The sequence below is a fragment of the Streptomyces sp. NPDC001927 genome, from assembly GCF_053594455.1.
The window spans coordinates 54156-111396 of record NZ_JBSFEN010000012.1 but is presented as its reverse complement, the minus strand read 5'-3'; the positions used below and the strand labels follow the sequence as shown (position 1 = coordinate 111396).

The window sequence follows — 57241 nt, the reverse complement described above, 5'->3', positions numbered from 1 at the left end:
GTCGAGAGCGACCCGGACTTCGCCGAGCAGCAGATCCTGGCCCCGCTGAAGGACGAGCGGCTCCCCGTCCTGCAGCGGATCGGGCAGTCCGTGGACGAGCCGCTCGACGGGCTCGCGCCGTGCACCCTGCGCGCCGACGACGAGCCCAGCGGCGGCGGTCGCGGCGGCGACGAGCAGGGGCAGTCGGGGAACGGGCCCGAGGCCTCCGACTTCGTCGACATCCGCTCCGTACGCCCCAATGTGAACCTCCCCCAGCAGCGCCGGGGCGGCTCGCGCGGCTCGTTCGTCACCGACTGCGGCCGGAACCAGAACGGCAAGTTCAACCCGGACAACGTCATCGTCGCGCCGGGCGTGAGCAACGGCGCCCACCACATGCACGACTACGTCGGCAACCAGGCCAACGACGCCTTCGCGAGCGACCAGGACCTCGCCAGGGGCCGGACCACCTGCCGCAACCAGGGCGACCGGTCCACGTACTACTGGCCCGTGCTGCGGCTCCAGAACGGCAAGGCCGAGAACGATGCCAACGCGGACGGTGGCGGCAAGGACCAGAACGTGGGTGAGATCCAGACACCCGCGCAGGTCACCCTGAACTTCGTCGGCAGCCCCATCTCCAAGGTCACGGCGATGCCCCGCTTCCTGCGGATCATCACCGGCGACGCCAAGGCCTTCACCAACGGCGACGCGAACGCCAACGCCTCCTGGTCGTGCACCGGGTTCGAGAACCGCCAGCTCAAGGACAAGTACCCGATCTGCCCGCAGGGCAGCAAGGTGGTCCGGACGTTCCGCTTCCAGAGCTGCTGGGACGGCCGGAACACCGACAGCGCCAACCACCGCACCCACGTGGCCTTCGCCGACCCGAGGAGCGGACGGTGCGGCAAGGGCTTCCGCGCCATCCCGCAGCTCGTCCAGAGGATCGTCTACGACGTGCCTCCCGGCCCCGGCTTCGCGGTCGACTCGTTCCCCGAACAGCTCCACAAGCCGATCACCGACCACGGCGACTTCATCAACGTCTTCGACCAGCGGCTGATGCGAAGGGTGGTGGACTGCGTCAACACCGGCCGCCGGTGCTCCTAGGACCCGTCGCGCGAGCCGGGTCCGGGGACGCCCGGATCCGGCCCGGGCCCCGCCCGGCGCCCGAAGATCACCGGCGCGTGCGCGGGGGCGTACGGAGAGACGATCAAGGACTCCGGTAGGGCCATGTGGGGGAGCTCGGGCAGCCGAGCCCCGGGGCATACGACTCCGTGAACCCACTCTTCTTCGGAGCTGCCCGTGAAACGCAACATCCTCGGACTCCTCGCCCCGCCCGTGTTCGCCGCCGCGCTGGTCTTCGCGACCGGCTCCGCGGCCGCGGCACCCAGCGGATACGACCGGTGCCCGAGCGGACACTTCTGTCTCTTCAGCGAGTACGACGGCAACGGCGCGATCGCGTCGTTCCGCCTGGGCAGCCCCAACCTCGCCCAGCAGGGCTTCGACGACCTGGGCGCGTCGTACGCCAACCACACCGACAGCGTCTGGTGCACCTACGGCGACTACAACTACAGCAAGGCGCAGCTCCACGGCGCCTGGGAGGCGAACACGGCGGGGAGTCTGGGCGAACTGCACAGCTTCATCAGCTCGGTGCGGAAGGGACAGTGCTGACGAGGAGCGGGATCCGGACGACGAAAGGTCTAGTGGTGTCCCGTACCCGCGTCCGCACCTGAGGAATGCGTCCCGTGCGGCTCGGTGGTCTCGATGCGACCGCCGAGCCGTTCGCGTACCCGCTCCACCGTCCCCGCCTCGCCCGAGACCGCCCACTTGCGGCCGACGAGGTAGGAACCGCCGTAGTCCTTGGCCTGGTTGAGCCACTCGCGCTGGCCTCGGTCGGTCGCGAAGGTGGTCAGGACGTACGTGCCGTCGTCCGTCGCGCACTTCGCCTGGCGCAGCTCCGTCGCGTCCGTCTGGACCTCCGGGGTGCAGACGGCGCGTTCCGCTATCTGTTCGAGCGTGCCGCTCGCTTCGGCGGGGGCGTCCCCGGGCGCCGACTCGCAGGCCGCCAGGGCGAGCAGGGCCGCGGCCACCGCTGCCGTTCGTCGCGTACGCATCAGCATCCGCCCATCCTGCCCGCCCGGTCGCGCCAGGGTGAGCGGAATCCGATCGGTTACGGTTTGGTGGGTTATGCCCCTGTACGTACCGCCCTGAGGGGCCGATCCGGAGGAGTCGACGCCATGCCCGCCATCCCCGCCGCCACCGTCGCCAACCTCCGTGACCTGGGCACCCTCCCCCTCGGCGGGGGCCGCAGCGTGCGCTCGGGCCGGATCTTCCGCTCCGCGCAGCTCGACCGGCTCGACCCGACCGAGCCCGCCGTGGCCGCCCTCGGCATCCGTACCGTCGTCGACTTCCGCACCGCGCACGAGCGCGCGGACCGCCCCGACCACCTGCCGCCGGGCGGGCGGCTGCTCCTGGCGGACGTGCTCGCCGACCATCTGGCCGCCAGCGGCCTGCCGCCCGCCGCCCAGCTGAAGTCCCTCCTGACCAACCCGATGCTGGCCGAGCAGGCCCTCGGCGGGGGCCGGGCCCACGAGGCCTTCACCCGCACGTACCGGGCCTTCGTGTCGACCGACTCCGCCCGCCTCGCCTACCGGGCGTTCCTCACCGAGCTGGGCGATCCGCGCGGCGGGCCGCTGCTCTTCCACTGCACGGCCGGCAAGGACCGCACGGGCTGGGCGGCGACGATCGTGCTGACACTGCTCGGCGCGGACGAGAAGACGGTCATGGCGGAGTACCTGTCGGTCAATCCGGCGGTACGGCACGCCTTCGCGCCGATGATCGAGGGGTTCACGGCACAGGGCGGCGACCCGGAGCTGGCCCTCGCCCTGATCGGGGTCGTACCGGAGTACCTGGACGCGGCGCTCGACGAGGTGGCGGTCCGGCACGGCTCGATGGAGGCGTACGTGCGGGACGGGCTCGGCGTCCCCGACGAGGTGACGGACGTGATCCGCGAGCGGCTGACGGTGTACGACGTCTGAGGCGCCCGGGTTCTCCCCAGGGGTCCTCCGTCCGGGGGACCCGTCCGAGGGACCCGTCCGAGGTGACCATCGCACCATTCGCTCGTTCTGCTGAATGTGAGCACCCAGGAACTCGACGCCTCCCCCCTCGGCGCCCCCCTCGACCCGGTCGATGTCGAACAGGCCGAGGCGGCGCTCGTCGAGCACTACCAGCGTCTCGTCCGGATCGCGTACCTCGTGCTGCCGCCCTCGCTCGGGCGCAACCGGCGGGTCCTGACGGCGCACGCGCTCGTCCAGGGCTCGCTGCCGCGCCGCCGGACGTCCGGTTCCGGGATCCCCGGAGCGCGCCGGGCCGAGGACGCCGTCGACCCGGGGTACGCGTACGTGCGGGGCGAGGTGCTGCGGCAGGCGCTGATCGCGGGGCTGCCGCTGCTGCGCCGGGCGCTGCCCCGGCGGGCGCAGTTCCCGCCGCTGCTGCCGCAGGTGTGGGGGCTGCGGCTGTTCCCGCGGGCCGGCGGGGCCGACGAACTGGCCCTGGACCAGAGGCTCTCCGCGCTCTCCGGACCGGCCCGCGCGGTGTACGTGCTGCGGGGGCTGGAGCGGCAGGGCGACCCGGAGGTGCTGCGGGTGCTCGGGGCGGCCGGGGTGGCGCGGGCCGACGCGGCGGCGGCGCTCGCGGAGGCGAACGAGCTCCCCGCGCAGTACGCCCTCCTCGACTCGCCCGAGTTCGATCCCTGCTCGCTCCAGGCCCGGCCGCCGGACCTGATGCGCCGCCGCCAGCACGGCCGGGCCGCGCTCGCCGCGCTCGCGGCCGCCCTGGTGTGCGGGACGCTGCTCGGGCTGCCCGGCGACGGCTGGGGCCCCGGCGCCGCCGCGCCCTCGTACGCGCGCAATCCGGCGGCCGAGGCGGCGCTCGACCCGGCGAAGCTGCGGCGCGTCCCGGCCGGGTACTGGCAGAGCTCGGCGCGGACGGACTTCTCGGTGTGGCCGGTCAGGGGCGCCCTGGCGGACGACCGGGGGCTGCTGCGCCGGGCCCTCGCGGTGTGGGCGAGGCCGGGCCCGTCGGTGCGGTCATCGGCGACCCCGGGGACGCCGGTGGGCCCCCCGATGGGCCCGCCCCAGCTGCTGTACGCGGGCGAGGTGGACGGCTCGCGGATCGTGCTCCTGCACGACGGGCTGCGGGCGGTCCGGTACGCGGAGCCGCGCGCGGGGAGCGCGGGGGCGGCCCTGGACTTCGCGCGGACCGACGGCGCGGACCTGGTCGGTTCGGCGGCGCTCGTGCTCTCCCGCACGACGGCCAACGTCCGCTATCTGACGGCGCCTTGGGTGCAGGAGACGGCCGTACGGGACCTGCTGGCGCCGGCCAAGGAGCCCTGGCGGCTCGGCCGTGACGCGCACGGGGTGACCGAGCCCCTGCTCAGCCCGGCGCAGGCCCAGGGGTGCACGGCGTGGAACACGCTCCAGGTGCGGGACGCGAACGGGGAGCGGCTCCTTGCCGATCTCGGCGAACTGGCCCCCGCCCGGCTGACCTCGGGGCCGCCCGCGGCGCCCAAGGACGTGACGGGGAAGGACGCGACGGCCAGGGCGGCGCGGGAGATGTGGGCACGGGCTGCCTGCGGGCTCACGGCGGTCCGGTCGCACGGGGTGCGGTCGGTGAACGCCTGGCCGTTCGCCGAGCAGCGGCTCCCCGAGGACGGGGGCCGGGCGGCCTGGGTGTGCGCGCGGGCGGAGACCTGGCGGGGCAACGGGAGCCGGGTCCTCGCCCAGTTCCAGGTCCAGGCGCCGAAGGTGGCCGCGGCCGTCGCGGCCCGGGCCGAGGAGTCCCCGGCGTGCGGGGTGCGCGACCCACGGGTCCTGGCGGGGGTGCTCTGGCAGGCGAAGAGCGGGCACTGGTACGTCCTGGCCGCGGGCAGCGGGGAGTTCGTGTCGCTGCGGACCACGGGCGGGGTGAAGGGCGAGGCGGAGGGCCGGCTGCTGGCGGTACGGGCGAAGGCGGGCGCCCGTGCGAACCTCGACGGCACGCTGAGGAACGGGACGCGGGTGGGGGCGCTGCGCTAGGGCGATTCGCCTGGATCACGCGCGGGTCGAAATCTCGTGCACGACCCTGTTGCCAACTGCTTACCCCTCAGTACATTGACGGCATGTCTAATACGCAGCCTGCACCGGTGGCGTCGGAGCACATCGAACTCAAGGCCCGCAAGGTCTCCTTCGACTGGGAGGAGACCCCGCTCCACTGGGTTCCCGGCGACCCGTTCACGACCCACACCATCAACGTGCTGCACCTGCTGCTCCCGGCCGGCGAACGCTGGTTCGTGCACGTGTACAAGCAGGTGCTCCCGTTCATCACCGACGACCGGCTGCGTAGCGACGTCATCGGCTTCATCGGCCAGGAGGCCGTCCACTCCCAGGCCCACGACGACGTGCTGCCGCACCTCAAGAAGCTGGGCCTGGACCCCACTCCGTACACCGCGCAGGTCGACTGGTTCTTCGAGAAGCTGCTCAGCGACCGGACCCTGCCGCCCGGCCGGGCGCGGCGCTGGTGGCTGATGGAGCGGGTGGCGCTGATCGCCGCCATCGAGCACTACACGGCCTTCCTCGGCAACTGGGTGCTGAACGCCGAGGAGTTGGACCGGCGGGGCGCGGACCCGACGATGCTGGACCTGCTGCGCTGGCACGGCGCGGAGGAGGTCGAGCACCGCTCGGTCGCCTTCGAGCTTTTCATGCACCTCGACGGCGGCTACCGGCGCCGCGCCCGCACCTGGGCCACCGCGTTCACCGCGCTGGTCTTCCTCTGGCAGCGCGGCACCCGCTTCTTCATGGAGAACGACCCGACGCTCGTCGACGGCCGTGCCTCGGTGGGCCAGTTGGTCCGCAAGGGCCGGGAGGGTGTGCTGCCGTCCACGCCCGACCTGCTGCGGGCCGTCCCGCGCTACCTCAGCCGGGCCTACCACCCGTCCCAGGAGGGGAACACGGCCCAGGCCGTCGCGTACCTGGCCAACTCCCCCGGCGCCAACGGAGGCCGCTGACCATGCCCCGTCTCCGTACCGTCGTCCTGATCGCCGGGGCCGCGGTCCTCGCCAAGCGCGCCATGCGCCGCCGGATCACCGCCGCCCCGCTCTGGCCGATGCCCGCCCTCGACGAGCCGACCTCGGGCCGCGGCCGGCTCGCGACCGTGACCCGCAGGGTCCTGGTCGCCGAGCGCACCGAGCCCGCCGAGGGCGTGGTCCGGCTCCGCCTCGAAGGCACCGGCCTGCCCGCCTGGCAGCCGGGCGCCCACATCGACCTGATCCTGCCGTCCGGGCTCGTCCGCCAGTACTCGCTGTGCGGCGACCCGGCCGAGACCGACGCGTACACCGTGGCGACCCGGCTCATCGAGAACGGCCGGGGCGGTTCGCGCGAGGTGCACGAGCAGCTCCACGTGGGCACGGAGATCGAGATCCGCGGGCCGCGCAACCGCTTCCCGCTCGTCGACGCCCCGGCGTACGTCTTCGTGGCGGGAGGCATCGGCATCACGCCCGTGCTTCCGATGCTGCGCGCGGCGGAGGCGGCGGGCGCGGAGTGGCGGCTGCTGTACTGCGGGCGCAGCCGCGCGACCCTGCCGTACGTGGAGGAGATCGAGAAGCTCGCCGGCGGCAGGGTGTCGGTGGTGACCGAGGACGAGTCCGGCCGCCCCGACCTCGGCTTCCTCGCCGAGCTCCCCGAGGAGACCGTCGTCTACTGCTGCGGCCCCGAGGGCCTGATGGCCGCGGTGTCCGCCGCGCTGCCCGAGGGCCGGACCGCGCACCTGGAGCGCTTCTCCCCCGCCGGTACGGCGGGCGGCGGCCCGTTCGAGGTCGAACTGCGCCGCTCCGGGCGTACGGTGACGGTGGCCGCCGACCAGTCGGTCCTCGCCGCCGTCCGGGGCGCGGTGCCCGGGGTCGCGTACTCCTGCGAGCAGGGCTTCTGCGGCACCTGCCAACAGCGGGTCCTGGAGGGCGAGGTCGACCACCGGGACGAGCTCCTCACGGACGGAGAGCGGCCGGGCTCGATGCTGATCTGCGTCTCGCGGTGCGCCGGGGAGCGCCTGGTACTGGACCTGTAGGGGTCGGGTCAGGGCAGGATCAGCCAGTCGAAGGCGAGGGCGGCCGCGAGGCCGCCCACCAGGAGCCAGGTGCCCAGGCGGGTACGGCCGTTGCGGGAGAGCTCGATCACGACGCCGCAGAGGATCATCGCGAGCCCGTACACGCCGACGACCAGAACGGACGTCCGGCTCGCGAGCCGGATCGCCAGGACCACGGCCATGGCGACCAGCAGAACGGACGCGGCGGCTATCCGTAGTTGGCGTGCCTGCTTCGGGCTCAAACCGGATGTGCTCATGTCGAGGGAGCGTATCGGACGCCCGTTAGGCTGTTCGCATGACGACCGGAGTGCGCCGCAGGATGGGCGTCGAGGAGCGCAAGCAGCAGCTGATCGGGGTGGCCCTCGAGCTGTTCAGTCACCGCTCGCCCGACGAGGTCTCCATCGACGAGATCGCCGCGGCCGCGGGGATCTCGCGGCCGCTGGTCTACCACTACTTCCCCGGCAAGCAGAGTCTGTACGAGGCGGCGCTGCGGCGGGCGGCGGACGAGCTGGCCGCCCGCTTCCTGGAGCCGCCGCAGGGGCCCCTCGGCGCGCGGCTGCTGCGGGTGATGGGCCGGTTCTTCGACTTCGTCGACGACCACGGCCCGGGCTTCGCGGCGCTGATGCGGGGCGGCCCCGCGGTGGGCTCCTCCACGACGAACGCGATGATCGACGAGGTGCGGCAGGCGGCGTACGAGCAGATCCTGGCGCACCTGGAGGTGGAGACCCCCTCGGCCCGCCTGGAACTGGTCGTCCGCTCCTGGGTGTCGCTGGCGGAGTCGACGGCGCTGATCTGGCTCGACGGGCGTCGGGTGCCGCGTGCGGAGCTGGAACTCCAGCTGGTGCACGACTTCGCGGCCCTCGCGGCGGTGAGTGCGGCGTACGACACGGACATGGCGGACATCCTGATCCGCATGCTCGCCGACGAGCCGTCGGACGGCCCGTTCGGCGAGCTGGTCGGCCGGCTCATGACCCTGGTACCGAGGGTGCCGGCGCAGGGCGCGCGTTAGGCGCCGGGTGGACACCCCTGAGGAGTCCCCACCGCTGGGTGGACACCCCTGAGGAGTGCCCACCCAGCCATGTGCTCAGCCGGCCTTGAAGACGGCCACTGTGCGGGACGGGACCGTGAAGGTGCCCGTCGTCGGGTCGTAGGACGCCGACTTCGCCGTGGTGTCCGCGCCCGCCGCCTGGAGCGGGTGGAGGGCGTAGGGCTTTCCGGACAGGGCCGCGATCCGCTGGGGCTGCCGCTGCGGGGTCGCGTTGAAGACCACCACGAGGTCGCCCAGACGCATGGTGATCACGCCCGGGGTCTCGTCCGTGCCCGAGAGCGGGAACGACAGGGCGTCCTGGACCTGCCCGGCGGTCGCCAGGGAGAAGGCGGGTTCCGTCGTACGGATCTTCTGCAGGTCCCGGTAGGCGGCCGAGGCTCCGTCGATCTCGGCGCAGCCGACCGTCAGTGACGGGGCGGTCAGCAGGGGCTTTCCGTACCCCCACTTCGGCTTGTTGTCCGCCGCCGGCGGCAGGCCGCGGCCGAAGCCGTTGCCGTCCCGGCAGTCCCAGTGGATCGCGTTGAACCAGTCACCGCTGTCGTACGAGTTACGGTCGAGCGACTTGGAACGCAGCAGGTCCGAGCCCGCCTGGGAGAGCGCGGGGCCCTGCGAGAGCGTCGCCGTCGCCATGGCGAGGACCTGCATGCGCGCCCGGTCGGCGGCCGAGGTGGTCGCCGGGAGCTTGAAGGCGAGCGCGTCGTACAGGGTCTCGTTGTCGTGGGCGTCGGCGTAGGCGAGCGCGTCGCCGGGGGCCGCCGCGTACCCTGCCGGGGAGCCGTTGTAGTCGACCTGGCTGCCCTTGACCGTACGGCCCGAGGTGTCGGTGAAGGTGTAGTCGGCGAGGTTGCCGGAGAGACCGACCTTGATCAGGTCCTGGTAGTGGAGCAGACGGGCCTTCTGCTGCTCCGGGGTGCCGTTGGCCGTCGAGGAGTTGGGGTCCGTGAAGAGGCCCGAGGCGAAGCCCTGGACGCCCGGGTCCTCGTCGAAGGGGCCGCCGCCGCGCACGGCGTCACGGGCCCGGTCGGAGAAGGTCGCGATCCCGGTGCCGGCCATGTTCTTCTGGGTGGCCTGGACGAAGCGGGCGTCGTCGGCGATCTCGCCGAAGTTCCAGCCCTCGCCGTAGAGGACGATCGCCTTGCCGTCGACACCGTCCTTCGCCACGGTCAGCGCGTCCAGGGCCTTGCGGACGGCGAGGATGTTCTCCTTCGGGTGGTGGCCCATGAGGTCGAAGCGGAAGCCGTCCACCTTGTACTGCTTGGCCCAGGTGACGACCGAGTCCACGACGAGCTTGCCCATCATGGCGTTCTCGGGCGCGGTGTTGGCGCAGCAGGTGGAGGTGGCGACGGAGCCGTCGGCCTGGAGGCGCTGGTAGTAGCCGGGCACGACCTTGTCCAGGACGGACTTGTCGGCCTGGCCGCTGGCCACGGTGTGGTTGTAGACGACGTCCATGACCGTGCGCAGTCCGGCCCCGTTGAGGGACTGGACCATCTGCCGGAACTCGACCGTGCGGCGGGTGCCTTCGGGGTCGGTGGCGTAGGAGCCCTCGGGGACGGTGTAGTGCAGCGGGTCGTAGCCCCAGTTGTACGCGTCCTTGGCCGCCGCGGCGGCCACGCAGGCCTGCTGCTCCTCGGAGTCGGGGGCGTAGACCTTCAGGTCGCAGGCGGGGGCGGTCTGGTCGGACTTCTTCTCGGGGATCGTGCCGATGTCGAAGGCCGGGAGGAGGTGGACGTACGAGGTCCCCGAGGCGGCCAGGTCACGAAGGTGGCGCGAGCCCTTGCTGCCCGCGTCGGTGAAGGCGAGGTACGTGCCCCGGTGGGCCGGGACGGCCGTGGTGTCCGCGATCGAGAAGTCGCGGACGTGGAGCTCCTGGATCTGGGCGTCCCGCAGGGGCACGGCCGCGGGCTTCTTCAGGCCGGTCCAGCCCTTGGGGGCGAGCTTCGGGTCCGTGAGGTCGACGACGAGGCTGTGGGTGGAGTCGGTGGTCAGGGCGGTGGAGTAGGGGTCGGTGACCTTGTTGGTGACGAGCCGCTGGACGCTCGGGGCCCAGACCTTCACCACGTACCGGTACGGCTTTCCGGTCCACGCGCGCGTGCCGGTGGCCGACCAGACGCCGGAGGCGTCGTCGCGGCGCATGGGCACGGTCCTGCCGTCGAGTTCGAGGGCGACCGACTGGGCGGTGGGCGCCCACAGGGAGAGCGTGGGACGGCCGTTCCGGAAGACCGGGCCGAGGTCGGCGCCGGTCGCCTTCGGCGCGTACAGGGCGTCGAGGACCCCGGCGAGCTGGACGCCGGTGGCGGTCAGGACGGCACCGTTCGCGGCGTACTGGGCGGCGACGAGCTGACCCCCCAGGGCCTCGCGGATCCGGTCGCGGTCGCGCGGGTCGACGGTGAAGGCGCCGTACGACTTCAGGTGCGGGAACGCGGCCTTCTGGGCGTCCGTGAGCTGCGTCCGGTTCAGGCGCAGCACCTGCCGGTCGCCGCTCAGCGCCCCGTCCTCGACGGTGATCGCACCGTCGCGGGAGGCGAGCAGCACGCTGGAGGCGGCGGCGTCGCTGCCGTTCCAGGCCAGCGTCGTCCCGTCGAGCCAGACGGCCTGGGCCTTGGTGAGGTCCAGGGCCGCGCCGCCGCCCTTGGGCTGCGGGAGCAGGTACTTCTCCTGGCCGCCGAGCAGCCAGACCTCGTGGCCGTTGGCCTTCAGGTCGAGGGACTGGTCGCTGGGCAGGTCCTTCTCGTCGCCCTTGTGGAGGATGTAGGAGAGGGAGGTGGCGCCGGCGGCGAGCGGGACCTCGTAGACGGCTCCGTAGGCGTCGACGCGGACCGGCTCCAGCGGCTTGCTCCAGTCGGTGGGGTTCGCGGCGCCGGTCCAGGTGTGCAGCCCCCAGCCCGTGTAGTTCCCGTCGGCCCGCTTGTAGTGCAGGACGGCCTTGGCCGTGTCCTGCGGCGGGTACGCACCGTCGGGCGCGGCGTTGAGCACCTCGGCCTTGCCCTGCTCGATCCAGACCTCGCCGGTGCGGGACAGGTCGACGGTCCGGTCGGCGTCGGTGTCCTTGACGCCGTCCTTGTTCACGGCGATGAAGCCGACCGAGGAGGCGCCGGGCTTGAGCTTGACGTAGGCGAAGGCGCCGTACGCGTCACGGCCGGTGAACGGCTTTCCGGCGGGCCAGGTGGTGCCTTCGCCGTCGGCGATGTCGCCCCAGGTGTAGAGGCCCCAGTCGTCGTAGTCCCCGGCGGGGCGCTTGTAGTGGACGATCGCGTAGTCGCGCTGGGTGGCGGTCGGCGGCTGCTCGACGGCCGGGGCGCCGCTGGTGGTCGCGGCGGTCGCGCTCGCGGTGCGGCCGGCGCTGTCGACGACGACGGCCTTGTAGCGCAGGGCCGTTCCGGGGGGGGCGGTGACCTTCTGGGTGACCTTGTACGGGGCGTGGTCGGCGGAGCCGAGGACCTGCCACTTCCCGGTGCCGGTCTGGGCGGCGAAGACGACGCGGTTGAGCCGGCCGCCGTCGACGTCGGCGCTGATCTCGACGGTGCCGGTGGCTCCGGCGGCGGGCGCCTTGAGGGTGAGCGTGGGGGTGGCGGCGGGCGCGGGGAGCGGCTTGGCGGCCTTGAGCACGAGGGAGCCGAGGGCGGGGACGGTCACCTTGACCTTGGTGTCACCGGCGCTGGTGACACGGGTCGAGCCGCCGCCGTGGAGGGCGGTGAAGTCCGTGCCTGCGGCGGAGCCGGTGGGGATCTCGACGGTCCTGGCCTCGGTGGAGCTGTTCACGGCGACGACGTACTCGACCTTGGCCCGGGCGTCGGTACGGGAGAAGGCGTAGACGTTGCCCTCGGCGTACCGCTGCTCCTGGACGCCGTCGCGCAGGGCGGGGTGCTCGCGCGTGAGCTTCGAGAGGGCGGCGATCTGCCGGTAGAGGGGGTGCGTGGGGTCGTACGCGTCGGTGGCGTGGGTGCGGTCGGTGCCGAGCTGGTCGTCGTCCAGGTAGTCGGCGGTCTTCGAGGCGAAGAGGGTCTGGCGGGAGTCCTTGTCGCCGCCGGCGCCGGTGTAGCCCTGCTCGTCGCCGTAGTAGACGACGGGGTTGCCCCGGGTGAGGAACATCAGCTCGTTGGCGAGCCGGTAGCGGGCGAGGAGTTCGGCGTCGCCGGCCTTCGGGTTGTCCTGCTTCAGGAAGGTGCCGAAGCGGCCCATGTCGTGGTTGCCGAGGAAGGGCACGGACTCGTAGGCGTTGGCCTTGTCGGTGGTGTAGCGGTAGTCCTGGCCGAAGAGGTTGGCCAGCTTGTCGGCCTGGGCGCCCTGCGAGGCGAAGGCGCGGGCGGCGTCCTGGAAGGGGAAGTCGAGGGTGGCGTCGAGGCGGCCCTCGGTGACGTACGGGGCGGTGATCGCCGGGTCGGCGGAGTACACCTCGCCGAACATGAAGAAGTCCTCGCGCCCGCGCTTGGCTGCGTACGCGTCGAGGGCGGTGGCCCATTGGGTCCAGAAGGCGGTGTCGACGTGCTTGACGGTGTCGATACGGAAGCCGTCTATGCGGAAGTCCCGAACCCACCGCTGGTAGATCTTCTCCATCCCCTCGACGACCTCGGGACGCTCGGTCCAGAGGTCGTCGAGTCCGACGAAGTCGCCGTACTGGGAGGACTCGCCGGCGAAGGTGGAGTCGCCGCGGTTGTGGTACATCGTGGGGTCGTTGAGCCAGGAGGGAACCTTGAGGTTCTTCTTGTCGGCGGGGACGACGGGGGTGCGGGGGAAGGAGTCGGTGTCGACGCGGGGGAAGGAGTCGGCGTCGACGCGGGGGAAGGTGCCGCTGCGGTCGTCGAAGGGGACGCCGTCCTTCGTCAGGTACGGGAAGGCGCCCTTGGAGAGGTAGTCGTACGCCTTCTCTTCGTAGTCGACGACGTCGGCGGTGTGGTTGGTGATGACGTCGAAGAAGACCTTCATGCCCTTGGCGTGGGCCTGGTCGATCAGCTTCTCCAGGTCGGCGTTGGTGCCGAAGTGGGGGTCGACCTGGGTGAAGTCGGTGATCCAGTAGCCGTGGTAGCCGGCGCTGGCGTCCTTGCCGGTGCCCTGGACGGGCTGGTTCTTGAAGATCGGCGCGAGCCAGATGGCGGTGGTGCCGAGCCCCTTGATGTAGTCGAGCTTCTTCGTGAGCCCCTTGAGGTCGCCACCTTGGTAGAACCCCTTGTCGGCGGGGTCGAACCCGGTCTGGAGGCGGGTGCCGGTGAGGCGGCCGCGGTCGTTGGCGGGGTCGCCGTTGGCGAAGCGGTCGGGCAGGACGAAGTAGAACTGCTCGCGGGTGAGGTCGTGGCGGGCGGGTTGGTCGGCGAGCGCCCGGTCGGTGGGGGGTGGTGGGGGCGGGGGCGCAGCGGCTGCGGGGAGGGCGGGGCTGAGCCCGACCGCCAGACTCGCGGCGAGGGCGACGCCTAGGGCGCGCGATCGTCCGGTGCGGAACAAGTGCGTTCTCCTTAACGAGTTCGGACACCCCACCCCACCCCTCCCCGAAACCCTGCCGGGGGCTGGTGGGGACGGGCCGGCACTACCGGGGGCTTCGCCCCCGGGCCCCGGGGGGCGGGCGGTGCGGCGGCTTCGCGCCGCGAGGCGGTGGGCGGGTGGCGCGGCAGCTTCGCGCCGCGGGCGGTGGGTGGGGCGCCGCCGGGTGGCGGCTCCCGTTGTGGGCGGGCGTTCCGCCGGGGCGGAACGGTGGTGGGCACAACCCGCGGGGGCGGTGCCCGGAACGAGACCGTGGGCCGCAGGCCCGCGGCGCCGCCGGTGGGCGGTGCACCGCAGGGCCGTGACCCCCGTTGTGGGCAACCGTTCCGCCTGGGCGGAACGGGTGGGCACAACCCACGGGGGCGGCACCCGAGACAAGACCGTCCGGCACGGGCCCCGCGGCGCCGCCGGTGGGCGGTGCGCGCCGCAGGATCGCGACCCCCGTTGTGGGCAAACGTTCCGCCGGGGCGGAACGGGTGGGCACAACCCACGGGGGCGGTGCCCGGAACAGGGCCCTTCAGCCCGGTCCCGGCACGTGGGCGGCAGCTTCGCGCCGCGGCCGCAACCACCGTTGTGGGCAAACGTTCCGCTGGGCGGAACGGGTGGGCACAACCCACGGGGGCGGCGCCCGAGGCAGGGCCGTTCAGCCGGGTCCCGGTACGGGGGCAGTGCCCGGGACAAGGACGTTCAGCCCGAGCCCCGCACGCGGGCCGCAGCTTCGCGCCGCCGCCGCAACCACCGTTGTGGGCAAACGTTCCGCCGGGGCGGAACGGGTGGGCACAACCCCCACGGGGGCGGCCCCCGGGACAAGGCCGTTCAGCCCGGCCCCGTACAGGCGCCGTGCGTCACGTGCGGAACGTGTCCGTCAGCGTTAGCTGGCCGGCCGGCGGGACCGTCGCTACGCGGTTCGCGCCCGACTCCCACGTCACGTTGCCCGCCGCGTCCTTGCGGAGGTACTTGTACTCGAACGTCGTGCCCGCCGGGAGGGGGACCGAGAGCGTCCAGGTCGGGTACGACGCCGGGTCCAGTTTCAGGGCCGCCGCGGGGGACCAGTTGCCCAGCTCCGTGCGGTTGCCCGTCACGTAGATGTTCTGGCCCACCGTCGTCGTCGCCGTCACCGCGAAGGACGCTCCCGTCGCCGATGAAGGCGGCGCGCACGTGCGCGCGTTCACGTGCAGCGCCAGCGCCGTGTTCGACCCCAGCGTCGCCGTGAACTGGCCCGACGCGTTCACCGTCACCGGATTGCCGGTCTGCACGTCGCAGTACGTGCCCGCCGCCAGCCCCGTCTGGAACGTGCGCGTCAGCGAGCCGCTCTCGTGGTTGATCGCGACGTACCCCTTGTCGCCCCGCCCGAACGCGATCGCGTTGTTGCCGTTGTCCCACCAGTTGCCGACCGCCGTGCCGCGCGTCGCGTTGCGGAAGCCCACCATCGAGGCGATCTCGCGCCACGCGTGCTGGCACTTCCACCCGTCGGTGTAGCAGGCGTTGACCTGGCCACCGCCCGGCGCGCCGGCGTCCTTGTCGGACCACTCGTAGCCGGAGTGGACGTCCGGGGAGCCGTACGGCCAGGCCAGCATGAAGACCGAGGCCAGGGTGTACGTCGCGCCGTTCTTGTAGTTGAGGGTGTCGCCGCCGCGCTCCGTGTCGTGGTTGTCCACGAAGACGCCCGACGAGCCTGACGGCATGTAGCCCCATGATTCGCCGAAGTTGCTCAGGTACGACAGCTTCTCCGAGCCGAAGATCCGCTTCAGGTCCCGCGCGTAGCGGAACTCCTGCACGTCCCCGTTGCCCAGGTACTCGCTCGGCGACACCGCCTCACCGGCCCCGAATATCGCCTCCTGCTTCCAGTAGACGCCCGGGTTGCTCAGCCGCGACTTGATGTTCGCGAGGTCCGCCGCCGGCATGTGCTTGGCCGCGTCGACGCGGAAGCCGTCCACGCCCAGCGACAGCAGGTCGTTCATGTACGCGGCGATCCGGCCCCGCACCCAGTCCTCACCGGTGTCGAGGTCCGGGAGGCCCACCAGCTCGCAGTTCTGGACGTTGGCCCGGTCCTGGTAGGTGGAGATGGTGGCCCGGCAGTCGTCCATGTCGGCGCCCGAATACAGGCCCGGGTAGTCGTACTTGGAGAACGAGGTTCCGCCCGTCCCCGTACCCGACGCGTTCGCCATGTGGTTGATGACGGTGTCGGCGACGACCTTCACACCCGCCGCGTGGCAGGTGTCGACCATCGACTTGAAGGCGGTGCGGTCGCCGAGCGGTCCGGCGATCTTGTAGCTGACGGGCTGGTACGCGGTCCACCAGGTCGAGCCCTGGATCCGTTCCTGGGGCGGCGAGACCTGTACGTAGCCGTAGCCGGCCGGACCGAGCTGGTCCGTACAGGCCTTGGCCACCGAGGCGAACTTCCACTCGAACATCACCGCGGTGACGTCCTTGGGCCCGGGTGCCGCCGCCCACGCCGGGGCGGGCGGCGGCGCCGTGACGGCCACAGCGGCTCCCGCCACCAAGGCGAGTGCAGCGGCCACGGTCTTTCTGGCCATGATTCCTCCTGACGACGTCCCTGTCGCAAGAAGTTGCCGAAAATGACAGCAACTGTTTTCAGCCGTGACCGTACGAGCGCCCCGGGGCGGGGTCAACCCTTTGGACCCCTCAACGCAAGCAATTACGCAAGGAGTTGCAGCGAGCGCTCGGCCGGCGGCTGCGCCGTGGAGCCGCGGACCACCAGCTCCGGCTGGAAGACGAACTCCGTGCGCTGCACGGGGTTGCCCTCCACCTCCTCCAGGAGCGCGCCCACCGCCGCCGTCGCCATCGCCTGCACGGGCTGGCGCACGGTGGTGAGCGGCGGGTCGGTGAAGGCGATGAGCGGCGAGTCGTCGAAGCCGACCACCGACACGTCACGGGGCACGTCGAGGCCCCGCGCGCGCACCGCGCGGATCGCGCCGAGCGCCATCAGGTCGGAGCCGCACACGATCCCGGTGCAGCCCTGGTCGAGCAGGATGTCGGCCGCCGCGTGCCCGCCCTCGACACCGAACAGCGTGGGCCGGATGTACCGTTCGGCCTCCGCCCGGTCCAGGCCGAGGGCCACGTGCAGCTCGGCCGTGAAGCCCTCGGCCTTCCGGCGCGAGGGGACGTAGCGCGTCGGGCCGATCGCGAGGCCGATCCGTTCATGGCCAAGCTCGACCAGGTGCCGTACGGCCATCCGCGCCGCGGCCCGGTCGTCGGGCGAGACGAAGTTGGCGTCCACGCGCTCGTTGTAGCCGTTGATGAGGACGAACGGGACGCCCCGCGCGGCCAGTCGGACGTACCGCTCCGGGTCGGCGGTGGCGTCCGCGTGCAGCCCGGAGAGGAACACGATGCCGGTGACCCCGCGCTCCTCCAGCTGCTCGACCAGCTCGTCCTCGGTGGCCCCGCCGGGCATCTGGGTGCAGAGCACCGGGGTGTAGCCGTGCCCTGCCAGGACCTGCTCGATGACCTGCGCGAACGCGGGGAAGATCGGGTTGGTCAGCTCGGGCACGACCAGGCCGACCAGGCCCGCGCTGCGGCGTTTGAGCCGTACCGGACGCTCGTAGCCGAGCACGTCGAGCGCGGCCAGGACGCGGTGCCGGGTGCCGCCGGCCACGCCCGCCTTGCCGTTGAGGACGCGGCTGACCGTGGCCTCGCTGACGCCCGACTGGGCCGCGATGTCCGCGAGCCGCGGGGCGCCGTTCCCGGCGCCCCGCGGCAGGGGAACGGTCACACCGCCCACCAGACGGTGGTGTCGGCGGGCAGCTCCACGACACCCTCTCCGTGGGAGACGGTCTCGTTGGAGAGGAGGAACCGGCCGGGCAGCGGGACGGAGATGGCCCGGCCGGTGGTGTTGGCGGTGCAGACGAAGCCGTCGCGGCGGAAGGAGAGCACACCCTCGGGTGCCTCCAGCCACTCGACGCCTTCGCCCGCACCGAGTTCGGGTCGCTCGCGGCGCACCGCGAGCGCGCTGCGGTACAGCTCCAGGGTGGAGCCGGGGTCGCCCGCCTGGGCCTCGACGCTCAGGCCGCCCCAGGTCGCCGGCTGCGGCAGCCAGCTGCCGCCGTCGCCGAAGCCGTACGACGAACCCTCGACGGTCCACGGGATCGGCACCCGGCAGCCGTCGCGGAAGCCGTCCTGGCCGGTGGCCCGGAAGAACGACGGGTCCTGACGGACCTCGTCGGGCAGGTCGGTGACGTCCGGCAGACCGAGCTCCTCGCCCTGGTAGACGTAGGCCGAGCCGGGCAGCGCCAGCATCAGGAGCGTCGCCGCCCGGGCCCGGCGCAGGCCGAGCGCGCGGTCGCCGGGCTCGCGCAGCTGGGTGCCGAGGCCCGCCGGGTTGGCGAAGCGGGTCGCGTGCCGGGTGACGTCGTGGTTGGAGAGCACCCAGGTGGTGGGCGCGCCGACCGGGCGCATCGCGGCGAGCGAGGCGTCGATGACCCGGCGCAGCTCCTCGGCGTCCCAATGGGTGCCCAGGTACTGGAAGTTGAAGGCCTGGTGCATCTCGTCGGGGCGGACGTAGTGCGCGGTGCGCTCGACGGTCGGGGTCCACGCCTCGGCGACGAGGACGCGCTCGCCGTCGTACTCGCTCAGGACCTGGCGCCAGGAGCGGTAGATCTCGTGGACGCCGTCCTGGTCGAAGAAGGGCATGACGTCGTTGCCGAGCAGCTTGAGCTGGTCGTGGGCGCCGATGTCCGGCAGGCCCTCGGCCTTGACCAGGCCGTGGGCGACGTCGACGCGGAAGCCGTCGACGCCCATGTCGAGCCAGAAACGCAGGATGGAGCGGAACTCGTCGCGTACGGCGGGGTGTTCCCAGTTGAAGTCGGGCTGCTCGGGCGCGAAGAGGTGCAGGTACCAGTCGCCGTCCGCCACCCGCGTCCAGGCGGGGCCACCGAAGATGGACTCCCAGTCGTTGGGCGGCAGTTCGCCGTTCTCGCCCTTGCCGGGGCGGAAGTGGTAGCGCTCGCGCAGCGGGGAGCCGGGGCCCTCGCGCAGCGCGCGCTGGAACCACTCGTGCTGGTCGGAGGAGTGGTTGGGCACCAGGTCGACGATGATCCGCAAGTCCAGCTCGTGCGCCTCGCGGATGAGGGCGTCGGCGTCGAGCAGGTTGCCGAACATCGGGTCGATGGCCCGGTAGTCGGCGACGTCGTAGCCGGCGTCGGCCTGCGGGGAGGCGTAGAAGGGGCTGAGCCAGACGGCGTCGACGCCGAGGTCCTTCAGATACGGCAGCCGGCTGCGGATGCCCTCCAGGTCGCCCATGCCGTCGCCGTTTCCGTCGGCGAAGCTGCGTGGGTAGACCTGATAGATCACCGCGTCTCTCCACCAGCCCGTGTGCGTGCCGGTGGTCGGGGCGGCGGCGGGGGCAGCGAGATGCTGGGTCATGTCTTCCTTGATCGGTAAGGAGAGGCGTAAGGACGAAGACGAATACGGGAGCGGGCGGACAGCCGCCGCTAGCCCTTCACCGCGCCGGCGGACATGCCGGTCACCAGGTGCCGCTGGACGAAGAGGAACACCAGCGCGGCCGGGAGGGCGATGAGGACGGACGCCGCGGACATCGGGCCCCACTGGGCGCCGTACTGGTTGACGAACTTCTGCAGACCGCCGGCCAGGGTGAGGTTCTCGTCGCCGACCATGAAGGCGGAGGCGTAGGCGACCTCGCCCCAGGCGGTGATGAAGGAGTAGAACGCCGTCACCGCGATGCCGGGCTTGGCGAGCGGCAGGATCAGCCGCCAGAAGGTGCCGAACGGGGTGAGGCCGTCGACCTGCCCGGACTCGTCGATCTCACGCGGGATGGTGTCGAAGAAGCCCTTCATCATCCAGGCGCAGAACGGCACGGCGATGGTGAGGTAGGTGATGACCAGGCCGGCGGGCTCGTTGAGCAGCCCCATCGACGACATGATGTTGTAGATCGGCACGATGAGGACGGCGACCGGGAACATCTGGGTGATCAGCAGCGTCCACATCAGTCCGCGCTTGCCGGGGAACCGGAAGCGGCTGACGGCGTAGCCGGTGGTGGAGGCGATGAAGACGCCGAGGACCGTGGTCAGACCGGCGACGAGCAGCGAGTTGCCGAACCAGGTGAGGAACGGGGTGTCGTTCAGCAGGTTCGTGTAGTTCTCGAACGTCGTCTCCTTGACGAAGTCCGTGGTGGTCGCGTACTTGGCCGGCTTGATCGAGGTCAGGAAGACCCAGAGCACCGGGAAGACGGCGATCACGGAGGCCACGATCAGGGTGGCGTGCAGCCCGACCGAGGCGAGCGGCGAACGGCGGCCGCGCATCGGGGTGTTGGCGGTGGTGTTCGTGGCGGTGGTCACCAGACTTCTCCCTGCTTGCGGAGGACGCGCCGGTAGACCGCGGCGAAGACCATCAGGAGGACGAGGATCAGGACGCCCCACGTGGACGACTGGGCGAAGTCGCGGGGGCTGATCTCGAAGGAGAACTTGTACGCCTGGGTGACCAGGATCTGGGTGGCCTCGCCGGGACCGCCCCGGGTGAGCAGGAAGATCACCGGGAACATGTTGAAGGTCCAGATGGTGGACAGCAGGATCACGGTGGTGGACACGGACCGCAGTCCGGGCATCGTGATGTGCCGGAAGCGCTGCCAGGCGTTCGCGCCGTCCATCTCGGCGGCCTCGTACAGCTCACCGGGGATGGACTGCAGCCCGCCGAGGAGGGCGACCATCATGAACGGGATGCCGAGCCAGACGTTGACGGCGATGACCGAGAACTTGGCCCAGGTGGGGTCGTTGAGCCAGGGCAGCGCGTCGAGGCCGCCGCCGGCGAGGATCTGGTTGAGCAGACCGCGGCGCTCGTCGTAGAGGAAGCGCCAGGCGAAGACCGAGACGAAGCCGGGCACGGCCCACGGCAGGATCAGCAGCAGCCGGTAGAGCGAGCGGCCCGCGATCTTCCGGTTGAGCATGTTGGCGAGGACCAGGCCCAGGCCGAAGGTGACCGAGACACAGGCGACGGTCCACACCAGCGTCCACCCGAGGGTGGAGAGGAACTGGTCGCCGCTGAGCGCGTCGGCGTAGTTGTCCAGGCCGACGAACTCGTACGTCGCGGGGATCTCGTTGACGCCGATGGAACGCGCGACGTTCCGCTCGTTCGCGTCGGTCAGCGACAGGTAGACGCCGCGCACCAGCGGGTAACCGATGATCACGCCGATCACGATCACCACCGGGGCGACCATCGCCCAGGCGTACCAGTGGGTGGAGAGGGAGCGCCTGAGCGGGCCCCGGGATGTGCCAGTACCGCGGCGCCGGCCGCGGGCGACGCTGTCGCCCGCGGCCTTCGCCACCGACTGGCTGCTGGTGTCCACAGCCATCAGTCGGCCTGCCTTCCTTCTACTTCCAGTCCTTCAGGAGCTTGCGGTAGGACTCGCCGATGGCCTTGGCCCCGGCCTCCGGGGTGGCCTGGCCGGTGAGGACCTTGGCGTACTCGACCTTGACCGGCTCGAAGAGGCTGCCGCCCTCGGGGATCCACGGGCGCTCGACGGCCTTGTCGACGACGGGCTTGAAGAAGCCGATCATCTGGTTGCTCGCGACGTCGGGCTTGACGTAGACGGACTCGCGGGTGGGGAGCAGGCTGAGCTCCTTGGCGATCTGCGTCTGGGTCTCGACCGAGGTCATGTACTCGGTGAAGGCGTAGGAGGCGTCCAGGTTCTTGGAGCCCGCGTAGATCGCCAGGTTGTGGCCGCCCTGCGGGGCGCCCTGGGCGGCCGAGCCGGCCGGGACCGGGGCGATGCCCAGGTTCGCCTTGTCGGCGAACTCCTTGCCCGCGAAGGTGTCGGTGACGGCCCACGGGCCGTTGATGATCATCGCGACCTTGCCGTCCTTGAAGGCGGCCTGCATGTTGTCCCAGCCGTTGGTCGCGTCGGTGATCGCGGCCTTGGAGTCGACCAGGTCCTTCACGGTCGCCAGCGCCTTGACGCCGTTGGCGTCGTCGACGGTGACGGTCTTGGTCTCGGCGTTGACCAGGTCGCCGCCCTCGCCGTACAGGAAGGAGAGGAACCAGTACGGGTCGTCACCGCGCAGGTACATGCCGGTCTTGCCGGTCTTCTGCTTGATGGTGGCGGAGGCGGTCTTCAGTTCGGCGATGGTCTTGGGGACCTCGACGCCGGCGTCCTTGAGGATCTTCTTGTTGTAGAAGATGCCCATGGAGTCGATGACCTGCGGCACGGCGTAGGTCTTGCCGTCGAACTTGGTCGAGGCGGCCGCCTGCTTGAGGAAGTCGCCCTCGTCCTTCAGGGCCGGGGTGCCGTCGAGCGGCTGGAGGTAACCGAGGCTGGCGAAGTCCGGGGTCCAGGCGACCTCGGAGCGGATGACGTCCGGGGCGCCGGAGCCCGACTGCGCGGCGTTCTTGAACTTGTTCTGCGCCTCGCCGAACGGCACGTTCACGTACTTGACGGTGACCTTCGGGTGCTTCTTGGTGAAGTCCTCGGCGATCTTCTTGAAGACCTTGTCCTCGGAGCCGACCGTGGAGGTGTCCCACCAGGTGACGGTGCCGGAGAGCTCGCCGGAGCCCTTCGAGCCGCCGTTCGCCGAACCGTCGTCACTTCCGCACGCCGCCAGGGTCACGCCCAGGGCAGCGACCAGCGCGGTGGCCGCTATGCCACGCCGCATGTGAACTCCTTCAACTGATCCCGGGGTGACGAGGGGCTGGAACCTGCCTCATGCGACCGCTCCCTCGCGGCGCGCCGGGTTGCCAGGAACGTAACAGGGATGAAAACGAGCCGAAAGACCTTGCGAGAACTTTCTGCAAGACCCGGCGATCGTTACATCGACGTGTCCTGAAGGTTGCCGACGAGTCGCTTGACAGCAGGCCCGGGCCCTCCCCAGGCCCTCTTGCGGCCGCCCACCAGCCCTGCAAGTCTTTGCATCATCCCTTGCAGGACCGTTTCACGGCCGCTCCGACCTCGTTGTCAGTACGAGTTGTCCGCACGAAGCCCGCCCCGGAACACGCGAGAGGGACACCGCACATGGCCCACGAGCTCACCTCACCGTCGATGTCGGACTCCGCAAGCTCTTGCGGAAGCCCCGCACGACCCGGCTGGTGGCGGGACGCCGTCATCTACCAGGTGTACGTCCGCTCCTTCGCGGACAGCGACGGCGACGGGATCGGGGACCTGCGCGGCGTACGGGAGCGGCTGCCGCACATCGCGGAGCTTGGCGCGGACGCGGTCTGGCTGACGCCGTTCTACGCCTCCCCGCAGGCCGACGGCGGCTACGACGTGGCGGACTACCGCGCGGTGGACCCGGTCTTCGGGGACTTGGCGGACGCCGACGACCTGGTGCGCGCGGCGCACGGGCTCGGCCTGAAGGTCATCGTGGACATCGTCCCCAACCACACCTCCGACCGGCACCCCTGGTTCCAGCAGGCGCTCGCCGGGGTGGGCCGGGACCGGTACGTCTTCCGGCCGGGCCGTGGCCCGGCCGGCGCCGAGCCCCCCAACGACTGGGAGTCCGTCTTCGGCGGCCCCGCCTGGACCCGGGTCGCGGACGGCACCTGGTACCTCCACCTCTTCGCGCCCGAGCAGCCGGACCTGAACTGGAAGAACGCGGAGGTGCGGACGGAGTTCGACTCGGTGCTCCGGTTCTGGCTGGACCTGGGGGTGGACGGCTTCCGGATCGACGTCGCCCACGGCATGGTCAAGGCGGAGGGCCTGCCGGACATCGGGCACGGGCAGCAGGCGAAGCTGATCGGCACCCAGCGGCTGCCCTTCTTCGACCAGGACGGGGTGCACGAGATCCACCGCGGCTGGCGCCGGCTCCTGGAGTCGTACGGCCCCGACCGGATCGGGGTCGCGGAGGCCTGGGCTCCGACGCCGGAGCGGCTCGCCCTGTACGTACGCCCCGACGAGCTGCACCAGGCCTTCAACTTCCAGTTCCTGAACTGTCCGTGGGACGCGGCGGCGCTGCGGTCGGTCGTCGACGAGTCGCTGCGCGCCACGGCCTCGGTGGGCGCACCGACGACCTGGGTGCTCTCCAACCACGACGTCGTCCGGCACCCCACGCGGTACGGCAGCCCGGCGCGCGGCCGGGCGGCGGCGCTGCTGATGCTGGCGCTGCCCGGGTCCGCCTACGTCTACCAGGGCGAGGAGCTGGGCCTGCCCGAGGTCGTGGACCTGCCGGACGAGCTGCGGCAGGACCCGGCGTTCCTGCGCGGCGACGGGCAGGACGGGCTGCGCGACGGCTGCCGGGTCCCGCTGCCGTGGACGCCGGAGGGACCGTCGTACGGCTTCGGTCCCGGCGGCTCCTGGCTCCCGCAGCCCGCGGAGTGGTCGGGCCTCAGCGTCGCCGCGCAGGCCGCCGACCCCGGTTCGGTCCTGGAGCTGTACCGCCGGGCGCTGCGGCTGCGCCGCGAACACCCCGCGCTCGGCGCGGGCGAGGCGGTGGAGTGGCTGGACGGACTCCCGGAGGGCGTCCTCGCGTTCCGGCGCCGTGCGGAGGGCGGGGAGGTCCTGGTCACCCTGAACACGACGGCGCGTGAGGTGCCCCTGCCGCTCACGGCCTCCCCGCTCCTGAGCAGCACCCCGCTCCCGGGGGTTCCCGTATTCCCCTCCCCCGCCCCGGAGTTCACCGCCCGCGCCGCGCATGCGCACAACGTCCGGGTTCCCGCCGACTCCTGCGTTTGGTGGGCAATCTGACGTGCGACCGGTACAGTCCAATCCCATGACCGCGCGGCTTGCCGACATCGCAGCCCAGGCGGGGGTCAGTGAAGCCACAGTCAGCCGCGTGCTCAACGGCAAGCCCGGCGTGGCCTCGGCCACCCGTGAATCCGTGCTTGCCGCACTCGACGTCCTCGGATACGAGCGTCCGGTACGGCTGCGTCAGCGCAGCGCCGGGCTCGTCGGACTGATAACCCCCGAACTGGACAACCCGATCTTTCCCGCGCTCGCGCAGGTCATCGGGCAGGCCCTGACCCGGCAGGGCTACACCCCCGTCCTCGCCACGCAGACCCCCGGCGGGTCCACCGAGGACGAGCTGACGGACATGCTCGTCGAGCGGGGCGTCTCCGGGATCATCTTCGTCTCCGGACTGCACGCCGACACCACCGCCGACATGACGCGCTACGACCAGCTGCGCGGCAAGGGCGTTCCGTACGTCCTGATCAACGGCTTCTCACCCAAGGTGCAGGCCCCGTTCGTCTCGCCCGACGACCGGGCCGCGATGCAGCTGGCGGTGACCCATCTCGCCGCGCTCGGGCACACCCGGATCGGACTGGCGGTGGGACCGAAGCGGTTCGTGCCGGTGCTCCGCAAGATCGAGGGGTTCCAGCGCGGGATGAAGGAGCGGCTCGGGCTCTCCCCTGAAGAGTCCGAGGAACTGATCCAGCACTCTCTGTACACGCTGGAGGGCGGACAGGCGGCCGCGGGCGCGCTGATCTCGGCCGGCTGCACGGCGGTGGTCTGCGCGAGCGACATGATGGCGCTCGGTGCCATCCGGGCGGCCCGGCAGCAGGGGCTCCAGGTCCCCCGGGACGTCTCCGTGGTCGGTTTCGACGACTCTCCGCTCATAGCGTTCACCGACCCGCCGCTGACCACGATCCGCCAGCCCGTGCAGGCGATGGGGCAGGCGGCGGTCCGGGCGCTGCTCGAAGAGGTCGGGGGCACCCCGGCGCCGCACAGCGAGTTCGTCTTCATGCCTGAGCTGGTCGTTCGCGGTTCAACCGCTTCGGCGCCGAGTCAGGGCAATCCCTGACGGTCCCGGCACGCGCCTCCGTCTCAAGGCGGAGCATGTGCGCCCCGAACCCGTCGGAGGGATGATCGGACGAGGGGAATGGATCTGGCAGACTCTCCTCCTATGGGTGAAGCGACCGTGAAGAGTTTGGAAGGCCGGACGGCGGCCAGCCCGTCACCCATGTCGGACGGTGGCGGAATGCGGGCCAGGCTTCGCATGCCTCGACGCCCCCGGATCTGGTTCGAGATCCTGCTCATCGGTGTCAGTTACTGGACGTATTCGCTCATCCGCAACGCGGTACCGGAGCAGAAGGCCCAGGCACTGAAGAACGCCGACTGGATCTGGGACGTCGAGAAGTCCCTCGGACTGGCCTTCGAGCAGACCGTCAACCACGCCGTGAACTCGGTGACATGGCTGATCGTCTCGATGAACTACTACTACGCCACGCTCCACTTCGTCGTGACGATCGGTGTGCTGGTGTGGCTGTACCGATGGCAGCCGGGCCGTTACGCGGCGTCCCGCACGGTCCTGTTCGCCACCACCGGTGTGGCCCTGGTCGGTTACTACCTGTATCCGCTCGCGCCGCCCCGGTTGATGAACGGCCAGTCCTTCATCGACACGGTCCTGGTCCACCACACCTGGGGCTCGATGGCCTCGGGCAACCTCAAGCACATGTCGAACCAGTACGCGGCGATGCCGTCGATGCACATCGGCTGGTCGCTCTGGTGCGGTCTGACCATCTTCGCCCTGGCCTCGGCGCCCTGGGCCAAGATCCTCGGTCTGCTCTACCCCGCCGCCACGCTGGTCGTGATCGTGGCCACCGCCAACCACTTCTGGCTGGACGCGGTGGGCGGCATGATCTGCCTCGCCTTCGGCTTCGCCGTCTCATACTTCTGGTACGGCTCCCTCCCCAAGGGCCTCCCCAAGCTGGTGGAGACCCCGGCCCCGGTGGCCCGGGGCGGCCCCTCCTCGCGGACGGCTGAAGCCCGCGAGGAGGAACAGGAGAAGGAGCGCGCGACCCGCTAGCGGCTGTCCGCTAGCCCCGGTGCGTGATGCGGCCGCCCGCGATCGTCAGGCGGATCGGGGCCTCAGCCGTCTCGTCCGCGGGAGCCGTCGTCGGGTCCAGGGTGAAGGCCGTCAGGTCGGCGCGGAGGCCCGGGGCGATGCGGCCGCCGAGGTGCTCCTCGCCCGCCGCGACGGCCGCGTGCGTGGTCAGGCCCTCCAGGGCCATCGAACCGGTCAGGCCGTGTCGGGCCGAGGCGGCCCCGCGGGGGGCCTGAGCGGTGGCGAGGACCTGGCGGGCGTCGTAGTGGGCGATGGGCCAGTCCGAGCCGAGCGCCAGGATGGCGCCCGCGTCCCGCAGGTCCCGGCAGCGCCAGGCGCGGTCCGCGCGGACGTCACCGAGGCGCTTGGACCACTCGTCGGTGTGGTCGGCCCGGGTGTACGCGGTGTGCGGGGGCTGCATCGAGGCGACGACACCGAGGGCCGCGAACCGGCCGAGCTGGTCGTCGGGGACCGTCTCGATGTGCTCGATCCGGTGCCGGGGGCCCGGGGCGCCGAGCGTTTCCACCGTGTCCAGGACGTGCCGGACCGCCGCGTCGCCGATGGCGTGCGTGGCGGTGCCGACGCCGGCCTCGTGGAGGTGGCGTACGGCGGCCGAGTAGGCGGCCGGGTCGGGCCAGAAGGCGTCGGTGCCCTGGCCGTGGCAGTCGGCGTGCTCCAGCCAGGCGGTGCCTCCCTCGACGGTGCCGTCCATGAAGAACTTCACCCCGCCGACCCGCCACAGCCGCCCGGCCCGCTCCTGGAGCCGTACCAGCTCGTCCAGCTCCGCTGCGGTCGCGCCGGGCATGCACCAGGGCGCGAGCCGGAGCCTGAGCGGCAGGTCGCCGTCGGCCTCCAGGGCGGTGAGCAGCCCGGGTACGTCGTGGCCGCCCATGTCCATGACGTGCGCGCCGGTCAGTCCGGTCGCGGCCATGGAGCCGAGCAGCTCCACCAGGCGGTCGCGGCGCTCGGTGAAGGGCTGGGCGGGCAGGACGGGGGTCATCAGGTCCATCGCCGCGTGTTCGATCAGATGGCCGGTGGGCCGTCCGTCGGCGTCGCAGACGATCTCCGAGCGTTGCGCGAAGGTGCGCGGGCCGTTGACGGCGGCCAGTTTCAGGGCCGTCTCGCTCGCGAGGGCGGAGTGTCCGTCGTAGAGGCGCAGGAAGGCGGGGGCGCCGCCGAGGACGTCCTCGATCAGCTCGCGGTGGATCGGCCGCCCGCCGAAGGCGTTGTGGTCGAGGCCGTAGCCGATGATCCAGCCCTCGCGGCGTTCGGCGCCGGCCAGGGTCGAGCGGAGGCTGTCGAGGTCGCGGACGGCGGAGAGGTCCGTCCCGGTGGCCATCTCCAGGCCCCAGACCGGGTGGCTGTGGGAATCGGTGAGGCCGGGGGTGAGGGTGGCGCCCCCGAGGTCGACGGTCTCGGTGCCGGGTCCGCGCCAGTCGCGGGCGTCGGTGGCGTCGCCGACCGCGGTGATCAGTCCGTCGTGGACGGCGACAGCGGTGTGCGCGGAGAGCTCTGGGGTGCGGACGCGGGCGTTGACGAGGACGAGGTCGGGGGCGGGCACGAGGCTTCTCCTTCTGCGGACTGTGCGGGCACTGCGGGTTCTGCGAGCTCCGTCGGCTCTGCTGCGAAGTTCGCGTAAACCTCGGGGCGCGTGCGGCGGAGCCGGTACGCGAGGAGGAGGCCGAGGACGAAGACGGCGGGGACGAGGGAGATCAGGACGGTGTTGACGGTGGTGGAGGCGCCGGTGAAGAGGTCGACGTGGGTGACGACGAGACCGATGGCCCCACCGAGCAGGACGAAGGCGGCGACGGGCGCGACCACCGTGCGCAGCCTGCCCTCGTCGTGGCTGATCCGGCGGAAGAAGAGCGGTACGGCGAGCGCCGCGAGGAGCTGGAGGACCATCAGGCCGATCATGCCGGGGGTGTTCACCCAGAGCAGCAGTTGCTGGTACGGGTCGGCTCCGGCGGCCGCGAAGCCGACGACGACGACCGCGCCGAGGACGGTCTGGAGGACGCCGGAGACGTACGGGGAGCGGTGGCGCGGGTGGACGCGGGCGAAGGCCGCGGGCAGGACGCCCTCCTCGGCGAGCGCGAGGCCGTACCGGTTGATCGCGTTGTGGAAGGCGAGGAGCGAGGCGAGGACGCTGGTGACGATCAGGATGTGCATCAGATCGGCGGCCCACGCGCCCACGTAGGTGGTGATGGCGGCGAAGAAGAGCCCGCCGGGGTCGTCGGTGGCGGCCTGGACGACCTTGTCCTGGCCGAAGGCCTGGATGACGGTCCAGACGACGAAGGCGTAGAAGAGGCCGAGGAAGCCGACGGCGATGTAGGTGGCGCGGGGGATCGTGCGCTCCGGGTCGCGGGCCTCGCGGCGGTAGATGACCGTCGACTCGAAGCCGGTGAAGGCGGCGAAGGCGAAGGCCAGGACGGCGGCGGTGCCGGGGACGAGCACGTTGCCGGGGGCGAAGGAGGTCAGGGAGAGCCCATCGGCGCCGCCGTCGAGCAGGACGCCGCCCGCGAGGAGGACGAGGATGCCGGTCTCGGCGACGAGCAGGACGCCGAGGACCTTGGCGCCGAAGTCGATGGAGCGGAAGCCGCCGTACCAGATGAGCAGCAGCCCGGCGAGGGAGACGGGGAGCCAGGGGATGTCGATGCCCCAGAGGGCCTGGCCGGTGTCGGCGGTGGCGGTGCCGAGGAGTCCGTAGACGCCGATCTCCATGCCGTTGTAGCCGAGCATGGCGAGCAGGGCGGCGGCGATGCCGACGGGCTTGCCGAGGCCGCGGGTGATGTACGCGTAGAAGGCGCCGCCGTTGCGGACGTGCCGGCTCATGGCGGTGAAGCCGACGGCGAAGACCGCGAGGGTGATGCCGGCGAGGAGGTAGCCGGCGGGGGCGCCGACTCCGCCGAGGACGACGGCGATGGGGGCGACGCCGGCCATTTCTCAGCCCCTTGGGAGCGGTGGTGGCAGTTGAGGACATGGAGCGGGAAGCCCTTCCGAGGCAGGAAACCTAAAGGCTTTCGGTTCGCGCAATGTAACCTCGCGTTCAACGATTCGGGAAGACCTGACCAGGGGGAAAATCAATCATGGGCCGGCCCCGCAAGCCCCTCCTCGACCGCGAGCGGATCACCACGGTGGCGCTCGAACTCGTCGACGAGCGGGGCGAGTTCAGCGTCCCGCAGATCGCGAAGCGGCTCGGGGTGCAGACGGCGTCGGTGTACCACCATGTGGACGGCCGGGACGGGATCGTGGAGCTGCTGCGGGAGCGGGTCAGCGCGGCGATCGACGGCTCCACCCTGGAGTCGGGACCGTGGGACGCGGCGATGGCGGCCTGGGCACGCTCCTACCGCGCGGCCTTCGCGGCCCACCCCCGGGCGATCCCGATGCTGATGACGTCACCGGTGCGGGCGCCGATGGTGCTCGCCCAGTACGAGGCGGCGGTGACCCTGCTGCTCGCCGTCGGCTTCGACAACGCCGACGTGATGACGGTGATCGTCGCCCTGGAGAACATGGTCCTGGGCTCGGCGCTCGACCTCGCGGCCCCGGACACCATGTGGGAGCTGCCCGACGAGGTCACGACCCCGCGGCTTGCCGAGGCCCTCGCGGCGGTCGGTCCGGCCCGCGCGGACGCCGCGTTCGACCTGGCCCTGGAGGCGTTCCTGGTGCACTGCCGGGCGCTGCTCGAGCACGCGGACGGCTGATCCCGGCGCCCCCCGCGCCCCTACGCCCCGTAGAAGTGCTCCTCGACGACCGCGCGGGCCCGGCGCGTGATCCGCCGGTAGTCGTCGACCATCTCCCCGACATGGCCGGGGCCGTACCCCAAGTACCGTCCGACCGCCGCCAGTTCGCGCCCGTCCGAGGGGAAGGTGTCCCCGGGCCGGCCCCGTACCAGCATCACCGCGTTGCGGACGCGGGTCGCGAGCACCCAGGCCTCGTCGAGGATCTGGGCCTCGTCCGTGGGGATGAGCCCGGCGGCGTGGGCGGCGGCCAGGGCCTCGCGGGTCCTGGTCGTGCGCAGCCCCGGCTCGGCCCAGCCGTGCCGCATCTGGAGCAGCTGGACGGTCCACTCGACATCGCTCAGACCGCCCCGGCCGAGCTTGGCGTGGAGCGTCGGGTCGGCGCCGCGCGGCAGCCGCTCGGTCTCCATCCGGGCCTTCAGCCGCCGGATCTCGCGGACCGGCTCCTCGCCGAGGCCCTCGGCCGGGTAGCGCAGCGGCTCGATCAGCTCGATGAACCGCCCCGCGAGCTCCGCGTCGCCCGCCATCGGCGCGGCCCGCAGCAGCGCCTGGCTCTCCCAGACCAGGGACCAGCGGCGGTAGTAGGCCTCGTACGACTTCAGCGTACGGACCATCGGGCCGCTCTTGCCCTCCGGGCGCAGGTCCGCGTCGATCAGCAACGGCGGGTCGGCGGTGGGGACCTGGAGGAGCCGGCGGATCTCGGAGACGACCCGGTTCGCCGTCTGGGCGGCTTCCTGCTCGTCGACGCCCTCGCGCGGCTCGTGTACGAACAGGACGTCGGCGTCGGAGCCGTAGCCGAGTTCGTGGCCGCCGAAGCGGCCCATCCCGATGACGGCGAACCGGGTCGGCAGGGTGTCGCCCCAGCCCTCCCGTACGGCGGCGCGCAGCGCGCCCGAGATCGTCGCCGCGTTCAGGTCGGTGAGCGCCCGGCCGACCCGGTCGACGAGCGCGCCCGGGTCGAGTTCCCGCGGGCTGTCCTCCGTACCGTACGAGCCGATGAGGTCGGCCGCGGAGGTACGGAACAGCTCGCGGCGCCGTACGCCGCGGGCCGCCGCGACCGCCTGCTCGGCGCCGTCGGCGCGGCCGACGGCCGCGAGGATCTCCTGCTCCAGATGGTCCCGGCCGCGCGGCTTCAGGCCCTCCGGGTCGCCGAGGATGGCGACCGCCTCGGGGGCGCGCAGCAGCAGGTCGGGGGCGAGCCGGCCGGCCGAGAGCACGCGGGCGAGGTTCTCCGCCGCCGCGCCCTCGTCGCGCAGCAGCCGCAGGTACCAGGGGGTCTTGCCGAGCGCGTCGGAGACCCGGCGGAAGCCGAGCAGTCCGGCGTCCGGGTCGGCGGAGTCGGCGAACCAGCCGAGGAGCACCGGAAGCAGCGTCCGCTGGATCGCGGCCTTGCGGGTGACGCCGGAGGCGAGCGCCTCCAGGTGGCGCAGGGCGGCGGCGGGGTCGGCGTACCCGAGCGCGACGAGCCGCTCGCCGGCGGCCTGCGGGCTGAGCCGGGTCTCGCCGGGGGTGAGCTGGGCGACGGCGTCGAGCAGCGGCCGGTAGAAGATCTTCTCGTGCAGCCGGCGGACCACCGAGGCGTGCCGCTTCCACTCCTTGTTCAGCTCGACGACCGGGTCGGTGCGCAGGCCCAGCGAGCGGCCGAGGCGGCGCAGGTCGCTCTCGTCCTCGGGGACGAGGTGGGTGCGGCGGAGCCGGTAGAGCTGGATGCGGTGCTCCATGGCGCGCAGGAAGCGGTACGCCTCGTCCAGCTGGGCGGCGTCGGCGCGGCCGACGTAGCCGCCGGCGGCGAGCGCCTTCAGGGCGTCCAGGGTGGTGCCGCTGTGCAGGGTCGCGTCGCCCCTGCCGTGCACCAACTGCAGGAGCTGGACGGCGAATTCGACGTCGCGCAGGCCGCCGGGGCCGAGCTTCAGCTCGCGCTCCACCTGGGCGGCCGGGATGTTGTCGACGACCCGGCGGCGCATCTTCTGCACGTCGGGGACGAAGTTCTCGCGCTCGGCGGCCTGCCAGACGAGGGGGGAGACGGCCTCGATGTACTCGGCGCCCAGCTCCGGGTCGCCCGCCACCGCCCGGGCCTTGAGCAGGGCCTGGAACTCCCAGGTCTTGGCCCAGCGCTGGTAGTAGGCGAGGTGGGAGGAGAGGGTGCGGACCAGGGGGCCGTTGCGGCCCTCGGGGCGGAGGTTGGCGTCGACGGGCCAGATGGTGCCCTCGACGGTCGTCTCCGAGCAGATCCGCATGAGGTGGGAGGCGAGCCGGGTCGCGGCCTGCATCGCCTTGCCCTCGTCGGCCCCGTCGACGGCCTCGGCCACGAAGATCACGTCGACGTCGGAGACGTAGTTCAGCTCGTGGCCGCCGCACTTGCCCATCGCGATGACGGCGAGCCGGCAGTGGGCCGCGTCGGCGGGGGCGGCGGTACGGGCGATGGCGAGGGCGGCGCGCAGGGTCGCGGTGGCGAGGTCGGCCAGCTCGGCGGCGGTCTGGGCGACCTCGGCGGAGCCGCAGACGTCCCGGGCGGCGATGGCGAGGAGGCAGCGGCGGTAGGCGACCCGCAGGGAGACGGGGTCGGTGGCCTCGGCGAGGCCGTGCTCGAACTCGGCGACCCCGGGGTTCAGGTCGGCGGCCTCGTAGGTGACGAGGGCCTGCCAGTCCTTGGGGTGCCGGGCCAGGTGGTCGGCGAGCGCCTCAGAGGCGCCGAGGACGCCGAGCAGCCGGTCCCGGAACGGCTTGGCGGAGAGCAGGGTGGCGGTGAGCGTCTGGCGCTCCTCGTCGGGCTGGGCCTCGACGAGCCGGACCAGGCCGCGCAGGGCGAGGTCGGGGTCGGCGGTCGCGCCGAGCGCGTCGAACAGGACGGGGTCGTCGCGCAGGGCGGCCAGCTCGGGGAGGTCGAGGAGCCGTTCGGCGCCGGACGGGTCGGTGAAACCGTGCCGCAGCAGGCGGCTGAAGGTACTGCTCCTGCGCCCCGGCACCGCCGCCATTCCGCCGCTCCCTCCACACCGTCGGGGCTCCTCCGAGCTCCGCGATCGAGCCTATCCGGAGGGCGGGGCCGGGTCGCCTCGGGGCACGGGCCGCAACCCACACAGATCGGACCTTTGTTTCGTAAGAGATCACACGTGATATCTCGCACATTCCTTACCGTTTGCAGCCGATGAACCGTATTGCTTGTAACTCCATCTCCAGACACAAGTACTGTTCGTCGCGCACACCTTCACCACAGATCCACCACAGACAGTTGCGCCACTCGCAGCTCCTCGCTCCTCGCTCCACACCCCTCGCCTCCGTCACCGGGTCACCCCCTGTCTGAAAGCACACACACTCGATGCCTGGCCGCCACCGCCTCCGTTCTGTCTCCGTGCTGACGAAGACAGCCGTCGCAGCCGGTTCCTTCGTGGGACTCCTGCAGCTGACCTCCGGCTCCCCCATCGGAGCCGACACGTCCGCCAGCCTTTCCGCGGCAGACCTGCCGCCGGTCGACGACGCCCCCGCCGGCACGGCCGACAAGGCCACGAAGACCGCCGAGACGGCCACCGCCAACAGGGCCGTCAAGACCGACGGCCGGACCGGGCAGGCCGACGGAGGCGCGAACGCCTCGTCCGACGCCGGGACCGTCGGCCGGTTCGCGACCGCCGCGACGCCGAACGCGCGGACGGCCGTGGCGCCGGTCCGTACCGCCGACATCGCCGTGGCGCAGATCGTGGCCCACCCGGACGACGACCTGTACTTCATGAACCCGGACGTCGTGCAGTCCATACGCTCCGGCAAGTCGCTGACCACGGTGTACCTGACGGCCGGCGAGGCGAACGGCGTCAACGGCCCCGGCAGTGTCGCCAACAAGGCCAACTACGCGGCCGCCCGGCAGAACGGCATACGTGCTGCGTACGCCGAGATGGCCACCGGCAGCCGCACCAGCCCCTGGGACCGCGTCTCCATACCCACCGTCGGCGGCGGGGCCGCGCAGATGGACGTGCTGCGCGCCGCGCCCCACGTCAGCCTGATCTGGATGCAGATACGCGAGGCGGGCGCGATCAACGCCGACCGGCCGAACAGCCTGAACGGCCTGTGGAACGGCCGGGTCCAGACCCTCGCCTCCCAGCGCGCCACCGGCACCCCGGTCACCACGGACTTCACGTACAGCAAGGACCAGGTGATCGACGCGATCACCGTGGTCCTGGAGCGCCTCCGGCCGACGTTCGTCCGGATCATGGACCCGACGCCGGGCCGGAACCTGAAGACCGGGGCGCTCACCGACCACCAGGACCACCTCTTCGGCGCCCGGTTCGCGCAGGCCGCCCTGGAGCGGTACGCCGCCAAGGGCACCGACTCGGGCCGCCCGCACTTCGCCGTACAGAACTACCTCGGCTACCCCACGAGCGGACTGCCGTCCACCCTCGACCCGGAGACGGCCGGGAACAAGCTGAGCACGATGAAGACGTACGCCTGGTCGGACGGAGTCAACGACTGCGGCGACCCGGCCGGCTGCGGTGACCTCAACGTGGCCGCGCGTCCGGCGGGCTCCGGCTGGACGAAGACCGTCCGGTACGCCCGTGGCAACTCCACCTCCTGGGTACAGCGCGGCCCCGACGGCAGTCTGTACGCGTTCTCGGTGCTCGACGGGCGCCTCGCGGTGTGGACGAAGGCCTCGGCCGCGACCGGCGACTGGCAGGGGCCGGTGCTCCTCGAGGGCACGGGTCTGGACAGCGGCGTGACGTCGGTACGGCTCCGGGACGGGCGGATCGCCGTCTTCGGCGTCCGGACGACCATCGGCACGACGGCGGGGAACTACCGCCGTGAGGTCGTGACGACCGAGCAGACGACACTCGGCGGCGCCTTCGGCGCGTGGCGTTCGCTCGGCACGCCCGAGCAGAACGACTCCCTGGGCATGTCGAACATCAGCGCCCCGGCGGCGGCAGTGGACGGGACGGGCCGGATCACGGTGGTCCTGCGCGACAGCGCCCACCGGCTGAAGGCCCGCGAGCAGCAGGCGAACGGCGCCTGGGGCCCGTGGCGCAACCTGTCGGCGAACACGCCGACGGCAGCGGGGGCCCCGCCCGCCAAGGCGGCCACCAGCCAGTCGACCGCGCCCGCCGCGGCGGGCGTGGCGGCCACCCCGGGCCAGGAGCCCACTCCCGGCCTCGACGCCCATCCCAGCCACGAGGCCACCCCCGGCCAGACGGCAGAGGGCAGGGCCACCGCGAGCGCGGCTGCCGCCACGGGCGTGACCCACCGCGGCGCGAGCGGCGGCACCGCCGCGAGCGGCTCCAACAGCACCCTGACCGCCACCGGTCTCGCCGCCCTCCTGTACAGCGACCCGGTGGCGACGACGGACGCGGCGGGCCGGATCCACGTCTTCGCCGGCACGGCGAAGTCCGTCCTCACCTGGTCGCAGCCGAGCCCCGGCGCCCCGCTGAGCATGGCCCGGGCGACCGGTCTGCCGGCGACGACGCTGGCCCTGAACGCGAGCCCCTCGCCGACCGGCGACGGCGTACGGCTCTGGTTCCGCAAGCCGTACTCGGGCGACGTCCGCACGGCCGACTTCCCGGGCTCGGGCGGCCGCTTCGTCGGACCGGCCGTCGAGCTGGCGGGCGGGGTCCTCGGCCCCGGCCCGCTCGGCGGCAGCGGGACCGGCATGCTCGCGGTCCGCTCCCGTACGGGATTCTTGGCGACGTCGCCCGGCAACGGCGGCACGGGAGCGCAGCCGCTGTGGACGCTGCAGAACTTCCTCTTCTCGGGCGCCCCGGGCGGGGTCGTGGACGGCGTAGCGGTGATGGGTCTGGACGGCGAGCTGCACTGGACGCCCGCGGTGCGATGAGTTCGGGCGGGACGCGGGGTCATACATCTGTGGACGTACGTATGACCCCGCTCGCCCCGCTCCCGAAAGAGGAACGCCGATGACCCCGGAACCGAGCCTTGACCCCCGCTACAGCGACCCGAAGGCCCGGCCTGCGGAATGGGCGGCGGTCTCCGCCCGGCTGGCCGGGGCCGAGGTCTTCTGGCTGACCACCGTCCGCCCGGAGGGCCGCCCTCATGTGACTCCGCTGATCGCGGTCTGGTCGGCGGACGCGCTGCACTTCTGCACCGGCCCGGACGAGCGCAAGGCGCGCAATCTGGCGGAGAACGGCGAGGTCGTCCTGACCACCGGGACGCCGACGCTGGAGGACGGCTTCGACCTCGTGGTGGAGGGCGAGGCCGTCCGGGTGACGGACGAGGCGCGGCTGCGGGCGCTGGCCGACGCGTACGTCGAGAAGTACGGCGAGGACTGGCGATTCGACGTGCGGGACGGTGCGTTCGTGGGCGACGGTGGGACCGCCCTGGTGTTCGCCGTCGCACCGCGCACGGTCTTCGGCTTCGCCAAGGGCGAGCAGTTCGGTCAGACCCGCTGGCGTTTCTGAGGAGACCTTCCATGAACTGGACGCTCGAAGTCGTCCTCGTCCCCGTGACCGACCTGGACCGGGCGAAGGAGTTCTACGGCGAGAAGTGCGGCTTCACGATCGACCTCGACACCGAGGTCGCTCCGGGCATCCGGATCATCCAGGCGACGCCGCCGGGCTCGCGCTGCTCGATCTCGATGGAGAGCGGCATGCCGCCGATGCCGGGCACGAAGCCGATGACCCCGGGCAGCCTGCAGGGCCTCCAGCTGTGCGTCACCGACATCGAGGCGGCCCGCGAGGAGCTGCTCGGCCGGGGCGTGGACGTCTCCCCGGTCCGCCGCGTGGGCGCGTCGGGCTGGGAGGAGGGCAAGGGCGAGACGTGGAACTCGTTCCTCACCTTCGCGGACCCGGACGGCAACGGCTGGGTGGTCCAGGAGGCCCCGTCGGAGCTGTCGGAACGCTGAGCGGGGGGCGGGGGCGCGCAGGCTCAGGGACCCCGCCTCACTCCCCCGCGCCGAACTCCACCCGGTAGTACCGCACCCGCTCGTCCTCGCCCACGTACCGCATCCCGGCGCCCTCCATGACCTTCTGCGAGGCGACGTTCCCCAGATCGGCGTCGCCCTTGGCCCCGGCGACCCCCTGTGCGCGGGCCAGGTCGAGCAGCGCGCGCAGGGCCTCGGTGGCGTACCCCCGCCCCCGTACCCCGGGCACGAGCCCGTACCCCACGGTCACGAACCGCCCCTCGTCGGGCGGCCCGTGGAACCCGATCCCCCCGACGGCCACCCGGTCCTCCCGGCGCCGTATCTCGTACGGCCCGAACACCCCGGGGTCCCCGTGCTCGTCCCGCGCGTCCAGGAACCGCCGCGCCACGGCGACATCCACGTCGGAGGGGTACCCCTCGGCCCACTGCCCCGGGAACGCGGGCACAAGGCCGACGATCCGCGCCGCATCGTCGGCACTGAGCCGCCGCAACACCAGCCGCTCACTCAACAACTCGTCCATCCCGCCTGACTACCACCCGACCGCCCCACGTCACATCAGGTTTTCAGGAGGGAGGGGCTGTCGGAATGACGCCGGGCCGCCGTCCGTGGCATGCCCCGCACGCCTCCGGCTCCCCGGCGGGAATCGGCCGTAGCGTGCGAACGACCCGTCCGGATACCGGACGACGTCCCGCACCCCCCGCCACTCCGGCGTTCCCCTGGAGGTCATGATGCCCAGTCCGCCCCAGCCGTTCGGCACCGTCGTCAGCACCATCGGCGTCAATCTGCGGAAGTACCCGAGCACCGACTCGACCATCGTCGGCAACCTGAACCACGGCGCCGAGATCGGCCTGCGCAGCAAGGTCCACGCCCAGACCATCGACGGCAACAGCATCTGGTACCTGCTGCGCGACCAGGCCGTCTGGGTCGCCGCCCGGCACGTGGACAACACAGGAAACGTCCCGCTGTCCAAGGACGTCGAACCGGCCGCGCCCCACGGCTGACAGCGACCAGCCCGTCAGAGCTGTTCCAAACAGAAGAGGGCCGGCGGCAGCATGCCACCGGCCCTCATCGCGCGACCTACAGCACCGGCAGGTTCTTCCGGAGCTCGAAGGCGGTGACCTCGGAGCGGTACTCCTCCCACTCCTGCTTCTTGTTGCGCAGGAAGAAGTCGAAGACGTGCTCGCCGAGGGTCTCCGCCACCAGTTCGCTGCGTTCCATCAGGTGGATCGCCTCGCCCAGGTTCTGCGGGAGCGGTTCGATGCCCATCGCGCGGCGTTCCGCGTCCGAGAGGGCCCAGACGTCGTCGTCGGCGCCGGCCGGGAGTTCGTAGCCCTCCTCGATGCCCTTGAGGCCCGCCGCCAGGAGGACCGCGTAGGTCAGGTAGGGGTTCGCGCCCGAGTCGATCGAGCGGACCTCCACCCGCGACGAGCCCGTCTTGCCCGGCTTGTACATCGGGACGCGGATCAGGGCCGAGCGGTTGTTGTGGCCCCAGCAGATGTACGAGGGGGCCTCGCCGCCCGCGCCGGCCGCGCGGGAGGAGCCGCCCCAGATGCGCTTGTAGGAGTTGACCCACTGGTTGGTGACGGCCGAGATCTCCGCCGCGTGCTTCAGGAGGCCCGCGATGAAGGAACGTCCCACCTTGGAGAGCTGGTACTCCGCGCCCGACTCGTAGAACGCGTTCCGGTCGCCCTCGAAGAGCGAGAGGTGGGTGTGCATGCCCGAGCCCGGGTACTCCGAGAAGGGCTTCGGCATGAAGGTCGCCTGGACGCCCTGCTCCAGCGCCACCTGCTTCATCACCAGGCGGAACGTCATGATGTTGTCCGCCGTCGACAGCGCGTCCGCGTAGCGGAGGTCGATCTCCTGCTGGCCCGGCGCGCCCTCGTGGTGGGAGAACTCCACCGAGATGCCCATCGACTCCAGCATCGTGATGGCCTGGCGCCGGAAGTCCATGCCCACGTTCTGCGGGGTGTGGTCGAAGTAGCCGGAGTTGTCGGCGGGGGTCGGCTTCGAGCCGTCCAGCGGCTTGTCCTTCAGGAGGAAGAACTCGATCTCCGGGTGGGTGTAGAACGTGAAGCCCAGGTCCGAGGTCTTGGCCAGAATGCGCTTGAGGACGAAGCGCGGGTCCGCGAAGGACGGCGAGCCGTCCGGCATCAGGATGTCGCAGAACATCCGGGCCGTGCCCGGGGCCTCGGCGCGCCAGGGCAGGATCTGGAAGGTGCCCGGGTCCGGCTTGGCGATCATGTCGGATTCGTATACGCGGGCGAAGCCCTCGATGGCGGAGCCGTCGAAGCCGATGCCCTCGTCGAACGCCTGCTCAAGCTCGGCGGGCGCCACGGCCACCGACTTCAGGAAGCCGAGGACGTCGGTGAACCACAGCCGCACGAACCGGATGTCGCGCTCTTCGAGCGTCCGGAGCACGAATTCCTGCTGCTTGTCCATTTCCACACCCATCTTTGCTGGTCAGGCCGCCTGTTCCCACCGCCTCGGGCACATCGGAGGGCACCTGAGCATCCCACCACATGGTTTCGCGCACGTTGCACACCCATAGTGCCCGCTCGCGTGTGACTCAGGTAACGGAAGACAGGCCGGATCCGGGCGTCTGTTCGCTCCGCGGTTGCCCCCGAGTGTCCCCTCCAGGCCCTTCGGCCACTACGATCTCCGGCCATGGGGGGACCTCTGTCCGTACGCCGGTCCCGGCGCGCGCGTCCCATGGCACTGGCGAGTGCCGTGGCGACGCTCCTCGCCGCGCTCTTCGTCTGTCTGGGGAGCGGAGAGCCCGGTTCCGCGCACCACGGGCGCGACAGCTCCGCGGACCGGGTCGCGGGAGCCACCGGCGCCGCACCCGTCGTCCCCGTCTTCAGCGAGTACGTCTGTCCTTATGACCGCGACGGCTGCTCCCTCTTCCCCTCGCTCAGCCCGGCGGTGCTCACCGCGCCGCCGCTCGACCCCCCGCCGCAGGCGGAGGGCCGGCTCCCGGGCCCCGTGGCGGCGTACGACACCGCCCGGGCACCCCGCTCGGCCGCGCAGCCGCGCGCGCCGGACCTGCACGTCCTTCAAGTCCTGCGGACGTAGCCGGCGGGCCACCACCCCTTGCCCCGCCCACGGCTCACGCCCGACACCTGACGCCACCCCACATCCGAGAAGGACGACCACCATGGCCGCCAACCGCTCCGCCAACGCCGACCGCCGCGCCCGAATAGAGGAGATGCGCCGCGCCGAGCAGGCCCGCGAGCGCCGCAACCGCTTCATCACCATCGGCGTCTCCGCCGTGGTCGTCCTGAGCCTCGTCGGCTTCGGCGGCTACGTGCTCAACCAGCAGTCCGAGAAGAAGGAGAAGCAGGAGGCCGCCGCCAAGGCTCCCATCAAGGACGAGAAGTCCTGGGACGCCAAGAAGCTCGGGCGCAACCACGTGACCACCCCGGTCTCCTACGAGATGAAGCCGCCGGTCGGCGGTGACCACGACCAGGTCTGGCAGAACTGCGACGGCGACGTCTACACGACGCAGATCGCCGACGTGAACGCCGTCCACTCGCTGGAGCACGGCGCGGTCTGGGTCACGTACAGCAAGAAGGCCCCCGAGGCCGAGGTGAAGAAGCTGGCCGAGAAGGTCGGCAAGACCCCGTACACGCTGATGAGCCCGATCGACGACCAGGCCGGCGCGATCATGCTGAGCGCCTGGGGCAAGCAGGTGACCGTGGACAGCGCGAGCGACCCGCGGGTCGACGCCTTCTTCACCAAGTACGTGCAGGGCCCGCAGACCCCCGAGCCGGGCGCGGCCTGCACCGGTGGTGTCGGAGCCACCCAGTGAAGCTGACCCGTACGCACGGGGCCTCGATCGCCGCCGTCGTCCTCGCGCTGCTCTTCGCCGGGGGCGCCGTCACGGTCGCCTCCGGAGAGGACGAGGGCGCGGCTGCGGCGTCCCCCGCCTCGGTGTCGGCGGACGCGGGCTTCGCCCGTGACATGTCCGTCCACCACCAGCAGGCCGTCGAGATGTCGTTCATCGTCCGGGACCGGACCGAGGACGCGGACGTACGCCGGCTCGCGTACGACATCGCCAACACGCAGGCCAACCAGCGCGGCATGATGCTGGGCTGGCTGGACATGTGGGGGCTGCCGAAAGTCGAGTCGGGCACCGAGCCGATGGCCTGGATGGGCATGGGCGGGCATGGTGACACCGGTCCCCTCGACGGGGCGCTGATGCCGGGCATGGCGACCGACACCGAGCTGGACCGCCTGCGGAAGGCGAGCGGCAAGGAGGCGGAGATCCTCTACCTCCAGCTGATGATCGACCACCACAAGGGCGGTGTGCACATGGCCCAGGGCTGTGTGGACAAGTGCTCCGTGGAGGTCGAGAAGAACCTCGCGCAGGGCATGGTCGAGGCCCAGGAGTCCGAGATCGGGCTGATGACCATGCTGCTGGAGCAGCGCGGAGCGAAGCCTCGCGGCTGAGCCCCGCACCCCGGCCCCCGTGACCCCAGCGGTCGCGGGGGCCGTCGCGTACGCGGACAATGGTTGAGGCTCGGGGACGTACGACGACGTGACTACGGAGGTACGCACCCCATGACCACGGCGAAGGACATCATGCACCCCGGGGCCCAGTGGATTCCCCGGCACGAAACGCTCGACCGCGCGGCCCAGCTGATGCGCGACCTCAACGTGGGCGCCCTGCCGATCGCCGACGAGAACGAGCGGCTGTGCGGCATCATCACGGACCGCGACATCGTGGTCGGCTGTGTGGCCATGGGTCACGACCCGGCGAAGGTCACCTGTGGCGAGATGGCCAACGGCACCCCCCGCTGGATCGACGCCGGCTCGGACGTGGGCGCGGTCCTGGAGGAGATGCAGAGTCATCAGATCCGCCGCCTCCCCGTCATCGAGAACAAGAAGCTCGTCGGCATGATCAGCGAGGCCGATCTGGCCCAGCATCTGACGGACGAACAGATCAAGGCGTTCTGCGAGAGCGTCTACGCCGCTTCCTGAGGCCCGAGTCCCAGGACGGGGCTTCCGCCGGGGTGCAGTACGGCCCCGGCGACCACGTCCGGGCAGTCCAGCATCATCAGGTGGCCCGACGGTTCGACCGCCTCGTAGCGGGCGTCGAGCCGTTGGGCCAGCGCGCGTTGGCGGCGGGCCCAGCGGGCGGAGCCGTCAGGGGCCGCGAGGACGGTGACGGGGACGCCGGACGGCAGCGGCCGCTCCTCGCGCAGCGCGAGGAGTTCGGCGGCGACGGCTCGGTAGTGGGCGTTCTCCAGGAGCGTGCCCCGCAGCACGCGTGAGGTGCGGTAGCAGCGGCGTACGAGGTCGGTGGGCGCCGGGTCGCCGCCCGACGCCCGGGAGAGCCGTACGGTGGCGCGGCGGACGGCCGGGCCGAGGGCGGCCGGGGCTCCGGCGGCCGAAAGCAAGGTGCCGAGGCCGCGGGCGGCGGCGGTGCGCAGGGCGGGGGCGGCGGGCGTACGGGCCTGCTCCTCGACGGACACGTCGACGAGGAGGAGCCCGGCGGTGCGGGCCGGGTGCAGCCGGGCGAAGGCCTCCGCGTGGAACCCGGCGATGGAGTGCCCGACGACGGTGACAGGCCCCGCGGGCAGGGGCAGCGCGTCGAGGAGGCCGGCGATGCGGTGGGCCTCGCCGGTGGCCGAGGGCGGGACGGCGGCGGGGGCGGAGAGGCCGTGGCCGGGGCGGTCGAAGCGGACGACCGTGCGGTGCGGTGCGAGCAGCGGGACGACCGGGTCCCAGTCGAACCAGCTCATCCCGAGGCCGGCGCTGAGCACGCAGACGGGTCCGGTGCCCTCGACGACGACGTGGTGGGCCACTCCCCCGACCCGTACGAACTCGCTCACGGTCGCTCCCCTCGCTCCCGGACGACGGAGACGGCGAGGACGACGAGCCAGACCGCGACGAGCAGGACCTGGAGCCGCTGTCCGGCCCCGAGCGCCCAGGTGTCGTGGCCCGCCTCGAAGGCGGCGACGGCGGCCAGCGTCCATACGGTGGCGGCCAGTTCGACGGCGACGAGGGCGGGGCCGAACCGGGCCAGCGGCCGCCACACGCCGTGGCGGTGTGCGGCGAAGGTCAGCAGGAGCATGCCGGCGACGGCCGCCGCCATGGCGAGGCTGGAGCTGACCGCGTGGGCCGCATGGGTGAACGGGACAAGCCCTGCGTCCTCCCGGGCCGCGCACGCCGGGTCGGCGGTGGGCGTGCAGCTGAGCGGCAGCCGCGAGTCGGCGACGGTGGCGGCCCCGAACAGCGCGAGGGCGCCCCAGCCGGCGCGCACGAGCCTGCCGGGGCGGGCCCGTCGGCCGCCCCACAGCGCCGTCAGCGCCGCCGCGAGGATCAGGAGGCCGGAGGTGAGGTCGCTCGCGCGGAAGAAGTCTCCGTGCGGCTGGTCGGTGGCCATGAGCTCGGAGACGTACGACCGGACCGGGTCGAGCCCGGTCCGGACGACGGCTTCGAGGATCCACGCGCTGTAGGTGAGCGCGCCGAGGACGAGCAGGACGGCGGTGGCTCGCGCGGCACCGTCGGGCCGGGCCGGGGCGGGCCCGGACGATGCGGGCCCGGACGAGGCGGGCCGGGGCAAGGACATAGTGGTACGGATGCTATTCGGGCACGGCGGTGTCCCGGTGGTCGGGGTGGACCCAGCTGGGCTTGCGTCCGAGCGGCTTGCCGAGGGCCTCGCTGACCCAGCGGTAGATGCCGCCCGTCCAGCCGGAGGCGAGTTCGGCGCCGACGAGGGCTCATGATCAAAGGGACCCGGCGGCCCCGCATGTCGACGGCGAGCGTCTTCAGGACACCTTCAGGACACCTTCACGGACACCGGTCGATCACAAAATCCCTGGCTCCTCCATAATCAGCTGGCCTAACGTCAGGCCTCTGAACCGCAGCGATCCCCGGAGGACGCCCGCATGACCACGCCCCACGAGAACCCCGAGAAGAACCCCTGGGGTCCTCCGTCCTCGACGCCGCCCGGCCCGCCTCCGGCCGGTGCGACGCTGCCGGGCATGCCCCCGTACGGCATGCCCCCGACCGGCATACCGGGGATGCCGCCCCCGTACCAGGAGCCGAAGAACGGGCTCGGGGTGACCGCCCTGGTCCTGGGCCTCGTCGGTCTGCTCTTCGGGGTCTTCCCGTTCACGTTCTGGCTCGGCGCGATCCTGGGCATCATGGCCCTGATCTTCGGCATCATCGGCCACGGCAAGGCCCGTCGGGGCGAGGCCACGAACAAGGGCATGGCCCTCTCCGGGATCATCCTCGGCGCGGTCGCGATCGTCGCCTCGATCGCGTGGCTGCTCGTCGTGGTCGTCGCGGTGAACGACGTCAAGAACGACATCGACGAGGAGATCGCCAAGCAGGACAAGGCCTCCTCGGCCCCCACCACGCCCGGCGCGACGAGCGAGCCCGAGCCGGAGCCGACCGAGACCGCCCCCGCCGCGCTGAAGTTCGGTCAGACCTTCACGTACGAGGACGGCATCAAGGTGACCGTCTCCAAGCCGCGCGCGTACCAGCCCGACCAGTTCGCCGCCGGGCACACCAAGGGCAACAAGGCCTTCCAGGTGACCGTCACGATCGTCAACGGCAGCAAGGAGACCCTCGACGTCACCGGCGCCCTGGTGGACGCCAGCGACGCGGAGGGCGCGCAGGCCGACGCGATCTTCGACGGCAGCGACGCGACGACGATGTTCCGGGGCAACGTGCTCCCCGGCAAGCAGGCCAAGGGCGACTTCGCCTTCTCGCTCCCCGCCGCCGCGGCCGGCGAGATGCAGATCGAGCTGGCCCCGACGATCCTCGAGCACGACGAGGCGATCTGGACCGGCCCGACGAAGTAGTCACGTCGGCGTACGCAGGACCTGGCGTCGGCGTACGCAGGACATAGCGTCGGTCTGACGATTACACTGGGCGGGTGCCTCAACTACGCCTCGCTCTGAATCAGATCGACTCGACCGTCGGCGATCTCACCGCCAACACCGAGGCGGTCGTCCGCTGGACCCGGCACTGCGCCGAGCAGGGCGCGCATCTGGCCGCGTTCCCCGAGATGGTCCTGACCGGCTACCCCGTCGAGGACCTCGCGCTGCGCTCGTCCTTCGTCGAGGCGTCCCGGGCCGCCCTGCGGGCGCTCGCCCGGCGCCTCGACGCCGAGGGTCTCGGGGAGCTGCCGGTGATCGTCGGCTACCTCGACCGTTCGGACCGCGCCGAGCCCCGGCTCGGCCGGCCCGCCGGTTCCCCGGAGAACGCGGCAGCCGTGCTGCACCGGGGCGAGGTGGTGCTCCGGTTCGCCAAGCACCACCTGCCCAACTACGGGGTCTTCGACGAGTTCCGCTACTTCGTCCAGGGCGACACCATGCCCGTCGTCCGGGTCCACGGCGTCGACGTGGCCCTCGCGATCTGCGAGGACCTCTGGCAGGACGGCGGCCGGGTGCCGGCCACCCGCAGCGCCGGTGCCGGGCTGCTCGTCTCGATCAACGCCTCGCCGTACGAGCGGGAGAAGGACGACACCCGGCTCGAACTTGTCCGCAAGCGCGCCCAGGAGGCCGGCTGCACCACCGCGTACGTCGCGATGATCGGCGGTCAGGACGAGCTGGTCTTCGACGGCGACTCGATCGTGGTCGACGCGCACGGCGAGGTCGTGGCGCGCGCCCCGCAGTTCTCCGAGGGCACGGTGATCGTGGACCTCGACCTGCCGGCCGCCGCGCCCCTCTCCGACGCGCCGACGGGCGTCGTCGACGACGGGCTGCGGATCGACCGGGTGGTCCTCTCCGAGGACCCGCTGCCCGCCTACGAGCCGGAGTTGACGGGCGGTTACGCGGACCGGCTCGACGACGACGAGGAGGTGTACTCGGCGCTGGTCGTGGGCCTGCGCGCGTACATCGCCAAGAACGGCTTCCGGTCGGTGCTCATCGGCCTGTCGGGCGGCATCGACTCGGCGCTGGTCGCCTCGATCGCCTGCGACGCGGTCGGCGCGCGGAACGTGTACGGCGTCTCGATGCCCTCGAAGTACTCCTCGGACCACTCGCGCGGCGACGCCGCCGACCTGGCCCGGCGCACAGGCCTCAACTTCCGTACGGTGTCGATCGAGCCGATGTTCGACGCGTACATGGGCGCGCTCGGTCTCACGGGCCTCGCGGAGGAGAACCTCCAGTCCCGGCTGCGCGGCACGATGCTGATGGCGATCTCCAACCAGGAGGGCCATCTCGTCCTCGCGCCGGGCAACAAGTCCGAGCTGGCGGTGGGGTATTCGACGCTGTACGGCGACTCGGTGGGCGCGTACGGGCCCATCAAGGACGTCTACAAGTCGACCGTGTTCCGGCTCGCGCGCTGGCGCAACCGGGCGGCCGAGGAGCGGGGCATGACCCCGCCGATCCCGGAGAGTTCGATCACCAAGCCGCCGAGCGCCGAGCTGCGCCCTGACCAGGTCGACACGGACTCGCTGCCGGACTACGACGTCCTGGACGCGGTCCTGGCCCTGTACGTCGACCGCGACCAGGGCCGGGACGCCATCGTCGCGGCCGGCTTCGACGAGGAGCTGGTGACGCGGACGCTGCGGATGGTGGACACGGCGGAGTACAAGCGGCGCCAGTACCCGCCGGGCACCAAGATCTCGGCGAAGGGCTTCGGCAAGGACCGCCGCCTGCCGATCACGAACCGCTGGCGGGAGTCCCCGAGCGACTGACCACAGGCTCGACTGCCGGGGCGCTTCCCGCGACGACGCGGGAGGCGCCCTCCGTCGTACCCGCACTCGTACGCGTACGGTCCAGCAGGCCCGCCACCGCCGCGATCGCCAGGCCGACCACCGCCAGGCCCGCGCCGACCAGGGTCGGGGAGGTCCAGCCCCAGCCGGTGGCGACGGCCGCGCCGCCCGCCCAGGCGCCGCCCGCGTTGGCCAGGTTGAAGGCGGAGTGGTTGGAGGCGGAGGCCAGGGTCGGGGCGTCCTTGGCCTTGTTCATGACCAGCATCTGGAGCGGGGTCGTGGTCATGAAGCCGACGGCGCCGAGGACGACGACCGTCACCAGGGCCAGCCACGGCACATGGATCGTGAAGCGGAAGGCGACCAGGACGAGCGCCAGGGCGCCGAGGGAGCCGTAGAGGGTCGGGCGCAGCGCCCGGTCGGTGAGCGGGCCCGCGGCGAGGGCGCCGGCCGTCATGCCGATGCCGAAGAGGGCGAGGACCAGGGTGACGGAGGACTCCCCGAAGCCCATCACCTCGGTGGTCATCGAGGCGAGGTAGGAGTAGACGGCGAAGACGCCCGCGAAGCCGAAGACGGCGGTGAGCAGGCCGAGCAGCACCTGCGTCCTGCCGAGCGCGCGGACCTCGCGGCCCAGGCTCTGCCGCTCGTCGACGGGGACGTCCGGCACGAGCCGGGCGAGCGCGGCCATGGCCAGCAGGCCGATGACGGTGACCACGAGGAAGGTGGAGCGCCAGCCGAGGTGCTGGCCGAGCAGGGTCGCGGCCGGTACGCCGAGGATGTTGGCGACCGTGAGCCCGAGGAACATCGTGGCGACGGCCCGCGCCTGCCGCCCCTCCGCCACCAGGCGCGCGGCGACGACGGCCCCGACGCCGAAGAACGCGCCGTGCGGCAGCCCGGCGAGCACCCGGCCCGCGACCAGCCAGCCGAAGCCGGGGGCGAGCGCGGAGGCCAGGTTGCCGACGACGAACAGCGCCATCAGCAGGAGCAGCATCTTCTTGCGCGGCACGCGCGAGCCGAGGGCGGTGAGCAGCGGGGCGCCGACGACGACGCCGATCGCGTACGCCGAGACGAGGTGCCCGGCGGTGGGAACGGAGGTGCCGAGGTCGTCGGCGACGTTGGGCAGCAGGCCCATCATCACGAACTCGGTGGTGCCGATGCCGAAGGCGGAGACGGCGAGCGCGAGCAGCGCCAGGGGCATGGGGAGAGCCTTTCCAGACGAATAGTTCTTCGACTGAACAAATACTCTCAGGCGGAATGTTCCCCTCGGCTTCGGCCCGGTGAAGAGAAGGTTTCGGGCCCGGAGCGCCTGTGACGGCGGCGCGCCCGTGACAGCCGCGCGCCCCTGATCAGAGGGTGACGCGGGCCGCGATCGGCAGGTGGTCGCTCTTCGTCGCCGGGAGCGCCCACGAGGACACCGGCTCGACGCCCTTCACCAGGATCTGGTCGATCCGCGCCATCGGGAACGAGGCCGGCCAGCTGAAGCCGAAGCCGTCGCCCGAGGCGCCCTGGGTCGAGCGCATCTGCGCGGTCACGGCGTTGAGCGCGCGGTCGTTCATCGTGCCGTTGAGGTCGCCGAGCAGGACGATCCGCTCGTGCGACTCGGCGGCGATCGCCTCGCCGAGCAGGTTCGCGCTGTTGTCGCGCTGGTTGGCGGTGAAGCCCGCGTCCATCCGGACCCGTACGGACGGGAGGTGGGCGACGTAGACCGCGACCTCGGCCTTGGGGGTGGAGACGGTGGCGCGCATCGCCCGGGTCCAGCCCATGCCGATGTCGACGGGGGCCGCGCCGTGCAGCGGGTACTTGCTCCAGACCCCGACCGTGCCCTGCACCGAGTGGTACTTGTACGTGTCGGCCAGGCCCTTCTCGTAGACCGGGACCATGTCGCCCTTGAGCTCCTCCAGGGCCACCACGTCCGCGCCGGACCCGGCGATCTGCCGGGCGGTGCCCTCGGGGTCGGGGTTGTCGGCGTTCACGTTGTGGGTGGCGAAGGTGAGGTCGCCGCCCGCCTCCGACTTGTCGGTGATCAGGCCGCCGAAGAGGTTCAGCCAGACCAGGGCCGGCAGGAGCAGGGCGATCAGCGCGGTCGCGGAGCGCCGCAGCACGGCGAGGACCAGCAGGACCGGCACGAGGACGCCCAGCCAGGGCAGGAAGGTCTCGGTGAGGCTGCCCAGGTTGCCGATCCGGTTGGGGATCTCGGCGTGGAAGACCATGAGCAGGGTGAGCAGGACCGCGCAGACGGCGAGGAGGATGCCGCGGCGCCAGATGCCCCGGTCCCCGCGCAGACGGTCGAGCGCCGCTCGGAACCGGGATCCGGAGCGCTCGTTCCGGGCGCCGCCGTTCTCGGTCTCCGCCATGTCCACCCGCGCCATCACTCAGTCCTCACTGCCTTGCCGTCGTGCTGCCTTGCCCCGTGACCCGACGTCGACACTAGGTGATGCCGGGCTCGTCGTACTGCCACGTGGGACGACGGGGCCGCGCGGCGGGTTCCGGCGGTCTCCGTGCGGTGGGGTGGCTGTGACAGAACGCGCACATTCGTACGTTCGTCCCGAAATTCTTCCGTGTCGGCGGTGTGAACAGCGCCACCTCGCCCCACTTCCCCCGTCCCGGCGCGAAGTGCCACCATGGATGTGGTCCGGGGACGCCGTCAGGGCGCCTCGAGATGACGAAGGAGCCGTTCACCATGACGCTTCAGGCTGCCCAGAAGCAGTCCCCCGACAGCAGCAAGGCGCTGTACGGAGGCAAGGGCACGCGACGTATCACCGTCCACGACATCGCCGCCGCCAAGGCCCGCGGTGAGAAGTGGCCCATGCTGACCGCCTACGACGCGATGACCGCGTCCGTCTTCGACGAGGCCGGGATCCCGGTCGTGCTCGTCGGCGACTCCATGGGCAACTGCCATCTCGGGTACGACACCACCGTGCCCGTCACGATGGACGAGATGACCCTTCTGTCCGCCGCCGTCGTACGGGGCACCAAGCGCGCCCTCGTCGTCGGCGACCTCCCCTTCGGCTCGTACCAGGAAGGGCCGGTCCAGGCCCTGCGCAACGCGACCCGGCTCGTCAAGGACGCGGGCGTCGGAGCGATCAAGCTGGAGGGCGGCGAGCGTTCGCTGCCGCAGACCGAGCTGCTGGTCCAGGCCGGCATCCCGGTCATGTCCCACCTGGGCCTGACCCCGCAGTCCGTGAACACCATGGGCTACCGCGTGCAGGGCCGCAGCGACGAGGCCGCGCACCGGCTGCTGAGCGACGCCAAGGCGGCGCAGGACGCGGGCGCCTTCGCCGTCGTCCTGGAGCTCGTCCCGGCCGAGCTGGCCGCCGAGGTCACCCGCTCCCTGCACATCCCGACCATCGGCATCGGCGCGGGACCCGACACCGACGCCCAGGTCCTCGTCTGGACCGACATGGCCGGTCTCACCGGCGGCAAGGTGCCGCGCTTCACCAAGCAGTACGCGAACCTCCGCGCGACCCTCGGCGACGCCGCCAGGGCCTTCGCGGAGGACGTCGCCGGCGGGGCGTTCCCCGCCGAGGAGCACACCTTCCACTAGCCACCGTGGCACGGACCGCAGCCCGCCGACTTCCCCCATCGGCGGGCTGTCGGTCGTCTGTCGGTGCGTTGTCGGTGGTGCCTGATGTAGTGGGGTCCATGACGCGATCCACACACAACGCCGTCGAGGTACGAGGCCTCGTGAAGCACTACGGCGAGACGAAGGCCCTCGACGGGGTCGACCTCGATGTCCGGGAGGGCACGGTCCTCGGCGTGCTCGGCCCGAACGGCGCCGGCAAGACCACGCTCGTCCGCTGCCTGTCCACCCTGATCGTCCCGGACTCCGGGACCGCCACGGTCGCCGGGTTCGACGTGGTGAAGCAGCCCCGCCAGCTCCGCCGCACCATAGGCCTGACCGGCCAGTACGCCTCGGTCGACGAGAAGCTGTCCGGCTGGGAGAACCTGTACATGATCGGGCGGCTGCTCGACCTCTCCCGCGCGGACGCCCGGCGCCGTGCCGACGAGCTCCTTGAGCGGTTCTCGCTCACCGAGGCCGCCAAGCGGCCCGCCATGCAGTACTCCGGCGGTATGCGCCGCCGGCTCGACCTCGCGGCGTCGATGATCGGCCGCCCGGCCGTCCTGTACTTGGACGAGCCCACCACCGGCCTCGACCCGCGCACCCGCAACGAGGTCTGGGACGAGGTGCAGAGCATGGTCGCCGACGGCGTGACCGTCCTGCTCACCACCCAGTACATGGAGGAGGCCGAGCAGCTCGCGAGCGAGCTGACGGTCATCGACCGGGGCAAGGTCATCGCCAACGGCAAGGTCGACGAGCTGAAGGCCCGGGTCGGCGGCCGCACTCTGAAGGTCCGCCCCGTGGACCCGACGGAGCTGCCCGCCATGTCCGCGGCGCTGCGCGAGTCCGGTCTCGACGGCATCGCCGGCTCGACGATCGTTCCCGACGAGGACGCGCTGTACGTGCCGATCCTCAGCGACGAGCAGCTGACGGCCGTCGTGGGCCTGCTCGGCGCGCGCGGCTTCGGCATCGCGCACATCGGCACCCACCTGCCCAGCCTGGACGAGGTGTTCCTGGCCATCACGGGCGAGAAGTCGTCCGCTTCCGACACGATTTCCGAGGAGGTCGCCGCATGAGCACGACCACGACCACGGTCACCAAGCCTCCCGTCGACGCCCCTTCCCCGGTGCAGCGGACGCCCGTCGACGAGGGCCGGATCGGCCTGCGGGCCAATCTCCGCCACATCGGCGCCCTGGTGCGGCGCAACGCGCTGCAGATCAAGCAGGACCCGGAGTCGATGTTCGACGCGGTCCTGATGCCGATCATCTTCGTCCTGCTGTTCGTGTACGTCTTCGGCGGCGCGATCTCCGGCAAGGGCAACAACGACGCGTACGTGAACTACGTGGTGCCCGGCCTGATGGCGATGATGGGCATGAACATCGCCATGGCCGTCGGCACGGGTGTCAACGACGACTTCAAGAAGGGGGTGATGGACCGGTTCCGCACGATGCCGATCGCCCGGTCCTCGGTCCTCATAGCGAAGATCGTCGTCGAGATCGGCCGGATGCTGATCGCCACCGCGATCCTGCTCGGCATGGGCTTCATCCTCGGCCTGGAGATCAAGACCTCCGTCCTCGACCTCTTCGGTGCCATCGGTCTCTCGATGGTCTTCGGCGCCTCGCTGATGTGGATCTTCATCCTGCTCGGTCTGACGATGAAGACCGCCCAGGCCGTCCAGGGCATGGCGATGCTCGTCCTGATGCCGCTCCAGTTCGGCTCCTCGATCTTCGCCCCGACCTCGTCGATGCCCGGCTGGCTGGAGACCTTCACGGACTACAACCCGCTGTCGAACCTCGCCGACGCCGCCCGCGCCATGATCAACGGCACGCCGGTGGGCGACTCGGTCTGGATGACGCTCGGCTGGGCCGTGGTGATCACGGCCGTCACGGCGCCGCTCGCGGTGGCCAAGTTCCGCAAGAAGACCTGACCGGCACAGGGATTCAGGTCTACGGGGATCAGGACTCGACGCGCCCCTGGATCGCGTCGGCGCGTTCGAGCAGGGCGGCGGCCTCCTCCAAGGAGAGGCCGTCGCCCTCGGCGTAGGCGGCCTCGAACGCCTCGTCGCCGAGGACCGAGCGGACCAGCTTGGTGGCCCGCTCCAGGTTGTCGCGCTCGGGCGGGGTGAGGAGATGGGCCTCCGGGAGCAGGCCCTCGTGCGCGCCGAGGAGCTGGGCGCCGACCACCGCGCCGGGGCCGCCGAGCCCGCCCAGGGCCCAGGCGGCGGTGACCAGGTGGATGGCGGGCATCTGCGGGGCGACGATCATCGACAGGGTGCCCAGGGACCGTTCGAGGGCCTCCTTGGCGTAGGCGAGGCCTGAGGCGTACCGGCCGTCGAGGTTGTCCAGCCAGCCGAGGCCGCCGAGGGTGAACCCGCCGAAGATCGACAGCGTCGCGGAGCTGAAGTCGTCCAGGAGCGCGGTCAGGTGCTCGCGGGCCTCGGCGGTGCGCCCGGTCCGGCCGAGCAGCATGGCCAGGAACAGCCGGGCGGCCAGCGTCGGTTCGTGTCCGCGGTTCTCCTCGGCGCCCACGACCTCACGCAGGATCTCCTCCGCCTCCTCGGCGCGACCGGTCATCGAGAGCATGTCGGCGTACCGGGCGCGCAACAGCGCCATCTGGGACTGGGCGCCGATCCGCTCGGCGTACCCCATCGCGGCGACGAAGTCCTCGGCCGCGCCCTCGAAGCGGAGCCGCCGCTCGCGGGCCTCTCCGCGCGCGGAGAGGGCCTCGGCCGCTCCCCAGGAGTCGCCGAGGCGGACGAAGATCTCCAGGCCCTCGTCGGCGTCGTCGGACGCGTCGCCGGCCCAGTCCACGCGGTTGGCCAGCATGTTGGCGCGGAGCGTGAGCGCGTTGGCGAGTTCCCACTCGTAGCCGAAGCGGCGGCAGGCGTCGACGGTGGCGTCCAGCAGCTCCCGCATCCTGCCCGCCTCGCCGATGATGATGACGGCGAAGACGGCGAAGGTGCCGGGCAGTCGGCAGGTCTGCGGGAGTCCGGGCCGGTAGACGGCGGTGATCCGCTTGAGCCGTTCGATCCCCTCGGGCCTGGTCCAGTCGCCCGTCATGTGGTCCATGTTGAGGAGCCCGATCAGCCGCACCCCGCGCCGGGCCTCCCACAGCTGCTCCTCGCTCAGCGGCGGGGGCGTGGCCGTGCACGGCTCGTGGAGCGGGACGACGGGGGCGCTGGGCGGCTCGAAGGGGTCGGGTCCGAGGGCGGCGGCGGCCTCGGACCAGTGCAGGGCGTCGGCGCGCAGGTCGCGCATCTGCCAGTACCAGAGGAGGCAGTGGACCAGCAGGAGCGCCTCCTGCTCGTCCCGGGCGGCGACGGCGCGGCGCAGGGCGGTGCGCAGGTTCTCGTACTCGGTACGGAACCAGGCCATCGCCCGGACCTGCCCGTCGCCGCGGAGCGCGGGGTCGGCGTGCCGCGCGAGCTCGCGGTAGTGGACCAGATGCCGGCGCTCGGCCTCCGCCCGGTCCCCGGCCTCGTCGAGCCGCTCCCCCGCGTACTCCGCCACCGTCTCCAACAGCCGGTACCGCATGCCCCCGTCGTCACCGGGCGCCGCGACCACCAGCGACTTGTCGACAAGGGAACCCAGGACGTCGAGGGTGTCCGCCCCGGAACCCGGCACGCACACCGCCTCCGCCGCCTCCAGGTCACACCCGCCCGAGAACACCGAAAGCCGCCGCAACACCGCCCGTTCGGGCTCGGACAGCAGGTCCCACGACCAGTCGACCACCGCCCGCAACGTCTGCTGACGCGGCAGAACCGTCCGCGCACCCGAGGACAGCAACCGGAACCGGTCGTCGAGCCGGTCCGCCACCTGCCGCGGCGACAACACCCGCAACCGCGCCGCCGCCAACTCGATCGCCAACGGCAGACCGTCCAGACGCCGACAGATCTCCGCACACGCCTCCGGATCGTCCGCCGGATCAAAACCCGGCCGGGCAGCCGTCCCCCGGTCGGCGAGCAACCGTAGCGCCGTCCGCTCCGGCAACGGCTCCACCGGCCGTACGAACTCCCCCGGCACGCCCAGCGGTTCACGGCTCGTCGCGAGGACCGTCACCCCCGGACACCGGGCAAGGAGCACGGCCACCAACTCCGCCGCCGCCCCGATCACATGCTCACAGTTGTCCAGAAGGAGCAGCAGGCGGCGTGACGCGCAGTGCTCCACGAGGCGGGTCAGCGCGTCGTCGGCGGTCCTGAGCCCCTCGGCGCCCGCGCCGCGCAGCACGGTCTCCCGCGCCCCGACGGCCCCGAGCACGGCCTCGGCGACGGCCTCGGGGTCGGTGACGGGTGCGAGTTCAGCCAGCCACACCCCGTCGGGCCAGGGTGCGCCGGCGTCGGCCGCCCGCTCGGCCGCCTCCTGGGAGAGTCGCGTCTTCCCGGCTCCGCCGGGCCCGAGGAGCGTGACGAGCCGGCTGTCGCGCAGGTCCTGCTGCAGCCGGGCGATGTCCTGGTCCCGCCCGACGAAGCTGGTCAGCCGGGCGCGCAGGTTGCCGGGGCGCGCGGCGGCGGCCTTCGGCGCCGGAAGGGTCGCGAGCGGCGCCTCCGGTTTCTGGGCGAGGAGCTCCGCGTGCAGGGCCCGCAGCTCCGGGGAGGGGTCGGTGCCGAGGCTGTCGGCGAGGGCGCGGCGGAAGGACTCGTACGCGGCGAGCGCCTCCGCCGCGCGGCCCGCGGCGCGCAGGGCCCGGATCCGGAGGGCCTGGAGCGGTTCGTCGAGCGGGTGGGCCTCGCAGAGGGCGGCCAGTTCGGGGAGGGCGGACGCGGCCTGCCCGAGCGCCAGGGCCGCCGAGAAGCGGGCCCGTCGCGCGTCGAGGCGCCGGGCCTCCCAGCGGGCGGCCTCCGCCGTACGGTCCGGCAGGTCCGCGAGCGCGGGCCCGCGCCACAGGCCGAGCGCCTCGTCGAGCAGCCGCGCCGCCTCCGCCGGGTCGCCCGCTTCGAGGGCCCGTACGCCCTCCCCCGCGAGCCGTTCGAAGCGGCGCGCGTCCACGTCGTCGGTGCCCGCCGCGAGCCGGTACCCGCCGGGCCCCGACACCACGGCCTCCCGGCCGAGGACCCGGCGCAACCGGCCGACCAGGGCCTGGAGCGCGGCGACCTCGTCGCCCGGCGGGTCGTCGGGCCACACCTCGGCGACCAGGGTCCCGACCGGAACCGTCCGGTCCGCGCGGAGGGCGAGCGCGGTCAGCAGGGACCGCAGCCGCGCGCCGCCGAGGGCGACGGGGCTGCCGTCGGCGGTGTGGACCTGGGTGGGGCCGAGGACGGAATAGCGCACAGGCTCTATTCTCCGTGAGCCGGGGATCTCCGCAGGAACTCACCCCCGCCCCGGCACGTTTCCCGCACACACGCCGCCGCGCCCTGAGGAGTCCCACCGATGACGACGGCCACCACTCGTAGGCACGAGCGCAGGATCAGCCCGGTCTTCCTGGCGATCCTCGCCGTCATGGCGGTCACCGGCTGGGCGGTGTGGAGCGACTTCGCGGCCTCCCCGGGCCTGGCGATCTTCCTCTTCGTGACCTCGGCCTGGATCGTCTCGCTCTGTCTGCACGAGTACGCGCACGCGCGCACGGCGCTGCACAGCGGGGACATCACGATCGGGGCGAAGGGGTATCTCACGCTCAACCCGCTCGCCTACACCCACGCCGTCCTGAGCGTCATCCTGCCGGTGCTGTTCGTGATCCTCGGCGGCATCGGCCTGCCGGGCGGCGCGGTCTTCATCGAGCAGGGCCGGATCCGGGGCCGCTGGAAGCACAGCCTGATCTCGGCGGCGGGCCCGCTGACGAACGTGCTGTTCGCGATCGTCTGCACGGCGCCGTTCTGGCTGGACGCGCTGGACGGCGTGCCGCTCGCGTTCCAGTACGCGCTCGCCTTCCTGGCGTTCCTCCAGGTGACGGCGGCGCTCCTGAACTTCCTGCCGGTGCCGGGCCTGGACGGCTACGGGGTGATCGAGCCCTGGCTGTCGTACAAGATCAAGCGGCAGATCGAGCCGTACGCGCCGTACGGCTTCTTCGTGGTGATCGCGCTGCTCTTCGTCCCGGCGATCAACGGGGCGTTCTTCGACACGATCGACGCGCTGATGCGGGCGCTCGGCGTGCCGGAGATCTCCCGCTACTGCGGCTCGAACCTCTACCGCTTCTGGCAGGAGACGCCGGAGCTCTGCGCGGTCTAGGGCTGTCGAAGGGCCCTGGGAGCCTTTACGCCTCGGTGTGCGAGGCGGCCGCGGCCTCGGTCTTCGCGCGGCGGAAGTAGTACCAGGCCATGTTCGAGGAGAGGCCGGCCAGGAGGACCCAGACGATCCCCAGCCACATGCCCGCGGCGAAGGAGACGACGGCCGCGACGACGGCGAGGACGCAGACGGCGAGGGCGTACAGAGCGAGGCGGGGCATGGGGGTCGGCTCCTGTCCGGGTACGGCTGAGTGCCCGTCCAGTGTCCCCTATGCCCGGCCTCGCTCCGTCGCGGGTCGTCCGTGAGCGCAGATGTCGGGTCGTCCGTCGGCCCGGACGTCGGCTCAGACGTCGGTGACGCGGAGCCCGGCGTGGGCCTTGTAGCGGCGGTTGACCGAGATCAGGTTGGCGACGAGCGACTCGACCTGGTGGGCGTTACGCAGCCGACCCGCGAAGACCCCGCGCATGCCGGGGATGCGGCCCGCCAGCGCCTGGACGATCTCGACGTCGGCGCGCTCCTCGCCGAGCACCATGACGTCCGTGTCGATCTCGTCGATCGCGGGGTCCTGGAGCAGCACGGCGGAGAGGTGGTGGAAGGCCGCGGCGACCCGGGAGTCGGGGAGCAGCGCGGCGGCCTGCTCGGCGGCGGAGCCCTCCTCGGGCTTGAGGGCGTAGGCGCCCTTCTTGTCGAAGCCGAGCGGGTTGACGCAGTCGACGACGAGCTTGCCCGCGAGTTCGGCGCGCAGCGACTCCAGGGTCTTGGCGTGCCCGTCCCACGGCACGGCGACGATCACGATGTCGCTGCGGCGGGCGCACTCGGCGTTGTCGGCGCCCTCGATGCCGAGGCCCAGCTCGTCGGCGGCGGTCTGCGCGCGCTCGGCGGCGCGGGAGCCGATGATCACCTTCTGGCCGGCCTTGGCGAGGCGGTAGGCGAGGCCGCGGCCCT

46 protein-coding genes (2 of these 46 only partly in view) are annotated in these 57241 nt (G+C 71.9%); 25 read left to right on the top strand and 21 right to left on the bottom strand.

The window, feature by feature from the left end:
* A protein-coding gene (locus ACWCO8_RS30035) for a DUF1996 domain-containing protein (RefSeq protein WP_451034904.1) crosses the window boundary here: on the top strand, nt 1-1077 show its 3' portion. The gene continues 300 nt to the left of window position 1, outside the view; 1077 of the gene's 1377 nt are visible here — the last part of the coding sequence; its start codon lies beyond the left edge, outside the window; the stop codon is at nt 1075-1077.
* 195 nt (nt 1078-1272) lie between these two features.
* Nucleotides 1273-1641, top strand: coding sequence for a peptidase inhibitor family I36 protein (locus ACWCO8_RS30030; protein ID WP_451034903.1), 369 nt, complete (start codon nt 1273-1275; stop codon nt 1639-1641).
* Between the two features lie 29 nt (nt 1642-1670).
* On the opposite strand, the gene ACWCO8_RS30025 is transcribed toward ACWCO8_RS30030, so the two are convergent.
* On the bottom strand, nt 1671-2084 hold the full coding sequence (locus tag ACWCO8_RS30025; RefSeq protein WP_451034902.1) for a hypothetical protein: 414 nt from the start codon (nt 2082-2084) through the stop codon (nt 1671-1673).
* 123 nt (nt 2085-2207) lie between these two features.
* Here ACWCO8_RS30025 and ACWCO8_RS30020 point away from each other — a divergent pair, with 123 nt between their 5' ends.
* The 4 genes from ACWCO8_RS30020 to ACWCO8_RS30005 all read left to right on the top strand — a co-directional run bounded on the left by ACWCO8_RS30020 (nt 2208) and on the right by ACWCO8_RS30005 (nt 7068).
* Nucleotides 2208-3008, top strand: coding sequence for a tyrosine-protein phosphatase (locus ACWCO8_RS30020; RefSeq protein WP_451034901.1), 801 nt, complete (start codon nt 2208-2210; stop codon nt 3006-3008).
* 96 nt (nt 3009-3104) lie between these two features.
* Complete coding sequence (locus tag ACWCO8_RS30015) at nt 3105-5045, top strand: hypothetical protein (RefSeq protein WP_451034900.1); 1941 nt, start codon at nt 3105-3107, stop codon at nt 5043-5045.
* Nucleotides 5046-5128: 83 nt separating this feature from the next.
* On the top strand, nt 5129-6013 hold the full coding sequence (locus ACWCO8_RS30010) for a metal-dependent hydrolase (protein ID WP_362013520.1): 885 nt from the start codon (nt 5129-5131) through the stop codon (nt 6011-6013).
* Nucleotides 6010-7068, top strand: coding sequence for a PDR/VanB family oxidoreductase (locus ACWCO8_RS30005; protein WP_451035056.1), 1059 nt, complete (start codon nt 6010-6012; stop codon nt 7066-7068). The genes ACWCO8_RS30010 and ACWCO8_RS30005 overlap by 4 nt, the downstream gene beginning before the upstream one ends.
* An 8-nt stretch (nt 7069-7076) precedes the next feature.
* Here ACWCO8_RS30005 and ACWCO8_RS30000 read toward each other — a convergent pair whose 3' ends face one another.
* A complete protein-coding gene (locus ACWCO8_RS30000; protein WP_362013524.1) occupies nt 7077-7343 on the bottom strand; it encodes a hypothetical protein in 267 nt (88 codons plus the stop codon).
* Between the two features lie 38 nt (nt 7344-7381).
* Here ACWCO8_RS30000 and ACWCO8_RS29995 point away from each other — a divergent pair, with 38 nt between their 5' ends.
* A complete protein-coding gene (locus ACWCO8_RS29995) occupies nt 7382-8095 on the top strand; it encodes a TetR/AcrR family transcriptional regulator (protein ID WP_451034899.1) in 714 nt (237 codons plus the stop codon).
* Between the two features lie 75 nt (nt 8096-8170).
* Here ACWCO8_RS29995 and pulA read toward each other — a convergent pair whose 3' ends face one another.
* The 7 genes from pulA to ACWCO8_RS29960 all read right to left on the bottom strand — a co-directional run bounded on the left by pulA (nt 8171) and on the right by ACWCO8_RS29960 (nt 22227).
* Entirely contained in the window at nt 8171-13570 is a 5400-nt protein-coding gene (gene pulA / locus ACWCO8_RS29990) for a pullulanase-type alpha-1,6-glucosidase (RefSeq protein ID WP_451034898.1), read from the bottom strand.
* 881 nt (nt 13571-14451) lie between these two features.
* Nucleotides 14452-16143 carry a carbohydrate-binding module family 20 domain-containing protein gene (locus ACWCO8_RS29985; RefSeq protein ID WP_451034897.1) on the bottom strand — a complete coding sequence of 564 codons (1692 nt, stop codon included), beginning with the start codon at nt 16141-16143 and terminating at the stop codon, nt 14452-14454.
* Between the two features lie 122 nt (nt 16144-16265).
* The gene (locus ACWCO8_RS29980; RefSeq protein ID WP_451034896.1) at nt 16266-17348 is read right to left on the bottom strand and encodes a LacI family DNA-binding transcriptional regulator; all 1083 of its coding nucleotides are present in this window, start codon (nt 17346-17348) and stop codon (nt 16266-16268) included.
* Nucleotides 17336-18988: a glycoside hydrolase family 13 protein gene (locus tag ACWCO8_RS29975; protein ID WP_362013533.1), complete on the bottom strand. Its 1653-nt coding sequence runs from the start codon at nt 18986-18988 to the stop codon at nt 17336-17338. The genes ACWCO8_RS29980 and ACWCO8_RS29975 overlap by 13 nt, the downstream gene beginning before the upstream one ends.
* A gap of 68 nt (nt 18989-19056) precedes the next feature.
* Nucleotides 19057-19884: a sugar ABC transporter permease gene (locus ACWCO8_RS29970; protein WP_362013616.1), complete on the bottom strand. Its 828-nt coding sequence runs from the start codon at nt 19882-19884 to the stop codon at nt 19057-19059.
* Between the two features lie 32 nt (nt 19885-19916).
* The gene (locus tag ACWCO8_RS29965) at nt 19917-20930 is read right to left on the bottom strand and encodes a carbohydrate ABC transporter permease (protein ID WP_451034895.1); all 1014 of its coding nucleotides are present in this window, start codon (nt 20928-20930) and stop codon (nt 19917-19919) included.
* 19 nt (nt 20931-20949) lie between these two features.
* Nucleotides 20950-22227 (bottom strand): extracellular solute-binding protein, encoded by a 1278-nt coding sequence (locus tag ACWCO8_RS29960; RefSeq protein ID WP_451034894.1) that lies wholly within the window; start codon nt 22225-22227, stop codon nt 20950-20952.
* A 356-nt stretch (nt 22228-22583) separates the two neighbouring features.
* Here ACWCO8_RS29960 and ACWCO8_RS29955 point away from each other — a divergent pair, with 356 nt between their 5' ends.
* The 3 genes from ACWCO8_RS29955 (at nt 22584) to ACWCO8_RS29945 (ending at nt 26310) form a co-directional block, all read left to right on the top strand.
* Complete coding sequence (locus ACWCO8_RS29955) at nt 22584-24251, top strand: glycoside hydrolase family 13 protein (RefSeq protein ID WP_451034893.1); 1668 nt, start codon at nt 22584-22586, stop codon at nt 24249-24251.
* Nucleotides 24252-24276: 25 nt separating this feature from the next.
* Entirely contained in the window at nt 24277-25305 is a 1029-nt protein-coding gene (locus ACWCO8_RS29950) for a LacI family DNA-binding transcriptional regulator (protein ID WP_260226580.1), read from the top strand.
* A 102-nt stretch (nt 25306-25407) separates the two neighbouring features.
* On the top strand, nt 25408-26310 hold the full coding sequence (locus ACWCO8_RS29945; protein ID WP_451034892.1) for a phosphatase PAP2 family protein: 903 nt from the start codon (nt 25408-25410) through the stop codon (nt 26308-26310).
* Nucleotides 26311-26320: 10 nt separating this feature from the next.
* Here ACWCO8_RS29945 and ACWCO8_RS29940 read toward each other — a convergent pair whose 3' ends face one another.
* Together ACWCO8_RS29940 and ACWCO8_RS29935 are read right to left on the bottom strand one after the other, a co-directional pair.
* Entirely contained in the window at nt 26321-27889 is a 1569-nt protein-coding gene (locus ACWCO8_RS29940; RefSeq protein ID WP_451034891.1) for an amidohydrolase, read from the bottom strand.
* The gene (locus tag ACWCO8_RS29935; RefSeq protein WP_451034890.1) at nt 27799-29265 is read right to left on the bottom strand and encodes an APC family permease; all 1467 of its coding nucleotides are present in this window, start codon (nt 29263-29265) and stop codon (nt 27799-27801) included. The genes ACWCO8_RS29940 and ACWCO8_RS29935 overlap by 91 nt, the downstream gene beginning before the upstream one ends.
* Before the next feature lie 146 nt (nt 29266-29411).
* Here ACWCO8_RS29935 and ACWCO8_RS29930 point away from each other — a divergent pair, with 146 nt between their 5' ends.
* The gene (locus ACWCO8_RS29930) at nt 29412-30026 is read left to right on the top strand and encodes a TetR/AcrR family transcriptional regulator (protein WP_451034889.1); all 615 of its coding nucleotides are present in this window, start codon (nt 29412-29414) and stop codon (nt 30024-30026) included.
* A gap of 20 nt (nt 30027-30046) precedes the next feature.
* Here ACWCO8_RS29930 and ACWCO8_RS29925 read toward each other — a convergent pair whose 3' ends face one another.
* Nucleotides 30047-33037, bottom strand: coding sequence for a bifunctional [glutamine synthetase] adenylyltransferase/[glutamine synthetase]-adenylyl-L-tyrosine phosphorylase (locus tag ACWCO8_RS29925; RefSeq protein WP_451034888.1), 2991 nt, complete (start codon nt 33035-33037; stop codon nt 30047-30049).
* Nucleotides 33038-33411: 374 nt separating this feature from the next.
* Here ACWCO8_RS29925 and ACWCO8_RS29920 point away from each other — a divergent pair, with 374 nt between their 5' ends.
* The 3 genes from ACWCO8_RS29920 to ACWCO8_RS29910 all read left to right on the top strand — a co-directional run bounded on the left by ACWCO8_RS29920 (nt 33412) and on the right by ACWCO8_RS29910 (nt 36891).
* Nucleotides 33412-35868: a PIG-L family deacetylase gene (locus tag ACWCO8_RS29920; RefSeq protein ID WP_451034887.1), complete on the top strand. Its 2457-nt coding sequence runs from the start codon at nt 33412-33414 to the stop codon at nt 35866-35868.
* 79 nt (nt 35869-35947) lie between these two features.
* Nucleotides 35948-36448, top strand: coding sequence for a pyridoxamine 5'-phosphate oxidase family protein (locus ACWCO8_RS29915; RefSeq protein WP_451034886.1), 501 nt, complete (start codon nt 35948-35950; stop codon nt 36446-36448).
* 11 nt (nt 36449-36459) lie between these two features.
* Nucleotides 36460-36891, top strand: a complete 432-nt coding sequence (locus tag ACWCO8_RS29910; RefSeq protein WP_451034885.1) for a VOC family protein — start codon at nt 36460-36462, stop codon at nt 36889-36891.
* 37 nt (nt 36892-36928) lie between these two features.
* On the opposite strand, the gene ACWCO8_RS29905 is transcribed toward ACWCO8_RS29910, so the two are convergent.
* A complete protein-coding gene (locus ACWCO8_RS29905) occupies nt 36929-37429 on the bottom strand; it encodes a GNAT family N-acetyltransferase (protein WP_451034884.1) in 501 nt (166 codons plus the stop codon).
* Between the two features lie 208 nt (nt 37430-37637).
* Here ACWCO8_RS29905 and ACWCO8_RS29900 point away from each other — a divergent pair, with 208 nt between their 5' ends.
* The gene (locus ACWCO8_RS29900) at nt 37638-37910 is read left to right on the top strand and encodes an SH3 domain-containing protein (protein WP_451034883.1); all 273 of its coding nucleotides are present in this window, start codon (nt 37638-37640) and stop codon (nt 37908-37910) included.
* Nucleotides 37911-37986: 76 nt separating this feature from the next.
* On the opposite strand, the gene ACWCO8_RS29895 is transcribed toward ACWCO8_RS29900, so the two are convergent.
* Nucleotides 37987-39348 carry a glutamine synthetase family protein gene (locus tag ACWCO8_RS29895; protein ID WP_451034882.1) on the bottom strand — a complete coding sequence of 454 codons (1362 nt, stop codon included), beginning with the start codon at nt 39346-39348 and terminating at the stop codon, nt 37987-37989.
* 225 nt (nt 39349-39573) lie between these two features.
* Here ACWCO8_RS29895 and ACWCO8_RS29890 point away from each other — a divergent pair, with 225 nt between their 5' ends.
* From ACWCO8_RS29890 to ACWCO8_RS29875, 4 genes are all read left to right on the top strand, one after another.
* Nucleotides 39574-39981 carry a hypothetical protein gene (locus ACWCO8_RS29890; RefSeq protein ID WP_451034881.1) on the top strand — a complete coding sequence of 136 codons (408 nt, stop codon included), beginning with the start codon at nt 39574-39576 and terminating at the stop codon, nt 39979-39981.
* Nucleotides 39982-40063: 82 nt separating this feature from the next.
* Entirely contained in the window at nt 40064-40717 is a 654-nt protein-coding gene (locus ACWCO8_RS29885) for a DUF3105 domain-containing protein (RefSeq protein ID WP_362013588.1), read from the top strand.
* Between the two features lie 2 nt (nt 40718-40719).
* Nucleotides 40720-41358 carry a DUF305 domain-containing protein gene (locus tag ACWCO8_RS29880; protein ID WP_362013618.1) on the top strand — a complete coding sequence of 213 codons (639 nt, stop codon included), beginning with the start codon at nt 40720-40722 and terminating at the stop codon, nt 41356-41358.
* A 111-nt stretch (nt 41359-41469) separates the two neighbouring features.
* Complete coding sequence (locus tag ACWCO8_RS29875; protein WP_362013590.1) at nt 41470-41889, top strand: CBS domain-containing protein; 420 nt, start codon at nt 41470-41472, stop codon at nt 41887-41889.
* On the opposite strand, the gene ACWCO8_RS29870 is transcribed toward ACWCO8_RS29875, so the two are convergent.
* Both ACWCO8_RS29870 and ACWCO8_RS29865 read right to left on the bottom strand, forming a co-directional pair.
* A complete protein-coding gene (locus ACWCO8_RS29870) occupies nt 41874-42743 on the bottom strand; it encodes an alpha/beta fold hydrolase (RefSeq protein WP_451034880.1) in 870 nt (289 codons plus the stop codon). The genes ACWCO8_RS29875 and ACWCO8_RS29870 overlap by 16 nt on opposite strands.
* Nucleotides 42740-43483, bottom strand: a complete 744-nt coding sequence (locus ACWCO8_RS29865) for a DUF998 domain-containing protein (protein ID WP_451034879.1) — start codon at nt 43481-43483, stop codon at nt 42740-42742. The genes ACWCO8_RS29870 and ACWCO8_RS29865 overlap by 4 nt, the downstream gene beginning before the upstream one ends.
* A 319-nt stretch (nt 43484-43802) precedes the next feature.
* Here ACWCO8_RS29865 and ACWCO8_RS29860 point away from each other — a divergent pair, with 319 nt between their 5' ends.
* Both ACWCO8_RS29860 and ACWCO8_RS29855 read left to right on the top strand, forming a co-directional pair.
* Nucleotides 43803-44723 carry a DUF4190 domain-containing protein gene (locus ACWCO8_RS29860; protein ID WP_451034878.1) on the top strand — a complete coding sequence of 307 codons (921 nt, stop codon included), beginning with the start codon at nt 43803-43805 and terminating at the stop codon, nt 44721-44723.
* A 74-nt stretch (nt 44724-44797) separates the two neighbouring features.
* Nucleotides 44798-46564, top strand: a complete 1767-nt coding sequence (locus ACWCO8_RS29855) for an NAD+ synthase (protein ID WP_451034877.1) — start codon at nt 44798-44800, stop codon at nt 46562-46564.
* On the opposite strand, the gene ACWCO8_RS29850 is transcribed toward ACWCO8_RS29855, so the two are convergent.
* Together ACWCO8_RS29850 and ACWCO8_RS29845 are read right to left on the bottom strand one after the other, a co-directional pair.
* A complete protein-coding gene (locus ACWCO8_RS29850; RefSeq protein ID WP_451034876.1) occupies nt 46530-47777 on the bottom strand; it encodes an MFS transporter in 1248 nt (415 codons plus the stop codon). The genes ACWCO8_RS29855 and ACWCO8_RS29850 overlap by 35 nt on opposite strands.
* A gap of 148 nt (nt 47778-47925) precedes the next feature.
* Nucleotides 47926-48948: an endonuclease/exonuclease/phosphatase family protein gene (locus ACWCO8_RS29845; RefSeq protein WP_362013600.1), complete on the bottom strand. Its 1023-nt coding sequence runs from the start codon at nt 48946-48948 to the stop codon at nt 47926-47928.
* A gap of 311 nt (nt 48949-49259) precedes the next feature.
* On the opposite strand from ACWCO8_RS29845, the gene panB reads away from it, so the two are divergent.
* From panB to ACWCO8_RS29830, 3 genes are all read left to right on the top strand, one after another.
* The gene (panB, locus tag ACWCO8_RS29840; protein ID WP_451034875.1) at nt 49260-50123 is read left to right on the top strand and encodes a 3-methyl-2-oxobutanoate hydroxymethyltransferase; all 864 of its coding nucleotides are present in this window, start codon (nt 49260-49262) and stop codon (nt 50121-50123) included.
* Nucleotides 50124-50221: 98 nt separating this feature from the next.
* Entirely contained in the window at nt 50222-51214 is a 993-nt protein-coding gene (locus ACWCO8_RS29835) for an ATP-binding cassette domain-containing protein (protein ID WP_362013604.1), read from the top strand.
* Nucleotides 51211-52065, top strand: a complete 855-nt coding sequence (locus ACWCO8_RS29830) for an ABC transporter permease (RefSeq protein ID WP_362013605.1) — start codon at nt 51211-51213, stop codon at nt 52063-52065. The genes ACWCO8_RS29835 and ACWCO8_RS29830 overlap by 4 nt, the downstream gene beginning before the upstream one ends.
* 28 nt (nt 52066-52093) lie before the next feature.
* On the opposite strand, the gene ACWCO8_RS29825 is transcribed toward ACWCO8_RS29830, so the two are convergent.
* Entirely contained in the window at nt 52094-55405 is a 3312-nt protein-coding gene (locus ACWCO8_RS29825) for a BTAD domain-containing putative transcriptional regulator (protein WP_451034874.1), read from the bottom strand.
* A 99-nt stretch (nt 55406-55504) separates the two neighbouring features.
* Here ACWCO8_RS29825 and ACWCO8_RS29820 point away from each other — a divergent pair, with 99 nt between their 5' ends.
* Nucleotides 55505-56299 (top strand): site-2 protease family protein, encoded by a 795-nt coding sequence (locus ACWCO8_RS29820; RefSeq protein ID WP_362016640.1) that lies wholly within the window; start codon nt 55505-55507, stop codon nt 56297-56299.
* A gap of 25 nt (nt 56300-56324) precedes the next feature.
* Here ACWCO8_RS29820 and ACWCO8_RS29815 read toward each other — a convergent pair whose 3' ends face one another.
* Together ACWCO8_RS29815 and npdG are read right to left on the bottom strand one after the other, a co-directional pair.
* Nucleotides 56325-56516, bottom strand: a complete 192-nt coding sequence (locus ACWCO8_RS29815) for a hypothetical protein (RefSeq protein WP_451034873.1) — start codon at nt 56514-56516, stop codon at nt 56325-56327.
* Between the two features lie 123 nt (nt 56517-56639).
* A protein-coding gene (gene npdG / locus ACWCO8_RS29810; RefSeq protein ID WP_451034872.1) for an NADPH-dependent F420 reductase crosses the window boundary here: on the bottom strand, nt 56640-57241 show its 3' portion. Its footprint extends 97 nt past the window's final position; the window shows 602 of its 699 coding nt (coding positions 98-699); the start codon falls outside the window, past its right edge — the gene reads right to left on this strand; the stop codon is at nt 56640-56642.

Bases quoted from the DNA above. Each gene is read 5' to 3' on its own strand.
- ACWCO8_RS30025 (WP_451034902.1), bottom strand. From the start codon at position 2,084: ATGCGTACGCGACGAACGGCAGCGGTGGCCGCGGCCCTGCTCGCCCTG.
- ACWCO8_RS30020 (WP_451034901.1), top strand. From the start codon at position 2,208: ATGCCCGCCATCCCCGCCGCCACCGTCGCCAACCTCCGTGACCTGGGC.
- ACWCO8_RS30010 (WP_362013520.1), top strand. From the start codon at position 5,129: ATGTCTAATACGCAGCCTGCACCGGTGGCGTCGGAGCACATCGAACTC.
- ACWCO8_RS30000 (WP_362013524.1), bottom strand. From the start codon at position 7,343: ATGAGCACATCCGGTTTGAGCCCGAAGCAGGCACGCCAACTACGGATA.
- ACWCO8_RS29995 (WP_451034899.1), top strand. From the start codon at position 7,382: ATGACGACCGGAGTGCGCCGCAGGATGGGCGTCGAGGAGCGCAAGCAG.
- ACWCO8_RS29985 (WP_451034897.1), bottom strand. From the start codon at position 16,143: ATGGCCAGAAAGACCGTGGCCGCTGCACTCGCCTTGGTGGCGGGAGCC.
- ACWCO8_RS29975 (WP_362013533.1), bottom strand. From the start codon at position 18,988: ATGACCCAGCATCTCGCTGCCCCCGCCGCCGCCCCGACCACCGGCACG.
- ACWCO8_RS29970 (WP_362013616.1), bottom strand. From the start codon at position 19,884: ATGCGCGGCCGCCGTTCGCCGCTCGCCTCGGTCGGGCTGCACGCCACC.
- ACWCO8_RS29965 (WP_451034895.1), bottom strand. From the start codon at position 20,930: ATGGCTGTGGACACCAGCAGCCAGTCGGTGGCGAAGGCCGCGGGCGAC.
- ACWCO8_RS29960 (WP_451034894.1), bottom strand. From the start codon at position 22,227: ATGCGGCGTGGCATAGCGGCCACCGCGCTGGTCGCTGCCCTGGGCGTG.
- ACWCO8_RS29955 (WP_451034893.1), top strand. From the start codon at position 22,584: ATGGCCCACGAGCTCACCTCACCGTCGATGTCGGACTCCGCAAGCTCT.
- ACWCO8_RS29950 (WP_260226580.1), top strand. From the start codon at position 24,277: ATGACCGCGCGGCTTGCCGACATCGCAGCCCAGGCGGGGGTCAGTGAA.
- ACWCO8_RS29945 (WP_451034892.1), top strand. From the start codon at position 25,408: ATGGGTGAAGCGACCGTGAAGAGTTTGGAAGGCCGGACGGCGGCCAGC.
- ACWCO8_RS29935 (WP_451034890.1), bottom strand. From the start codon at position 29,265: ATGGCCGGCGTCGCCCCCATCGCCGTCGTCCTCGGCGGAGTCGGCGCC.
- ACWCO8_RS29930 (WP_451034889.1), top strand. From the start codon at position 29,412: ATGGGCCGGCCCCGCAAGCCCCTCCTCGACCGCGAGCGGATCACCACG.
- ACWCO8_RS29925 (WP_451034888.1), bottom strand. From the start codon at position 33,037: ATGGCGGCGGTGCCGGGGCGCAGGAGCAGTACCTTCAGCCGCCTGCTG.
- ACWCO8_RS29915 (WP_451034886.1), top strand. From the start codon at position 35,948: ATGACCCCGGAACCGAGCCTTGACCCCCGCTACAGCGACCCGAAGGCC.
- ACWCO8_RS29910 (WP_451034885.1), top strand. From the start codon at position 36,460: ATGAACTGGACGCTCGAAGTCGTCCTCGTCCCCGTGACCGACCTGGAC.
- ACWCO8_RS29905 (WP_451034884.1), bottom strand. From the start codon at position 37,429: ATGGACGAGTTGTTGAGTGAGCGGCTGGTGTTGCGGCGGCTCAGTGCC.
- ACWCO8_RS29900 (WP_451034883.1), top strand. From the start codon at position 37,638: ATGCCCAGTCCGCCCCAGCCGTTCGGCACCGTCGTCAGCACCATCGGC.
- ACWCO8_RS29895 (WP_451034882.1), bottom strand. From the start codon at position 39,348: ATGGACAAGCAGCAGGAATTCGTGCTCCGGACGCTCGAAGAGCGCGAC.
- ACWCO8_RS29890 (WP_451034881.1), top strand. From the start codon at position 39,574: ATGGGGGGACCTCTGTCCGTACGCCGGTCCCGGCGCGCGCGTCCCATG.
- ACWCO8_RS29885 (WP_362013588.1), top strand. From the start codon at position 40,064: ATGGCCGCCAACCGCTCCGCCAACGCCGACCGCCGCGCCCGAATAGAG.
- ACWCO8_RS29875 (WP_362013590.1), top strand. From the start codon at position 41,470: ATGACCACGGCGAAGGACATCATGCACCCCGGGGCCCAGTGGATTCCC.
- ACWCO8_RS29865 (WP_451034879.1), bottom strand. From the start codon at position 43,483: ATGTCCTTGCCCCGGCCCGCCTCGTCCGGGCCCGCATCGTCCGGGCCC.
- ACWCO8_RS29860 (WP_451034878.1), top strand. From the start codon at position 43,803: ATGACCACGCCCCACGAGAACCCCGAGAAGAACCCCTGGGGTCCTCCG.
- ACWCO8_RS29850 (WP_451034876.1), bottom strand. From the start codon at position 47,777: ATGCCCCTGGCGCTGCTCGCGCTCGCCGTCTCCGCCTTCGGCATCGGC.
- ACWCO8_RS29845 (WP_362013600.1), bottom strand. From the start codon at position 48,948: ATGGCGCGGGTGGACATGGCGGAGACCGAGAACGGCGGCGCCCGGAAC.
- panB (WP_451034875.1), top strand. From the start codon at position 49,260: ATGACGCTTCAGGCTGCCCAGAAGCAGTCCCCCGACAGCAGCAAGGCG.
- ACWCO8_RS29835 (WP_362013604.1), top strand. From the start codon at position 50,222: ATGACGCGATCCACACACAACGCCGTCGAGGTACGAGGCCTCGTGAAG.
- ACWCO8_RS29830 (WP_362013605.1), top strand. From the start codon at position 51,211: ATGAGCACGACCACGACCACGGTCACCAAGCCTCCCGTCGACGCCCCT.
- ACWCO8_RS29820 (WP_362016640.1), top strand. From the start codon at position 55,505: ATGACGACGGCCACCACTCGTAGGCACGAGCGCAGGATCAGCCCGGTC.
- ACWCO8_RS29815 (WP_451034873.1), bottom strand. From the start codon at position 56,516: ATGCCCCGCCTCGCTCTGTACGCCCTCGCCGTCTGCGTCCTCGCCGTC.